The sequence below is a fragment of the Microcoleus sp. MOSTC5 genome (assembly GCF_036701825.1).
Classification (GTDB): Bacteria; Cyanobacteriota; Cyanobacteriia; order Cyanobacteriales; family Microcoleaceae; genus Microcoleus; species Microcoleus asticus.
The window spans coordinates 57,672-113,963 of the sequence record NZ_JAUBRK010000017.1 but is presented as its reverse complement, the minus strand read 5'-3'; the positions used below and the strand labels follow the sequence as shown (position 1 = coordinate 113,963).

General features: G+C 46.3%; 57 protein-coding genes and 1 riboswitch (2 of these 58 running past the window's edge). Of the genes, 24 read left to right on the top strand and 33 right to left on the bottom strand.

Going from position 1 to position 56,292, the window contains the following annotated elements:
- The 3 genes from QUA54_RS11850 to QUA54_RS11840 all read left to right on the top strand — a co-directional run.
- A protein-coding gene (locus QUA54_RS11850) for a hypothetical protein (RefSeq protein ID WP_445301547.1) crosses the window boundary here: on the top strand, nt 1-76 show its 3' portion. The gene continues 191 nt to the left of window position 1, outside the view; only the last 76 of its 267 coding nucleotides appear in the window; its start codon lies beyond the left edge, outside the window; it ends in the stop codon at nt 74-76.
- Between the two features lie 30 nt (nt 77-106).
- Nucleotides 107-265, top strand: coding sequence for a hypothetical protein (locus tag QUA54_RS11845; RefSeq protein WP_333414790.1), 159 nt, complete (start codon nt 107-109; stop codon nt 263-265).
- Nucleotides 266-768: 503 nt separating this feature from the next.
- A complete protein-coding gene (locus tag QUA54_RS11840) occupies nt 769-1,521 on the top strand; it encodes a hypothetical protein (RefSeq protein ID WP_333414789.1) in 753 nt (250 codons plus the stop codon).
- 175 nt (nt 1,522-1,696) lie between these two features.
- Here QUA54_RS11840 and glmU read toward each other — a convergent pair whose 3' ends face one another.
- Nucleotides 1,697-3,082 carry a bifunctional UDP-N-acetylglucosamine diphosphorylase/glucosamine-1-phosphate N-acetyltransferase GlmU gene (gene glmU / locus QUA54_RS11835; protein WP_333414796.1) on the bottom strand — a complete coding sequence of 462 codons (1,386 nt, stop codon included), beginning with the start codon at nt 3,080-3,082 and terminating at the stop codon, nt 1,697-1,699.
- A 492-nt stretch (nt 3,083-3,574) separates the two neighbouring features.
- On the opposite strand from glmU, the gene QUA54_RS11830 reads away from it, so the two are divergent.
- Together QUA54_RS11830 and QUA54_RS11825 are read left to right on the top strand one after the other, a co-directional pair.
- Nucleotides 3,575-4,576 carry a hypothetical protein gene (locus tag QUA54_RS11830; protein WP_333414788.1) on the top strand — a complete coding sequence of 334 codons (1,002 nt, stop codon included), beginning with the start codon at nt 3,575-3,577 and terminating at the stop codon, nt 4,574-4,576.
- 26 nt (nt 4,577-4,602) lie between these two features.
- Nucleotides 4,603-5,436 carry a sulfurtransferase gene (locus tag QUA54_RS11825; RefSeq protein ID WP_333414787.1) on the top strand — a complete coding sequence of 278 codons (834 nt, stop codon included), beginning with the start codon at nt 4,603-4,605 and terminating at the stop codon, nt 5,434-5,436.
- 83 nt (nt 5,437-5,519) lie between these two features.
- Here the strand turns inward: QUA54_RS11825 and QUA54_RS11820 are convergent, their stop codons facing one another.
- The 8 genes from QUA54_RS11820 to rfaE2 all read right to left on the bottom strand — a co-directional run bounded on the left by QUA54_RS11820 (nt 5,520) and on the right by rfaE2 (nt 13,186).
- The gene (locus QUA54_RS11820; protein WP_333414786.1) at nt 5,520-6,992 is read right to left on the bottom strand and encodes an MBOAT family protein; all 1,473 of its coding nucleotides are present in this window, start codon (nt 6,990-6,992) and stop codon (nt 5,520-5,522) included.
- Between the two features lie 735 nt (nt 6,993-7,727).
- Complete coding sequence (locus QUA54_RS11815; protein ID WP_333414785.1) at nt 7,728-7,886, bottom strand: hypothetical protein; 159 nt, start codon at nt 7,884-7,886, stop codon at nt 7,728-7,730.
- Nucleotides 7,880-9,418 carry an ATP-binding protein gene (locus QUA54_RS11810; RefSeq protein ID WP_333186814.1) on the bottom strand — a complete coding sequence of 513 codons (1,539 nt, stop codon included), beginning with the start codon at nt 9,416-9,418 and terminating at the stop codon, nt 7,880-7,882. Before QUA54_RS11810 ends, QUA54_RS11815 begins: the two co-directional genes overlap by 7 nt.
- The gene (locus QUA54_RS11805; protein ID WP_333414784.1) at nt 9,415-10,434 is read right to left on the bottom strand and encodes an ATP-binding SpoIIE family protein phosphatase; all 1,020 of its coding nucleotides are present in this window, start codon (nt 10,432-10,434) and stop codon (nt 9,415-9,417) included. The genes QUA54_RS11810 and QUA54_RS11805 overlap by 4 nt, the downstream gene beginning before the upstream one ends.
- Before the next feature lie 277 nt (nt 10,435-10,711).
- Nucleotides 10,712-11,110, bottom strand: a complete 399-nt coding sequence (locus tag QUA54_RS11800) for an anti-sigma regulatory factor (protein ID WP_172185305.1) — start codon at nt 11,108-11,110, stop codon at nt 10,712-10,714.
- 171 nt (nt 11,111-11,281) lie between these two features.
- Nucleotides 11,282-11,650, bottom strand: coding sequence for an STAS domain-containing protein (locus QUA54_RS11795; RefSeq protein ID WP_333186819.1), 369 nt, complete (start codon nt 11,648-11,650; stop codon nt 11,282-11,284).
- 55 nt (nt 11,651-11,705) lie between these two features.
- Nucleotides 11,706-12,575, bottom strand: a complete 870-nt coding sequence (locus QUA54_RS11790) for an STAS domain-containing protein (protein WP_333196959.1) — start codon at nt 12,573-12,575, stop codon at nt 11,706-11,708.
- A 116-nt stretch (nt 12,576-12,691) separates the two neighbouring features.
- Entirely contained in the window at nt 12,692-13,186 is a 495-nt protein-coding gene (rfaE2, locus tag QUA54_RS11785; protein WP_172185341.1) for a D-glycero-beta-D-manno-heptose 1-phosphate adenylyltransferase, read from the bottom strand.
- Nucleotides 13,187-13,664: 478 nt separating this feature from the next.
- Here rfaE2 and QUA54_RS11780 point away from each other — a divergent pair, with 478 nt between their 5' ends.
- From QUA54_RS11780 to QUA54_RS11770, 3 genes are all read left to right on the top strand, one after another.
- Entirely contained in the window at nt 13,665-13,850 is a 186-nt protein-coding gene (locus QUA54_RS11780) for a hypothetical protein (RefSeq protein WP_333186824.1), read from the top strand.
- A 128-nt stretch (nt 13,851-13,978) separates the two neighbouring features.
- Complete coding sequence (hpsJ-B, locus tag QUA54_RS11775; protein WP_172185299.1) at nt 13,979-14,809, top strand: hormogonium polysaccharide biosynthesis protein HpsJ; 831 nt, start codon at nt 13,979-13,981, stop codon at nt 14,807-14,809.
- A gap of 86 nt (nt 14,810-14,895) precedes the next feature.
- Entirely contained in the window at nt 14,896-15,813 is a 918-nt protein-coding gene (locus QUA54_RS11770; RefSeq protein ID WP_333186829.1) for a glycosyltransferase family 2 protein, read from the top strand.
- A gap of 210 nt (nt 15,814-16,023) precedes the next feature.
- Here the strand turns inward: QUA54_RS11770 and glgB are convergent, their stop codons facing one another.
- The 4 genes from glgB to QUA54_RS11750 form a co-directional block, all read right to left on the bottom strand.
- Entirely contained in the window at nt 16,024-18,315 is a 2,292-nt protein-coding gene (gene glgB, locus QUA54_RS11765) for a 1,4-alpha-glucan branching enzyme (RefSeq protein ID WP_333414783.1), read from the bottom strand.
- A gap of 305 nt (nt 18,316-18,620) precedes the next feature.
- The gene (locus QUA54_RS11760) at nt 18,621-18,824 is read right to left on the bottom strand and encodes a hypothetical protein (protein ID WP_333414782.1); all 204 of its coding nucleotides are present in this window, start codon (nt 18,822-18,824) and stop codon (nt 18,621-18,623) included.
- Nucleotides 18,825-19,057: 233 nt separating this feature from the next.
- Nucleotides 19,058-19,255, bottom strand: coding sequence for a hypothetical protein (locus QUA54_RS11755; RefSeq protein ID WP_333414781.1), 198 nt, complete (start codon nt 19,253-19,255; stop codon nt 19,058-19,060).
- Between the two features lie 200 nt (nt 19,256-19,455).
- Nucleotides 19,456-19,680 (bottom strand): serine protease, encoded by a 225-nt coding sequence (locus tag QUA54_RS11750; protein WP_333414780.1) that lies wholly within the window; start codon nt 19,678-19,680, stop codon nt 19,456-19,458.
- A 338-nt stretch (nt 19,681-20,018) separates the two neighbouring features.
- On the opposite strand from QUA54_RS11750, the gene QUA54_RS11745 reads away from it, so the two are divergent.
- Entirely contained in the window at nt 20,019-20,597 is a 579-nt protein-coding gene (locus QUA54_RS11745; protein WP_333414779.1) for a hypothetical protein, read from the top strand.
- Between the two features lie 291 nt (nt 20,598-20,888).
- Nucleotides 20,889-22,796 carry a penicillin-binding protein 2 gene (locus QUA54_RS11740; RefSeq protein ID WP_333414778.1) on the top strand — a complete coding sequence of 636 codons (1,908 nt, stop codon included), beginning with the start codon at nt 20,889-20,891 and terminating at the stop codon, nt 22,794-22,796.
- A gap of 4 nt (nt 22,797-22,800) precedes the next feature.
- Here QUA54_RS11740 and QUA54_RS11735 read toward each other — a convergent pair whose 3' ends face one another.
- The 9 genes from QUA54_RS11735 to QUA54_RS11695 form a co-directional block, all read right to left on the bottom strand.
- Nucleotides 22,801-23,118, bottom strand: a complete 318-nt coding sequence (locus tag QUA54_RS11735; RefSeq protein ID WP_333414777.1) for a hypothetical protein — start codon at nt 23,116-23,118, stop codon at nt 22,801-22,803.
- Nucleotides 23,093-23,713, bottom strand: coding sequence for a prepilin-type N-terminal cleavage/methylation domain-containing protein (locus tag QUA54_RS11730; RefSeq protein ID WP_333414776.1), 621 nt, complete (start codon nt 23,711-23,713; stop codon nt 23,093-23,095). Before QUA54_RS11730 ends, QUA54_RS11735 begins: the two co-directional genes overlap by 26 nt.
- Nucleotides 23,714-23,909: 196 nt before the next feature.
- Nucleotides 23,910-24,143 (bottom strand): hypothetical protein, encoded by a 234-nt coding sequence (locus tag QUA54_RS11725; protein ID WP_333414775.1) that lies wholly within the window; start codon nt 24,141-24,143, stop codon nt 23,910-23,912.
- Nucleotides 24,122-24,760 (bottom strand): Uma2 family endonuclease, encoded by a 639-nt coding sequence (locus tag QUA54_RS11720; RefSeq protein ID WP_333414774.1) that lies wholly within the window; start codon nt 24,758-24,760, stop codon nt 24,122-24,124. Before QUA54_RS11720 ends, QUA54_RS11725 begins: the two co-directional genes overlap by 22 nt.
- Nucleotides 24,761-24,873: 113 nt before the next feature.
- Nucleotides 24,874-25,482 (bottom strand): GspH/FimT family pseudopilin, encoded by a 609-nt coding sequence (locus tag QUA54_RS11715; protein WP_333414773.1) that lies wholly within the window; start codon nt 25,480-25,482, stop codon nt 24,874-24,876.
- Nucleotides 25,483-25,540: 58 nt separating this feature from the next.
- A complete protein-coding gene (gene hpsC, locus QUA54_RS11710) occupies nt 25,541-26,581 on the bottom strand; it encodes a hormogonium polysaccharide secretion pseudopilin HpsC (RefSeq protein ID WP_333414772.1) in 1,041 nt (346 codons plus the stop codon).
- Between the two features lie 64 nt (nt 26,582-26,645).
- The gene (gene hpsB, locus QUA54_RS11705) at nt 26,646-27,284 is read right to left on the bottom strand and encodes a hormogonium polysaccharide secretion pseudopilin HpsB (protein WP_333414771.1); all 639 of its coding nucleotides are present in this window, start codon (nt 27,282-27,284) and stop codon (nt 26,646-26,648) included.
- A 46-nt stretch (nt 27,285-27,330) separates the two neighbouring features.
- Nucleotides 27,331-32,559 carry a hormogonium polysaccharide biosynthesis protein HpsA gene (hpsA, locus tag QUA54_RS11700; RefSeq protein WP_333414770.1) on the bottom strand — a complete coding sequence of 1,743 codons (5,229 nt, stop codon included), beginning with the start codon at nt 32,557-32,559 and terminating at the stop codon, nt 27,331-27,333.
- Complete coding sequence (locus tag QUA54_RS11695) at nt 32,552-32,773, bottom strand: hypothetical protein (RefSeq protein WP_333414769.1); 222 nt, start codon at nt 32,771-32,773, stop codon at nt 32,552-32,554. Before QUA54_RS11695 ends, hpsA begins: the two co-directional genes overlap by 8 nt.
- Between QUA54_RS11695 and QUA54_RS11690 the strand changes: the two genes are divergently transcribed.
- Nucleotides 32,763-32,954, top strand: coding sequence for a hypothetical protein (locus tag QUA54_RS11690; protein ID WP_333414768.1), 192 nt, complete (start codon nt 32,763-32,765; stop codon nt 32,952-32,954). The genes QUA54_RS11695 and QUA54_RS11690 overlap by 11 nt on opposite strands.
- Here the strand turns inward: QUA54_RS11690 and QUA54_RS11685 are convergent.
- The gene (locus QUA54_RS11685; RefSeq protein WP_333414767.1) at nt 32,951-33,088 is read right to left on the bottom strand and encodes a hypothetical protein; all 138 of its coding nucleotides are present in this window, start codon (nt 33,086-33,088) and stop codon (nt 32,951-32,953) included. The two genes, QUA54_RS11690 and QUA54_RS11685, sit on opposite strands and share 4 nt — an antisense overlap.
- Nucleotides 33,089-33,145: 57 nt before the next feature.
- Here QUA54_RS11685 and QUA54_RS11680 point away from each other — a divergent pair, with 57 nt between their 5' ends.
- A complete protein-coding gene (locus QUA54_RS11680; protein WP_333414766.1) occupies nt 33,146-33,910 on the top strand; it encodes a sulfotransferase domain-containing protein in 765 nt (254 codons plus the stop codon).
- On the opposite strand, the gene QUA54_RS11675 is transcribed toward QUA54_RS11680, so the two are convergent.
- Nucleotides 33,872-34,222 carry a hypothetical protein gene (locus QUA54_RS11675; protein ID WP_333414765.1) on the bottom strand — a complete coding sequence of 117 codons (351 nt, stop codon included), beginning with the start codon at nt 34,220-34,222 and terminating at the stop codon, nt 33,872-33,874. The genes QUA54_RS11680 and QUA54_RS11675 overlap by 39 nt on opposite strands.
- Nucleotides 34,223-34,613: 391 nt before the next feature.
- On the opposite strand from QUA54_RS11675, the gene aroF reads away from it, so the two are divergent.
- A complete protein-coding gene (aroF, locus tag QUA54_RS11670; RefSeq protein ID WP_333414764.1) occupies nt 34,614-35,465 on the top strand; it encodes a 3-deoxy-7-phosphoheptulonate synthase in 852 nt (283 codons plus the stop codon).
- 147 nt (nt 35,466-35,612) lie between these two features.
- Nucleotides 35,613-35,813 (top strand): heavy-metal-associated domain-containing protein, encoded by a 201-nt coding sequence (locus QUA54_RS11665; RefSeq protein WP_333414763.1) that lies wholly within the window; start codon nt 35,613-35,615, stop codon nt 35,811-35,813.
- Between the two features lie 2 nt (nt 35,814-35,815).
- On the opposite strand, the gene QUA54_RS11660 is transcribed toward QUA54_RS11665, so the two are convergent.
- Nucleotides 35,816-36,223, bottom strand: a complete 408-nt coding sequence (locus QUA54_RS11660; protein ID WP_333414762.1) for a metalloregulator ArsR/SmtB family transcription factor — start codon at nt 36,221-36,223, stop codon at nt 35,816-35,818.
- Between the two features lie 145 nt (nt 36,224-36,368).
- On the opposite strand from QUA54_RS11660, the gene QUA54_RS11655 reads away from it, so the two are divergent.
- Both QUA54_RS11655 and QUA54_RS11650 read left to right on the top strand, forming a co-directional pair.
- Entirely contained in the window at nt 36,369-36,536 is a 168-nt protein-coding gene (locus tag QUA54_RS11655) for a metallothionein (RefSeq protein ID WP_333414761.1), read from the top strand.
- 289 nt (nt 36,537-36,825) lie between these two features.
- The gene (locus QUA54_RS11650) at nt 36,826-37,086 is read left to right on the top strand and encodes a DUF7219 family protein (protein ID WP_333414760.1); all 261 of its coding nucleotides are present in this window, start codon (nt 36,826-36,828) and stop codon (nt 37,084-37,086) included.
- Between the two features lie 109 nt (nt 37,087-37,195).
- Here the strand turns inward: QUA54_RS11650 and QUA54_RS11645 are convergent, their stop codons facing one another.
- The gene (locus QUA54_RS11645) at nt 37,196-38,245 is read right to left on the bottom strand and encodes a metal ABC transporter solute-binding protein, Zn/Mn family (RefSeq protein WP_333414759.1); all 1,050 of its coding nucleotides are present in this window, start codon (nt 38,243-38,245) and stop codon (nt 37,196-37,198) included.
- 90 nt (nt 38,246-38,335) lie between these two features.
- Between QUA54_RS11645 and QUA54_RS11640 the strand changes: the two genes are divergently transcribed.
- Both QUA54_RS11640 and QUA54_RS11635 read left to right on the top strand, forming a co-directional pair.
- A complete protein-coding gene (locus QUA54_RS11640) occupies nt 38,336-39,055 on the top strand; it encodes a metal ABC transporter ATP-binding protein (protein ID WP_333196915.1) in 720 nt (239 codons plus the stop codon).
- Nucleotides 39,056-39,183: 128 nt separating this feature from the next.
- The gene (locus tag QUA54_RS11635; protein ID WP_333414758.1) at nt 39,184-40,020 is read left to right on the top strand and encodes a metal ABC transporter permease; all 837 of its coding nucleotides are present in this window, start codon (nt 39,184-39,186) and stop codon (nt 40,018-40,020) included.
- 261 nt (nt 40,021-40,281) lie between these two features.
- Here QUA54_RS11635 and QUA54_RS11630 read toward each other — a convergent pair whose 3' ends face one another.
- From QUA54_RS11630 to QUA54_RS11615, 4 genes are all read right to left on the bottom strand, one after another.
- Nucleotides 40,282-41,370 carry a WD40 repeat domain-containing protein gene (locus QUA54_RS11630; protein WP_333414757.1) on the bottom strand — a complete coding sequence of 363 codons (1,089 nt, stop codon included), beginning with the start codon at nt 41,368-41,370 and terminating at the stop codon, nt 40,282-40,284.
- Nucleotides 41,371-41,507: 137 nt separating this feature from the next.
- Complete coding sequence (locus QUA54_RS11625) at nt 41,508-42,479, bottom strand: GTP-binding protein (RefSeq protein ID WP_333414756.1); 972 nt, start codon at nt 42,477-42,479, stop codon at nt 41,508-41,510.
- 182 nt (nt 42,480-42,661) lie between these two features.
- Nucleotides 42,662-43,696 carry a cobalamin biosynthesis protein CobW gene (gene cobW, locus QUA54_RS11620; protein ID WP_333414755.1) on the bottom strand — a complete coding sequence of 345 codons (1,035 nt, stop codon included), beginning with the start codon at nt 43,694-43,696 and terminating at the stop codon, nt 42,662-42,664.
- 189 nt (nt 43,697-43,885) lie between these two features.
- Nucleotides 43,886-44,296, bottom strand: a complete 411-nt coding sequence (locus tag QUA54_RS11615; protein WP_333414754.1) for a DUF1636 domain-containing protein — start codon at nt 44,294-44,296, stop codon at nt 43,886-43,888.
- A gap of 22 nt (nt 44,297-44,318) precedes the next feature.
- Nucleotides 44,319-44,465, bottom strand: a riboswitch (cobalamin riboswitch).
- 134 nt (nt 44,466-44,599) lie between these two features.
- Here QUA54_RS11615 and QUA54_RS11610 point away from each other — a divergent pair.
- Both QUA54_RS11610 and QUA54_RS11605 read left to right on the top strand, forming a co-directional pair.
- Complete coding sequence (locus QUA54_RS11610; RefSeq protein ID WP_333414753.1) at nt 44,600-46,606, top strand: serine/threonine-protein kinase; 2,007 nt, start codon at nt 44,600-44,602, stop codon at nt 46,604-46,606.
- 87 nt (nt 46,607-46,693) lie between these two features.
- A complete protein-coding gene (locus tag QUA54_RS11605; protein WP_333368625.1) occupies nt 46,694-47,968 on the top strand; it encodes a serine/threonine-protein kinase in 1,275 nt (424 codons plus the stop codon).
- On the opposite strand, the gene QUA54_RS11600 is transcribed toward QUA54_RS11605, so the two are convergent.
- The 3 genes from QUA54_RS11600 to cynS form a co-directional block, all read right to left on the bottom strand.
- On the bottom strand, nt 47,960-48,547 hold the full coding sequence (locus QUA54_RS11600; RefSeq protein ID WP_333149016.1) for a type IV pilin-like G/H family protein: 588 nt from the start codon (nt 48,545-48,547) through the stop codon (nt 47,960-47,962). The genes QUA54_RS11605 and QUA54_RS11600 overlap by 9 nt on opposite strands.
- 66 nt (nt 48,548-48,613) lie before the next feature.
- Nucleotides 48,614-49,996: an ATP-dependent protease ATP-binding subunit ClpX gene (clpX, locus tag QUA54_RS11595; RefSeq protein ID WP_333186910.1), complete on the bottom strand. Its 1,383-nt coding sequence runs from the start codon at nt 49,994-49,996 to the stop codon at nt 48,614-48,616.
- A 375-nt stretch (nt 49,997-50,371) separates the two neighbouring features.
- The gene (gene cynS, locus QUA54_RS11590; protein ID WP_172185231.1) at nt 50,372-50,815 is read right to left on the bottom strand and encodes a cyanase; all 444 of its coding nucleotides are present in this window, start codon (nt 50,813-50,815) and stop codon (nt 50,372-50,374) included.
- Between the two features lie 442 nt (nt 50,816-51,257).
- On the opposite strand from cynS, the gene QUA54_RS11585 reads away from it, so the two are divergent.
- The 4 genes from QUA54_RS11585 to QUA54_RS11570 all read left to right on the top strand — a co-directional run.
- The gene (locus QUA54_RS11585; protein ID WP_333186913.1) at nt 51,258-51,602 is read left to right on the top strand and encodes a slr1659 superfamily regulator; all 345 of its coding nucleotides are present in this window, start codon (nt 51,258-51,260) and stop codon (nt 51,600-51,602) included.
- A gap of 150 nt (nt 51,603-51,752) precedes the next feature.
- Nucleotides 51,753-53,891, top strand: coding sequence for an ATP-binding protein (locus QUA54_RS11580; RefSeq protein ID WP_333414752.1), 2,139 nt, complete (start codon nt 51,753-51,755; stop codon nt 53,889-53,891).
- Between the two features lie 497 nt (nt 53,892-54,388).
- Entirely contained in the window at nt 54,389-54,664 is a 276-nt protein-coding gene (locus QUA54_RS11575) for a hypothetical protein (RefSeq protein WP_333414751.1), read from the top strand.
- Nucleotides 54,665-54,794: 130 nt separating this feature from the next.
- Nucleotides 54,795-56,292: the 5' portion of a PAS domain S-box protein gene (locus QUA54_RS11570; RefSeq protein ID WP_333414750.1), read on the top strand. The gene runs 1,088 nt beyond the window's last position; only the first 1,498 of its 2,586 coding nucleotides appear in the window; its start codon is at nt 54,795-54,797; the stop codon falls past the right edge of the window.

Genomic DNA, 56,292 nt, shown 5'->3' with positions numbered 1-56,292 from the left:
GCATCGTTACGGACTTCTGCTGCTGCTGCCTAAAAACCTCGACTTTTCTGCATTTTTTACGAAATACCACTACTAAATGTACCTCTTTGATAAGACTTTTGGCAAAATGACCATTAAACGATTATGGGGTTTGTCGCTTAATGATGTTACCGAATGCTCAACTCGCGAGATTCGTGCGGTAGAATTAGACGAAATAGCAGATAGCGAGGGAAATCGTAGCTCCTATGTTGATTTGTTGATGTTGGGGGCGATCGCATATGTTTAAGAAGCCATTCACTAACAGAACAATACAAAATGGCTGACTTGCTTCGCAGCTATATCTCTACCCGCGATCGTCGCACGCTTAGCAATATGTTTGCCGTGCAAGTCCGTGAACCGTAGCTATCCCGTAGGGAATCACCCAAATCAATAACTAACGGTAATTAGGTAGGCACAAATAAATTTTACAATGTAACAGAATGTAAACCTAGTTTCACCTTTGCTATTACTTTCCTTCGGCTCGCGAAAGCTAATGTTTGACTCGCAATAACATAATTAATAAATTTTTAATATTCATCTACTTTAAATCACGGAAAGCTATCTCAAACCCAGCCGCAAGTAAACCCGCGACATTTGTTGTTCCCGAGACATTTTAGTGCTAATCTATTAGCAACATAAAAGGAATCGTGGCAAAGGACGACTTCAAATAATATATAAGTTAACAATTCGGCGGCTCGGGGTCAGGAAGTCGATCTGTAGCATCATTTTGCGAATCAAAAGGTGAGATAAATGAAAATAATTAAGCAAACAGCAACTGAATTAAGAATTCAGACTCAAAGCATATTTGATTTTTGGCTCCCTAGTTGTTTATTAATGACATTGGGACTGATATCGCTGATTTTTGACTATCATGGAGCAACCCTGAGCTGCCAGCGATTGCAGGCAAAACAAGGAAATTGCCAGATTGTGCGATCGAATTTACTGGGGTCGAACATCAAAGAAATTCAGCTTACTTCTTTGCGGGGAGCTAAAGTTCAAAGATGCGGCTATAAAAGCAGAGTTGTACTTTTGACTTCTGTTGGCAATGTTCCTTTCACTGCTAACTCCACTAACTGGGGGAACCAAGACGCTGTTGCTTCTGACATCAATTTTTTTGTTAAAAATGCAAAGCATCGATTGCTGCGCTTAAGCCAAGACGATCGCTGGTTGGGATGGACAGGAGGCATATTTTTGCTCGCAGCACTCGCAGCGATCGTGTTGAGAAAGAATGAAACCTACAGCTTCGATGGAACTTTAAACACCTTGACTGTTAAACAGCGGGGTTTGTTGGCACGTAAAGTAATTCAATACTCTCTGTGCGAGATTTATGCCGTGGAAGTCGATCGAACAAAAGATCTGGATCATGACATTTGGTACGAAGTCAGACTGTTAGCTGGTGGAGGCTCTCGCATCTCCCTACCCCGCACGATGAACCCATACCAGCAAGCAAAAATCGCTAAAGCGATTAACAACTATCTGCACCAGCAAAATAACCAAAAATAGCCGATCGCGATCGACCCGATTTCTCAAGGTTGCGGACTTACGCAGAAACCGGGTTTTCCACCATAGTCTCTGGTATAGCGCCATCGCTCCTGTTATAAAAACCCGGTTTCTTTGGTATCGACAGCGCAAGTCCCGATCCGGGGGGAAACTTATTGTAGAAAAAGCGAACAATTGTTCACTTTTTTGGTTCTTTCAACTTCCAACCTGGTTTGACAACTTGCCGAGAACGGGCAATTACTAAACAGTCATTCGGCACATCTTCCGTCACCACAGAACCCGCCGCTACAGTAACATCTTGCCCCAAAGTTATCGGTGCAACAAGCACGCTGTTGGAACCTATTTTAGTTTGATTACCTATTTGAGTTTTGTGCTTGTTTTTTCCATCATAATTTGCCGTAATTGTCCCAGCACCAATGTTGACTTTTTCTCCCAAAGTTGCGTCGCCTAAATAAGACAAGTGAGCGACATTACTTCGATCGCCGATTTGAGTATTTTTCAATTCTACAAAATTGCCGACGCGGCAGTTCGCCCCTATTTCCGCGTGTCCCCGCAAGTGTGCGTAAGGGCCAATTCGCGAATTTTCCGCCACAATACTGTCAGAAACCACCGAATAAAGCACAGTCACATTTTCCCCAATTTGACTGTTTTCGATCAAACTGCCGGGACCGATGCGACTCCCAGAAGCGATGGAAGTTTTTCCCCGCAAGTGAGTTTGCGGTTCAATTACCACATCCGGCTGCAACTCTACAGTATCGTCGATCGTAATGCTGTTGGGATCGAGCAGGGTCACTCCCGCCGTCATCCACTTGTCCTTTACCCGCGTTTGCAAAATATCGCAAGCTGTGGCTAAATGTTTGCGATCGTTAATTCCCAATATTTCTTGATAATCTTCGACATCCACCGCCATCACCGGACTGAGGAAATTTACCGTATCAGTTAGGTAATATTCTTTTTGGTCATTGTCTGCCTTCAATTCTGGCAAAATTTTCTCTAGATCCGGCCAGTGAAAGCAATAAACACCTGCATTAATTCGGTGGTTTTGCTTTTGATCTTGTGTGCAGTCGCGGTCTTCGATAATTTGCTCGACTAAGTTTTGACTGTCGGTAAATACTCGCCCGTACCCTTGAGGATTCGGCAGATTAGCTGTCAATAAAGTAGCAGAATTTTGGTGCTGTTTGTGAACAGCAATCAATTGTTTGATTGTTTCTGCCCTCAGCAAAGGTACATCCCCATTTAAAACCAGCAAATCTCCTTGAAATCCCTCTAAGTGAGGCAGCAATTGTTGGATGGCGTGACCTGTTCCCAATTGTTCGGTTTGTTCGACAAATTCTAAGGGAGGAAGTTGAGGATTCTCCGGTATTTCTTTACCACCTATCAAAGCTTCTTTCACGAGTTCGGCTCGATAACCGACGATGACAATTCGCCGGGAAATTTGAATTTCTTGACAACTTTGGAGGACTCGCTCAACTAGCGTTCGACCGCCCAATTCGTGTAGAACTTTGGGCAAGTCTGATTTCATGCGCGTGCCGCGTCCAGCAGCTAAAATTGCTATTGCTACCATTGTGCGATCGACTTTTTTGCTATAAAAACTTGAATATTGACTAACTGATGATATCACTCGCTGTCCGTCGATGGCACTGCGATCGCACAATTTTTTAATCTCAAATCTCGAATCCGCGCGATCGAGGCTTTTTCTAGACGGATGTCGGTTTTAGGGGCGATGCTTGCGGTTCGACTTAACGCCGTTGCGCTATCTGGAGTTGCGCCGCCGGTATCAATTACCAGGTTAAAGCAGCGGTATTTGGCTGCCGGGCGGGAGGACTGAAGCCCTGACTACAAACCTGAGTTCGTTTCCTAGTAAAGAATACAAGTCTTTTCCGAAGGGATGGGAGGGGGAGCGAAAGTGATAATTTCCATCTTTGGGCTGGGATTTGCCGCGATACATTATACTATTTGTTGAATTTCAGTTAGGGTGTTTTCAACTTTAAAAAAACTATTTCTGACTTTTTCATTCCTTCTGCCTTCTACCTTCTGCATTATCAGGTGTCCAGCTATGACAGAGCTTAATTTTCAGGAACTTGCCAAGCAGGGAAATCTCGCCACTGCGATCGCATCTTGGCTCAACAGCCAGTTGCAATCTGAAGGCATAACAGCCTCCGCGAATCTCGACGGCGACTGTTTGGATGTAATTCTTGAGGCCGAGCAGGTACCGATAGAAGATACGTTAGTTGATTTTGTCCGCACCGAGCTGACGAATTTGCAGCCGGATTCGATTCGCAAAGTGAAGGTTGAGGGCCGAGAAAGCGGTCAGATAGCTGCTGCTTGGAGTCAAGAGTTTAGTTTGGAAAACAGCAACTTTGAAGGACACAGCTTTGGGGAAGAATCGGCGCCAAATACTGGGGTTGCTAATATAGAGGATCGCATAGAGATGGAAAGCAATATTGAGGAAGAGAAACCGCCGGAACTTGCTGCATTTGAGAATCGGCTGCGATCGACTTTCATTGTAGTTGGGCTGGTGACGGGTATGTTGGCGATCGCCGTGGTGGCGTTTGTCGGTAAAATTTTGAACCAGCCTGCTGCAACTGCGGGGAATAATCTCGATGAAACAGCAGATTTAGCAACTGCACCAGATACTTTTCGAGAAGCCGTTAACAGCGCACTCCAAGCAGCAGAATTGGGGCGATCGGCAAAAACCAAGGAAGATTGGACGACAGTTACAGATCGCTGGCAAGAAGCGGTTTCATTAATGAGAAGAGTACCGGTATCTAGCCCCAACCATCAACTAGCTCAAGCAAAAGTGATCGAGTATCAGAAATATCTGCTTTACGCTCAAGAAGCAGCAGTAAATCCCCCTCCGCCAACTCCAACTCCGGCACCAGCCGAAAAAGCACCTTCGGATAAAGCAACTCCTAAAAAAACAAATTCGCAAAAAGAAACTTCGGATAAAGCAACTCCTAAAAAATCAAATTCAGAAAAAAGAGCTTCCGAGAAAGCAACTTCTAAGAAATCTCCTCCCGATCAAGCAGAACCCGAGAAAAAAGCTCCTTCCCGATAGATGTTAAAACAGAGATTTGAAGAATTATGACTGACAACACTTTAATCGTTTCTCCTGAATGGTTAGCCACCAATACCGACAATCCGCAAGTTGTAATTATTGACTGTCGGTTTGCCCTCGCCGACCCTGAATTGGGACAAAAACAATACCAAGAAAGTCACCTTCCCGGAGCTTTCTATTTAGATTTAAACCGCGATCTCGCGAGTTCAGTTGGCAAACACGGCGGCAGACATCCGCTGCCAAATATTGAAGAGTTAGCTGATAAATTGAGCGCGATCGGCATTAATTCAGCAGAAACTTTAGTCGTCGCTTATGACGATTCGCGGCTGGCTTTTGCGGCTCGTTTGTGGTGGCTGCTGCGATATATGGGACACAGCAAAGTCGCTTTGTTAGACGGCGGCTTCAGCGCCTGGAAAGCGGCGGGCTATCCGGTAACAAATATTTTGCCAGAACCCCGCGAGGGTAACTTTGTTGCCCACTTGCAGCAGGATTTGGCGGTAGATATTGAGGCGGTAAAAGAGCGTAAAGACTTGCCGGGAAAGGTTTTGGTTGATTCGCGAGAAAGCGAGAGATATGAAGGTTTGCGGGAGCCGATCGACCCCATTGCAGGTCACATTCCGGGTGCGGTTAACTATCCTTGGCAAGGGGTGACGGATGAAACTGGAAAAGTGCGATCGACCTCCGAACAAAAACAGCGCTGGACGGAATTAGAAAAAGCGGAAGAAATTATCGTTTATTGCGGTTCCGGGGTGACGGCTTGCGTTAATTTACTGTCTTTAGAAATTGCTGGGATTCCCGATGCTAAACTTTATGTCGGTAGCTGGAGCGACTGGTGCTCTTATACCAATTCTGAAAATTAGCATCTGTAGGGACACGGCATTGCCGTGTCCCTACTTTTAATAATTGGTATAAGATTGATGATTGTAGGAAATCAAAGAATACCCTAAAAATCAAAATAAATATAAGGCAAACCGCCTTCGGGAGCCAACACCCAAACCGCATACAAACAAAGCGGTACTAACACCAATTTCATCGGCCAATTTAACTCCAATTTCAAACCCCGACTCAACGCATAATTCCCCAACATCGCCACAGCCAAAGCCGCCAACATCCAAGTTAAATGCACTCTTTCCAAACCCAAAGCTTCCACATAAACTTTATCTGCAAACTGCACGTCGGCAGTGTGTCCCCACAAATGCGAAATCGCCCATCCAGAATCCTTTAAGTCGGGAAGGCGGAAAAATATCCAACTACCAAAAACCATCGCCTGAGTCAACAGCCAACCGATCGCAATCCCGATCGGATTTTCCCACAAAAACTCCAGTCGCAACCGCTTAAACAGCACATCAGTCAGCCGGTGAACCGCCAAAGCCAAACCGTGCAAACCTCCCCACACAATAAATCCCCAAGCCGCCCCGTGCCAAATTCCCGCAATTAACATGACGAGGGACAAATTCAGACAAGTGCGCCACAAACCGACTCGGGAACCCCCCAAAGGAAAATACAAATAATTGCGCAACCAATCCCCTAAAGTCATGTGCCAGCGCCGCCAAAAATCGGCTATGCTGGCACTAAAATAAGGGAAATCAAAATTGGGTGGCAAATACCAACCCAGCAGCAAAGCTGTACCGCGCGCCATGTCAACATAGCCGCTAAAATCGAGATAAAGTTGCAGCCCGTAAGCAAAAATCGCCAGCCACAAATCCTCGCTACCCGCCCGCTGCAAATTGGTAAAACTTAAATCGACATAAATTCCCAAGTTATCTGCGAAAAGACCTTTTTTTACTGCACCGAAGGCGATCGTCCAAAGCGCCTCAGAAAGGCGATCGGGCGTCGGAAATTTCTGGGTTTTCAGTTGATTGATCAAGTTGTGATACCGAGTAATCGGGCCGGAAATCAGTTTCGCAAAAAACAACTTGTAAGCAGCAAAGTGCAGCAGGGAAGTAGCAGCCGGTGCGCCTCGGTACACGTCAATCAAATAAGCAATGCACTCAAAACAAAAGAAACTCAATCCCAGGGGTGCGATGACGTGACTTTTCACCCAGTCAGCACCGTCGAGAGCAAAAGGCCAATTTAACAAAGTGCCGATCGAACTCAATAAAAAAGGCACATACTTAAAGCCCAGAAGCAGCAAAACATTCAGGCAAATTCCTATCCACAGCAGCCACAAACGGCGGCGGTTCCAAGATTCATTAGCAATGCGCCAATCCAGAGGTTCTCCAATCGCCATCGCCAAGCAGTAATTAAACAGAATGCCGACTAACAGCAGAGGAATATACCAAATTTGCAGCGAAGCGTAAAAAATCAGACTACCAACCAGCATGATGAACAGCCGCCCCCACCGTACCGGAACCAACCAGTAAGCCGCAAATAAAACTAGCAGAAACAGGGCATATTGAAGGGAGATGAAAGTCATAGCATTTTAGATTTTAGATTTTAGATTTTAGATTTGGGAATGGCTTACTCTGTAGGGGTTTGGATCTTGCTTAGAGTTGCATTATTTTTTTAAACAGGTGTCATTTTTCACTAATAAATAAGCTCGGATATTCGATCGAGATATGGCCCCGTACCCAATGCGTGTCAACAATCGGGCTAAAACCCTCTGTATCTCTCATTTTTACCCCATCCTGGATACCCCTCGCCTCCGCATTAAAAACGGGGATTTTGAAAGTCCTTCCAGTTCAACCCTTAAGAAGGGGATCTCGGTACTCGCTCAACTAGCGATATTTATCCTGGATTTTAGCGGCTGACACAAAAAAAGGCACTGCCTAAGTCCCTACTATATTGTCGGCAACTGAGAACTGCTATATTTTACAGCACCAACGTTAAATGCTGTTGCAATTTAAATAAATATTGCCGGCTGTCAAACACTACCAATTTTTAAAAGTCTTGCTACAATCCTTTATCTTATACTAATTATTAATTTTCGCAGATACCCGTAAGGACTTAGGCTTTGCCTAAGTCCTTACAGATGCTCGCATACATCATACAATCTATATATATGCAGCAGTAATTTTCAGAATTATTATAAATTAACTCCTGCCTTCATGGGAGCGGATTTAATTGGAGCGCTCGCCTGCGGGCGGGAAGTATTCGTTTTAGAAAGCACCGCAACTGTATCGGCAGACAAATTCTCCTATTCCCAAATTTCTCAATGTTTTGAAGTCATCACGATAGCAGGTATTTGACAAGTAGCCCGATCGCATTTCAACTCTTCCAAAACCTCAAATCCAGTCACATCAGGCATCATAATGTCGATTAAAATTGCGATCGGTTCCTCAAAAAGCAACCGATCGCAATTTTTCAGCACCGTTGGCGGCCTCGATCGCTGTACAATGAATTTGTGGCCGCAAGTTTTTCAGCAAATACCGAAATACTATCTTCATCCTCCACAATCAAAACTTTTGCTGCTGAATCCGGCGCTGGCGATCGAGAATCTGCAATCGCCAGCGGTATTTCATCCCCCTTACCAGCCGACATTTCCCAAGAGTTTTCTTCATCTCCAGCATAGACGATCGGCAGTTTGACCAAAAAAGTCGAACCCACTCCCGGCGAACTGGTGATTTCAATACTTCCTCCCAGAAATTCTGCCAGTTTTTTGCACAGAGACAATCCCAATCCGGTGCCTTTGACGCGCTTCTGTAAAGGATTTTCGAGTTGGACAAATTCTTCAAAAATCCGCGTTCGATCGGCTGGGGAAATGCCTATCCCCGTATCTGTTACGGAAAAAATAATTGTTCCCCCGTCTCCTATTTCTGCAGCAACTTGAACTTCGCCTGCTTCGGTAAATTTGAGGGCGTTAGAAATCAGATTGCGCAAAATCTGAGAAACTTTTCCCTCGTCTGTGGTGAGGGTTGGAAGTTCGAGAGGATCTTCAAAAATCAGAGCAACATCCGAGTTTTGGGGCAGCAGAGGGCGCATCATGCCCCGCAGGGCGCTGAACAAATCTTCGACTTCAAAATCAGCCACGCGAACAGTTAGTTTTCCGGCTTCCACTTTGGCTAAATCTAACGAGTCGTTGACAAGTTCTGCGAGAGACTGGGCGGATTTGTAAATGTAATTTACTTGCTTGTCCTGTTCGGCTGAAAGTTCTCCGTCGAGGCGATGTAACAATATTTCGGAAAGGCTCATAATTGCCGTTAGCGGAGTGCGAAACTCGTGGCTCATATCGGAGAGAAAGCTGGTTTTGAGTTCGCTGGCGCGCCGGAGAGATTCGGCTTTGTCGTTCAATTCGGCGTAAAGTGCGAGGACTCCGCGATTGGTATCTTCTAGTTGTTGATTTAATTGTACGAGTTCTTCTTGACGCTGGCGGAGTTCGTCTAAAGTTCGCAGTAATTCTTGATTTTGCTGCTGAATTTCGGCATAGGGATCTTCTGGGATTTGGCGCGCTAGTTTGTCAACTAATTGATTTAGTTCGATCGCACTCAGCGCAGGCATCTGTTTGGAAAACAGCTTAATTAATTGTACACAGGTTCCGCGATCGGGCCCAGAGTCGATTTTCACTTCGTCCATCAACCGTTTCGCTGCTGCTAAACCGAGTCCCGCGCCAGTTTGCGATCGAAAATTGGGGCCCAACACAGTCGCTAAATCCGCAATTCCCGGCCCGGTGTCAGAAATCCGAGTCCGAAAAATTTGGGGCGATTCCCCTTCCACAATGAATTCTACTTTGCCGCCGCCTGCATATTTGAAAGCATTGCGGGCAATTTCGGAAACTGCTGTGGCGATGCGGGTTTGTACTTGGGAATCGAATCCCAGCCCTTTAGCAATTTGGCGAGCTCTTTGGCGTACTTGTACGATGTCTTGTTCAAAGCGGACTTCCGTCGTCAGGATTGGGTAACTCACGCTGCTTCTCTCACCTTGGCTACTATAACTGTCATGTCATCGCGAGTGCGTTTGAAGTCCCGGTAGAGCACGGCTGCGATTAAAGCAGGATGTCTGGAGGCTAAACCCGGGTAGCGGTTTAAATTCCACTGCGCTGCCAAACCGTCGGAGTGCATGATGAGTAGGGACTGCTGCGACCAAGGATAGACAAATTCTGCTACTTTTCGCATCATATGTCCAACTGTGCCGTTGTAGGAAACCATGCTTCGGGTTTGGTTATCTGTGACCACTACACCGCTGATGTTGCCAATTCCGGCAAAACAAATAGTTTGTTGGGTACGATCGATTTGGGCGATCGCCGCAGCCGCTCCTCTGGTATTTTTTAAAGCAGCGTGCGCCTTCTCTAAAATTGCTTTCGGCCCCAGTTTAGCGTTTTCCTCAAATACCCGCACTGCCTCCTGAGACGCTTCCTGGGCCAAATCCCCGTAGCCGAGCCCGTCTGCAACTAAAATCAGGTTTTTGTCAAGGTGATTTTCCGCAGCCCAGGAATCCCCGCAAATTTCCTCTCCTGCTTTGGGCAAGTGGACTACCCCAAATTCCAAGTAATTGCTGTTTTGGGAGGCTTCCCGGCTATTTTGGGTCGGTTCCAGCCGCGCTAATAAGGCTGTCCCCAGTTTCGGTACAGAATGAATATCAAAAAAAGTAGAGAGGCGTTTAATTGCCCCCAGTCCGGTTCCCGGGGTTCCCGCTGTAGAAAAACCGTCCCGCAGACACAGCGCGACATTTGCCATTCCCTGCCCCCGGTCTAGCGCTATTATTTCAATGCTACATCCTGCCGCTGTTTTTAATGTGCGCAGCAAAAGTTCTCCTTCGCGGCCGTGTTTGACCAGGTTTTTTGCTGCTTCGGTAATAACAATTGCCACTTTACCGCGATCGGTCTCGTTAAATTCTAGTTCGGCCGCGAGGGCGACTGCGATTCGCCGCGCTTCTCCAACTTGACTTTCTTCTGTTACGGGCAGGGCTATCGCATCTCTCATTATTTTGTAGTTCCCATCTTAAGCTGGCGCGCATTGAAAAACGAAAAATTCAGCAGTCGTTAGTGACCTCACAAACCCGGTTTCTTCCTAGGTTTCTCCTCACCAAACGCAAAAATCGCAGAACAGAAACCTGATTTCTAGGCCCCCATGCGTCAGTATTCAGCAGTCATTAGCGACCTTACGAACCCAGTTTCTTCCTAGATTTCTCCTCACCAAACGCAAAACTTGTAGAAACCGGGCTTCTAGCCCAATCTCCCCCTCTCTCCCCCAATCTTCCTCACCGCCAGCGGACGATCACAATTTTAGTCCCCTTACCCACTTTGGAAACAATCTCAAATTCGTGCATCAACCGCTTAGAACCACTGAGCCCCAAACCCAAACCCTGATTAGAAGTATAACCGTCAGTCATTGCCAATTCTAGGTCTGGAATTCCCGGGCCCTTGTCTTCAAATGTCAGCCGCAGCCCTTTGCGGGTACCTAATTGGAGCGTTTCGAGAGTTACAGTTCCCCCTTTACCGTAGTCTACAGTATTGCGGGCGAGTTCGCTGGCTGCGGTAACGATTTTTGTTTGGTCTACTAAACCGAATCCCATCGCTATAGCCCAAGCTCGCACTTGCTGTCGGACGTGGACTATATCGGATGACGATCGGATTTCTAGTGTCTCACGTTTTGACATGGCGGCTACTGTACCAAAATAGAACTTCTCCACAAAACATAGGACTTACGCTCATCAACTTAGTTTCTCCTTAGAAATCTTAAGTTTGTCAACAATGTATCTACAAACAAACCAGATTTCATTACTGCATATGCCTAAGTCATGGGACAATTTATCGACTGCTTGCGCTTTCTAGTCAGGAGATAAAGCCAAGGATTTTCTCAACAAAATCATGCCCTTTTCAACGCTTAAAGCTGTGCGAACTCCTGTTAGGGAAAGCCCCAACTCAACGAGGGTAATCGCCACCGCTGGCTGCATTCCGACCACAACTGTTTCAGCATCTAAAATTCGCGACATACTAGCGATATTGTTGATGATGCGACCGATAAAAGAATCTACTATTTCTAGGGAAGAGATTTCTATTAAAACACCTTTAACTCCAGTTTTGACGATGCGGTTCGTTAGGTCGTCTTGCAAAGTCATTGCTAAGCGGTCGTGCATATCTACTTGAATTGTTACTAGCAGAAATTCTCCCATTTGTAAAATCGGTATCCGTTCCATAATTTACCTATATTTGAGCTTTGAATTAAAAATTTATGCCCCCACACAATATTTTTTATCTTTCCTCTTGAATATTTTTTATAGTTAAACCTTGGCGCTGCAAAGCGACTTTAAAGGCATCTGCTAAAGTCGCTTTTGTCAGAATATCCTGCAAGTCAACTCCCAAATGAACTATGGTTTGAGCTATTTGCGGGCGAATGCCGCTGATGATGCACTCAGTACCCATTAAACGGGCGGCGGCGACAGTTTTTAATAAATGTTGAGCGACTAAAGTGTCAACAGTCGGCACGCCTGTAATGTCTAAAATCGCAAATTCCGAGCCGGTTTCCATGATTTCCTGCAACAGAGTTTCCATGACTATTTGAGTGCGGGCGCTGTCGAGAGTCCCGATCATGGGTAATGCGAGAATTCCTTGCCAAAGTTTGACTACGGGTGTTGACAATTCGAGCATTTCTTGCTGCTGGCGTTCGATGACTTCTTCGCGAGCTTTGAGAAAGATTTCTGTCACCCACAGGCCTAGCTGGTCTAATAAACTGGTGGAAAGCCAAAGTTGTTCGACAAGGGCGTCGCGGTTTTGGGTCAATTCATGACAAAGCCGATCGAACAATGGCTTTTTGAAGCATAAAATGAAACTCGCTATCTCTGAGGGAGTAAAGCCTCTCTGAACGCGCGACCGCGAAACTTCTGCTAGCAGCAGCCGCATATTTTCCCATTCGGGTGTCTGGATGTCGCTCAAGTTACCGTGCCCCACTGCAATGTGGAGCAATTGCAGGAACTCTTGACACTCGGAGCGCAATTCTTTGGCTCTCATCAAGTCGTCCCGCCGCAGGCCGGTATTTTGCAGTTCTTTAAGCCAGTCTGCTAGTAGCTCTGATTTGTGTCTTTCTAGGATTTCCGCGATCGTGTTATTGCTTGTGAGTTCCATTAAAATTATCTCCTGCTTAGCAATTGGGATGAAGTTGTACGAACGATCGCACTTTAGTATTTCTTGATGGGGCAATTTCTGAGTTTAGCTCATTGTTTGCTGTTTGCGATCGATGGTTAAGTACCTAATTGCAAAATGCGTTTGACGATCGCACTGGTAGAACTCGGAACTTCTATTTTGATTAAGGAAATCTTACCGCCTCCAGCGATAACAGCCGGTGCTTCCGGCAGAGTTTCGAGTTGATAGTCGCCTCCTTTAACGTATATATCCGGCTTCAGGATATTTATCAGTTTAGTTGCTGTAATCTCGGAAAAAATTACTACGGCATCTACTGGTTTGAGGGCTGCCAAAACTTCGGCTCGCTGATTTTCCGGTACGATCGGGCGAGGTGGCAATCCCTGCTCCTGCGGTTTGATAGCTTGCACGCTGGCGTCGCTGTTCAAGCCCACCACGAGCGATCGCCCCAAATTTTTTGCCGCCTGCAAATAGCGGACGTGGCCAGCGTGTAGGATATCGAAGCACCCGTTAGTAAACACCATCGGACGCCAGTTGTCCGGATCGGATGCGATCGATCTTTCAAGTTCTCTCAACCTGTAAACACCAGAAATCATTGCATTCATTACCAGCAAATTTGAACAGCCATCAATTATCATACCCAAAAATGTGCTATTTTTACTTTTCCTATTGAACAATTAATTACTAAAGCTGCCCAAAATTAGTAGTTGGCGATTAGTAATTTGCAATTAGTAATTAGTGACTCTTAAGCAAGAAGGAAGAAGTAAAAATTGCCTTCGGCTTCGCGAGTGGCTAAACATAAGGAAAAAGGAAAAAACACGTACTCGTGTATCTGTGACAGCCGTATCGTGCTGCTGGTAATTGTAGGTTAAAAAGGTTGGGAAACAATTATTTATTCCACCCCTCTCTTATATCAATTAGTATAAGACAGGGGATTTAGTTCCACTGCCTCTCGCAGGCGATCGGGTAGTGGGAGCCCTAGGGGGTGAAACCCTACGAAACGCGCTCCTGCTGTGTCTATTATTTCTGACACCGCCGCGCGAGCGAAAGCTAGTTAAAAGCTGGAACCCAAGCGTGCAGAGCTCATCTTTACGCTGCATTCGTCAGACTATAAAAGAAGCCAGCAGTTGCTTGCAGCAGTTTCTGGGCGCTATCTTGACCAAGCTTTACAGCCACCTCAGAAGCGTGCCGCCTCCTGTGCCCAACTCTGCATACCTGTGCAGAAACTCGACCCTTTGCGGTCGCAACCGCAGCCTGTGAAAACCCAGAGGAAAGTCGAGGTGGGTACCCGAAGCACCTATTTTGGTGGAAAATAGCTTAACTCGTTCAACACAATCCACTCAACTACCCCCTTGAATCTAACGGTGTAGAATTATCTCACAGGAATTATGAAAGCAAGTAATAGCCGTCAATTTTCTTCAGTAGCTGCTCGAACTCTAAAAGTAGTCGGGATTATCTTGATTCTCTCTGCTTTGCTTGACTGCATTGTTCTGTCGCTGCCGGGAGAAACTTCGGACCTTCTCAATCGAGCCTGGCAGTTGGCCGCAGCAACTCAGATAGTTGACAGGGGCATTATTCCTTTGATGGGTATCGCCCTGCTGATGACTGGCTTTTGGGTTGACAGCAGCAGCGGAGTCTCTATTGAGCGACGCAAGGTTTGGCTGGACTTGCGATTCTGGGCGCTGTTGATTTCCAGCTTGTTAGGTATAGTTTACCTATTTCTGGTTCCCGTTCACCTCAACAATACTCGTTTGGAACTCAAAGATGCTCTGGCTCAAGTCGATCGAGAAGCGGGACAAGCGGAAGGTCAACTTGAGGCGCAAATTAAAAGCGATCAGTTTAAAGCTCAGGTAGAACAGCTCAAAAGCCAGCGGCGCACCCAGATAGCCGCCCTGCTGCAAGACGACGGGAAGCTGCAACAAGCCCTCCAGAGCTCAGATGTTCCCCAGGAATTGAAAGCTGTGCTTCGGAATTCCAAAAATGACCCGAAAGCCCTCGACAACTTCCTGGAACAGCAAGCTCAAGAACTGCCCGCTCAAGCTCGCAACGAGATTCGCACCCGCAAGCAACAAAAAGAGAAAGAATTAAGAACTCGATCGAGAAATTCGAGTTTGCAGACCGGAATCAGCAGTTTGTTGTTAGCGATCGGCTACATTACTGTTGGTTGGACGGGATTGAGAAGTATGGGAATTCTGCGGTTCGGCCGCCGCAAAATTTGACCGGCGCTGGCAGGGATCGCGCTGGTCGAGACATCCCTGAGAAATAGTTTGTTTACCCAATAGTTTGCCATTACTGAAAGCTGGGAATGTTCTCAATTTATATTCTGACTTACAACGAAGAGATTGATATCGCCGCTTGCATTGAATCGGCGCTGCTTTGTGACGATATCATTGTAGTTGATTCTTTCAGCACCGATCGCACCCTTGAAATTGTTCAGAACTATGCCGTGCAAACAGTGCAGCACCGCTTTGAAACTCACGGACGCCAGCGGACTTGGATGCTCCAAGAAGTCCCGTGCAAATACGAATGGGTTTACATCCTCGAAGCTGACGAGCGGATGACGCCTGCACTGTTTGCTGAATGCTTAAAGGCGATCGAAAGTCAAGAATATATCGGCTATTACGTAGCTGAAAAAGTAATATTTATGGAGCGCTGGATTCGCCGCAGCACTCAATATCCCCGCTATCAAATGCGCCTGTTTCGCAAAGACAGAGTGTGGTTTACTGACTACGGTCATACTGAACGGGAAGTCTGCAACGGGCCTACTCACTTTTTGAAGGAAACCTACCCTCACTATACTTGCAGCAAAGGTCTTTCCCGCTGGATTGAAAAGCACAACCGCTACTCGACTGACGAGGCGGCTGAAACTCTCCGCCAATTAGAAGCCGGTCAAGTAAATTGGTGGGATTTATTGTTTGGCGCGTCGGAGGTGGAAAGGCGCCGCGCTTTGAAAGATTTTTCTTTGCGCTTGCCTTTGCGGCCTGTGGTGCGCTTTTTCTATATGTATATTTTACTCGGCGGATTTCTTGACGGTCAAGCGGGATTGGCTTGGTGCACGCTGCAAGCTTTTTATGAATATCTAATTTTGCTGAAAGTCTGGGAAATGAAGCATCTACCACTGCCAAAATTAGAGGTAGTGGCAGAACAATCTATTTCGGAAGTAGTAACCGTTGATTCGCCTAAAGTTCCTTATAATCTTGGCGCTTCCGATACTCGAAATTAAAAATTGGTAATGGATAATTGGGAATTGGTATTACATCCGTTAAATCCGAAGCAAGCGAATCCGTTGCCGAACTTCCTTGTTTCGCCACAACAACAAAATAGAAAAAAACCCGGTTTTTTGGATAAACCGGGTTTCTGAATACCCTCAAAGTTTTACGATTAAGAAAGTTTTGATTGTTAATTCAAAACTCTCACCACTCAAAACTCAAAACTATTGAGAGTTAAGCATCGCCGTTTTTGCCCGATCGATCTTTAAAATCAACACACCCAAAGGCGGCAAACACAAGTCGATCGAATAAGGACTGTTGTGGAACCACCACTCATCAGTCCACTTGCCTCCCAAATTCCCCATATTGCTGCCGCCGTACTCCCGGGCGTCGCTGTTAAACAACTCCGTATAGAAACCCGCTTCCGGCACTCCTACCCGATAGTGAGAGTGCGGCTGCGGCGTAAAATTGCACACTGTCACCACAAACTCGTCCCCATCCTTCTCGCGGCGCACAAAGGCCACGACGCTGTGCCGGTTGTCGGTGCAATCAATCCACTCAAACCCATCCTCAGCAAAATCTTGACTGTAAAGTGCCGTTTCGCTGCGGTACAAATTGTTCAAATCCTTAAAAAATAGCTTCAACTTTTGGTGGGGATCGAATTGCAGCAACTGCCACTGCAAATCCCCCCAAACGTTCCACTCGTGCCACTGACCGAACTCCATGCCCATAAAGATCGTTTTCTTTCCGGGATGAGCAAACATAAAAGTAAACAAACACCGCACGTTTGCAAACTTTTGCCATTCGTCCCCTGGCATTTTCCCGATGATGTGAGCCTTGCCGTGGACTACCTCATCGTGGGACAAAGCCAGCATGAAATTCTCGCTGTGGTTGTACCACATACTGAAAGTTATGTTGTTCTGGTGGAACTGGCGGAACCACGGGTCCATGTGGAAATAGTCGAGCATATCGTGCATCCAACCCATGTTCCACTTCAGGTTGAAGCCCAAACCGCCTACATAAGTCGGCCAAGATACCATCGGCCAAGAGGTAGATTCTTCGGCGATCGACAGCGCACCCGGGAAATAGCTAAAAATGACGTGATTCGCCTGCCGCAGAAAATCTGCGGCCTCGATATTTTCCCTACCTCCGTACTGGTTGGTCAACCATTCTCCGGGTTCGCGGCAGTAATCCAAATAAAGCATCGAGGCCACCGCATCTACGCGAATCCCGTCGATGTGGTACTTGTCAAACCAGAACAGAGCGTTTGATACTAGGAAATTCCGCACTTCGTTGCGGCCGTAGTTAAATACTAGGGTTCCCCACTCTTTGTGTTCCCCCTTGCGGGGGTCGGCGTGTTCGTACAAGTGAGTTCCGTCAAAGAAAGCCAAACCGTGGCCGTCTTTGGGGAAATGTCCCGGCACCCAGTCCACCAGTACGCCAATGCCGTTGGCGTGGCACTGGTCAACAAAATACATGAAATCTTCAGGTTTGCCGTAGCGGGAAGTTGGGGCGAAATAACCGGTTACTTGATAGCCCCAAGAACCGTCGAAAGGATGTTCGGCGATGGGCAGCATTTCGATATGAGTGAATCCCAAATCTTTGACGTAGGGTATCAGCCGATCGGCTAATTCCCGGTAAGTCAGAAAGCGCGCCCCGGGATTCAGTTCCGAAACCTGCACGGCGGGTTCTGTTTCCCCATTTGGTAGCACGGCGGGTTCGTCAGTAGCGGCGTGCAGCCAAGAACCGATGTGGCATTCGTAAACCGAAACCGGCTGGGTAAGTTGGTCTGTGTGCCGCCGCTGTTCGATCCAAGCGCTGTCGTGCCAAGTGTAGGTGCTTAAGTCGGTGACAATTGATGCTGTTTTCGGCCGCACTTCTTGCTGGAAACCGTAAGGATCGGACTTTTCGTAGGGATGTCCGTCTTGGTTTTTGACTTCGTATTTGTAGGAAGTTCCCACTTCGAGTCCCGGAATAAATATTTCCCAGATCCCGTTTTGAGATTTCCGCATTTGATGTTTGCGGCCGTCCCAATAGTTGAAATCTCCTAAAACAGAGACATTGCGAGCATTCGGAGCCCAAACGGCAAAATATACTCCTGTGATGCCGCCTACTTCGGTGAGGTGCGCCCCGAGTTTTTCGTAAATCCGGTGGTGGTTGCCTTCTGAGAATAAGTGAAGGTCAAATTCTGTGAGTTTGGGCGATCGAAAGGCGTAGGGGTCGTAGATAAAGCGATCGTGTTCTCCTTCTTTGACCCGCAGTTGATAGTTTGCTAGTTCTGGGGTTTCGATCGTACATTCAAAAAAGTGAGGGTGATGCTCTGATTTCATCGGGTATTCGGCCCTGGCCTCCGGCAGAACTACCGATACCGCATCCGCATTCGGCAGATAAGCTCGGACGGCCCAGACTTTTTTGCCATTTTCTTCGATCGCGTGCGGGCCTAGCACTTCAAATGGATCGTGGTGCTGATTCCAAACAATCCGGTCAATCTGTTCAAAGGGGACGGTCGCGGGCATAAAACTACTTACCTCTATCTTTTGACTAAATGGCTTTCAAGACCTAGAGCGGCGCTGAACTTTACATTTCGATACATTTTTGATCGCTAATCGTACCACTGATTAGCATGATTTTGCCTGCGGCCCAGCTAGGGTTTTACTGCTAACTTCTAAGTATAGAAATATTAAAACAAATTGAAAAATTTATATTCTCTCCCAAATACCCTTGACTTTTTATAAACTATGTGATAAGGAATATTTTTCATACTCTTGTCGATTTGCGACTGCCGGAGGGTCAAGGAGAGTAAGTGTTGGGGAGCAGCTAATCATTTATCTGAAATTTTCAGGCAGGGACGATCGCCCGGTAGACTTTCACATCCCGGAGGCTGGGTTTCCCCACAAAGTGCGTGAATTTGGGGAATGCGATCGAACAGCCAAGGATGCTCAACTCGGTATTGAGGAATCAAAGCTAAAGGACTCAGCAGGGTGGCAGCAGGAATATCTGCCACGCTCAAGGAATCTCTTACCAAATAGAAACAATCCTGCCAGCCACGGTGCAATCAATCTCAAGCAGAACTCAGGCGCAACGGGAGCGAGTTTTGCCGCAGGGTTAATGCCGAACTGGCGGCGCGCCAATTGAATCACTAACTGGCTCAAAACAGACGGGTCGATTTGCTTGCCCGTACCAGCGCGAAACTCGTAGTAAACAAATCGAGTAGCAATGCCGATGCTTTCATCGAGCCAGTCTTCGATCGTCCCAGCCTCAGCTTGCTTTCCTCTCGTCTGCGGGCAACAGTGGCGGGGAAGGAAAGCGAGACTCGATCGAGTGCAAAATTTGCCTCGAATCTGCGATCGCCTCCGGTTGACCCTTGAGTTGAGGCAGCAGCACTGGCACTGTCCTCAAACCTCCCGTTACAGGCTTGAGTTTCCAAACCAGCAGGCCGGGAGTCAAATTTTCCACTTCAAAGGCAATTTCCTTGTAACCGAGCGCTAAGCGGACTTTGCGGCTCTAAGGGGACGTACTGAACTTTAGTAAAAGCATCAGACTACAACTAACACCCAACTTGAGACCTAGACCTCTGAGATGAAAAAATGCGAGGAGCGAACGATTTTTCACTTGGAGGCTAGGCTCTTTGGGCAAACACTCTCGGATCGCCCTAGTTAGGGAGACTTTTTAGGAGAAGGGGCAGGGGTAGTAGTTGCACCAGCCCCTGGAGTGGCTTTTGGAGATGCAGAAGAAGCAGGGGGAGTAGTAGTAGTGCCAGTGCTGCCAGGGCCGCCCGGAGAGGGGCTAGGGCTGGAACCGCCACCGGTATCTCCTCCGCAGGCGCCGAGGGCTACTGCCAAGCCCACTACCAAAGTCAAACGAATTAATCCCTTGTTCATAAAAACTCCTTAACATTGAAAACCCATCGCAAGGAAGGGAATAGTTTACTCGAGAAACAATGCTGGCACGAATAGCTCAACGATTCGCTCGTTGATTACAATACTGCATTTATTAATAAATTTCACATAGATTATCGCTATCCGGCAAAGATTTCTTTTTTTTTTGCAAATCCTGAAGTCAAAGAGACCAGTGGTAGGATGGGTTGGTTGGCTTGTGAGGTATCTTTGGTAAGGATAACCGATCGAACGCAGATGGCCGCCACTGGCGATCGTCGAGACAAAAAATTCTTAACCTCAATCAAGCTGAAGCTACCCCACTTTACGTATTGGTGAACTCTATGACCGCTGCTATCAGATCCCCTGATTCTCCCCGCTCCCGATCGACCCGCAAGCCCGCTGCTGGCGCAGCCAAAAGCAAAGTTACTTCTATTGCCAAAGCTAGGCGGGCGAAGATAGGACCGGTATTGCCCAACTACTCGCCAGCCGACGAACAGGCTCAGGCTCGGCCGTCCGCCTCGGTGCTGAAAGTTCTGCCAACTCGCCAGCAGCAGCCAGTGTGGTTGCGATCGCTCCTGCAGGCACAGCGCCTCTCCTCAGTGGCAGCAGTTATGCTTTTGGGCGGTGCTCTGAGTCTCTACGGCTTGACTGTTTACGGCGAGCAGCGCTGGAGTCAGGATTATCAAAAACTGGAAAGTCTGCGCCTCCAGGAACAGCAGTTGAGTGCTGCTAGCGAAGTCTTGAAACACCAACTTGCTAAAGAAGCCCAAAATCCAGAAACCGGTTTGGCTCCGCAGAGTCCTGGGGACACGATTTTCTTGCAGCCGGCCCCTGAAACCCGATCGCCCCTTGTCGCGGCACCAAACTCTGAGCCTGCTCTCAAGAATCGAGCCGGTGGGGAAACACCGCTGGGCTATTAAGCTTGTGTCAAAGCGGAAAGTGCCCGAGGGCCTGAGTGTCCGAGGGCCCGAGAATTTAAGGATCTAATTTCCTTTTTGGCTTGTTTTCAAGTTGCGCTCGATTTGCTTTTTCCCACCAGAAGTTAAAAATTAAAAATAATTAACACGACTTCAAAAACAAAAATGCAACTCTAGGTTTGCTCCAAACCCTGATAGCGATCGCTCATTCCCAAGTCTTTAATTCTCTGTTCTAAAATCTAAATAAATTCTAAATTCTAAAATGATTTAACTTGCTATTGAATTTTTAATGCCATGAGCTACGACCCTCGTTTTGACCGCTACAGATCGCCCAACTTCAAACGCCCCAAACCTTCGGGCGATCGCACTGGGTGGGAAAAACAAGCCAAATCTAGAGCGAACGGCAGTTTCGGCCGATCGCCACAACAGACGGCTCCACCTTGGGGGCGGCCTGTGGAGCGTTTAAAACCCAGGAAGTTCCGTTTGTGGGCCGTGTGGGCGGTGTTGATGCTGGGGGGGCTGGGGCTGGCTGTGAATTTGTTTTATTTGCAGGTGACGCGAGCTCCGGCGCTGCGCAAACAAGCGGAGCAGCAGCAAACTCTCAAAACGAAGCCGTTTGTGCCGAGACGCCCGATAGTTGACCGCGCGGGGAATGTTTTGGCGATCGACAGACAGGTGTACACGCTCTACGCTCACCCGAAGTTGTTCAACCACTCGAAGGCGGAAATTGCTGCTAAGTTGGCTCCGATGCTGGCGATCGAATTGAGTCCGGGCACTACGTCGGAAACTGAACTGCTGCGCAGGTTTAATCTAGGTGAAAGCGGTATTACAATTGCGGATTCTCTGGCTCAAGAGGTTGCCGATCGCATCGCTCAGATGCAAATTAAAGACAGTCCGGTGGATGGCCTGGAGTTGCTGCGGCAGCAGCAGCGTTTTTACCCGCAGCAGGAGTTGGCGGCGGATATCCTCGGTTATGTGGACGGGGAACGGAAGGGACAAGCCGGGGTGGAATACAGCCAGCAGAATTTGCTGGAACGATCGATGCCGTCGATTCAGTTTAGCAGGTCGAGCAATGGGAATTGGGTTCCCGATCGGCTGACGGCGGGATTTGTGCAGCTTGATGATTTGAAATTGCAACTGACGATCGACAGTCGCTTGCAGCGGGTAGCCCGAGTTGCTCTCAAGGAAAAAATGAAGCAATACGAAGCCAAGCGGGGCACGGTGATTGTGATGGATGCCCGTAACGGGGAATTGCTGTCTGTGGTAGCGGAACCTTCTTATGACCCGAATCAATATTTTAATTTCGATTTGTCGCGCTATAAAAATTGGGCTGTAACTGATGTTTATGAGCCTGGTTCGACTTTTAAAGCAATTAATGTGGCGATCGCTCTCGAAGCGGGTGCTGTGAAACCTAATAGTGTGTTTAAGGACGAAGGTCGGATTTACATGGATGGCTGGACTATCCAAAATTCCGATTACAAATTCGCAGGCGCGCGCGGCCCTTCCACTGTTACTGAGATTTTGAAACATTCTAGTAATGTGGGGATGGTGCACGTAATGAGAAGTATGAAAGCTTCTCTTTACTATCAAGCTTTAGAAAAACTCGGACTCGGACAAACTGCGGGAACTGATTTGCCTTTTGAAGTAACCAGTCAGCTTAAAAATCGAGAGCAATTTATTAACTCTCCGGTGGAAGTGGCTACTACGGCTTTCGGGCAGGGTTTTTCGATTACTCCGATGCAGTTGGTGCAGCTTAACGGAGCTTTGGCTAACGGCGGCAAGTTGGTGACTCCTCACGTGGTGCAGGGACTTTTTGATAGGGAAGGTGAAGCTTATTGGAAGCTTCCGAGGGCTGCTACAAAGCAAATTTTTTCGCCTGAAACTACTAAGCAGGTGTTAGAAATGATGGAAACTGTGGTTGATGGCGGTACGGGGAAAGCTGCACAAATTCCCGGGTATCGGATAGCTGGGAAAACGGGGACGGCTCAAAAAGCTAATTCTGGTGGGGGTTATTCTAAGGACGCGATTATTACTAGCTTTGTGGGGATCATGCCAGCGGAGGCTCCTCGGTATGTGGTGCTGGCGGTGATTGATGAGCCTAAGGAGGGTTCTTCGGGCGGTACGGTGGCGGCGCCGATTGTGGAGTCGGTGATGGAGGCGCTGATTTCTATTGAGAAGATTGCGCCGAGTAATAAGAAGTAGTTGATTATATCGTATGCTGCGTCATGAATTGACATCGCATATAAGCATCGACAACACGGCTATTGAGGACACGGCAATGCCGTTTCCCTACTCCAAAATAATCGATCGGGCGCGATCGCATATAACCATCGACAACAAGGATATTGAGGACACGGCAGTGCCGTTTCCCTACTCCAAAATAATCGATCGGGCGCGAGCGCATATAACCATCAACAACACGGCTATTGAGGACACGGCAGTGCGGTTTCCCTACTCCAAAAGAATCGTAGCTTGCGGGGCGGTACGCGATCGCCCTGTCAGTAACAATATCTTTTGTTTTCATTGGGTTTTGATTGTCTGTGGGAGGTGCGCTTATGTCCTAGGAGAGTGGAGATGATGATGCAGCGTTGGCTGTTTTTTAAGTTGGGATGAGATAGTGTTAGGGTTCCTTTGGCTCTGATACTGGTTAGGGTGCAGTCGTGGTCGCTTCGAGATACGGGGCAACCTCGGTGGTTGAACATGACTCGCCGGATTGTGCCTTTTTCTTTTTGCTCGTTGTTTTCATTTACTTGGAGTACAGTTGTTTCATCTGGATCTATTTGAATTTGCGGTTCTAGGTTTTTCCATTGACTGGCTGGTACTTGGCCTGGGGGAATGTCGGCTGGGTGAACGGCTATTTGTACATTTTCTCCTACTTGTTTGAAGCTGGCTTGCCATGAAATTTTGTCGCGTTTGGCGTTGCTGTGGGCAAGTTCCATTGCCGAATAAGCTCGATCGAGCGATACCTTTAAACGCTGGTTGTTGATGAACATTAGCCAGGAGGGGGCGACGATCGCACTAAATATTCCTATGATTAAAATAATTATCAATAGCTCTATCATTGTAAAACCTGCGGCAGGTGTAGTGGCTCTGCCTTTGAGCGTTTTATTTATGGACACGTAGATGCACTCCCTGATATTTAGCTGGCAAAAAAACAGCTAGGAGGAGCTATTTTTTATTGGCTATATTTTAACTTTTGGGTTTGGTGACTGTGTAGATCGGTATTTACTGAAAATTTATACCAATTTAAATGCGGGTAAGGAAACGGCAGTCAGGAAATCGCGGTAGGGAAACGGCACTGCGGTGTCCTCTATATCATGTCGCTGGTGCAACCGGAAACGATATCACTACAGCAAATTTGTCGATCGCCCGATCGGATAAATTGCCCGATCGGATAAATTGCCCGATCGGATAATTCGCCGATATTGATTCGATCGCATGGTGTGGATGAGAGTCGATCGCCCGATCGGATAAATCGCGGGTATTGATTCGATCGCCCGGTGTGGATGAGAGTCGATCGCCCGATGCTAAATTTGCGCTTTTACCCAAGATCGAAAGGCTTTCATGGCGACGTTTCTGCCGGCTGTTTTGCTTTGCTGCAAATACTGGGGGATGAGCTCGGTGATGGGGAAGTTGGGAAACTGGAGACTGCGATCGGACTGTATGTATTTTCCATTTTGCAATACGCTGATTTGCAGGTTGCGGCCGTTGTAGCGCCACAATTCGGGTACTCCTAAGGCTTCGTAGTTGTTGAACTGAGTGCGGGAGGTGAGGTCGATTTCTATGGCTAAATCGGGAGGTGGGTCTGTTTCTAAGTCGATGCGGTTTTTGCCTCTGACTGCGGCTTCGTTTTGGATGTAGAAACAGGTATCTGGTTCTACTCCTTGAGCCATTTTTTGATTTTTGAATGTCGTGGAACCCAGAGGTAAAAATTCGATGTCTAATTCTTCTAGGAGAATTTTTACTAAGTCGCCAATATTTTCTTTGCCAACTTCGTGTTCGGGTAGGGGAACCAGGATTTCTAATGTTCCTTTGCTGTATGAAAGTCGGGATGCGCGACTTTCTCCCAATTCTGTTAGTAGGGTTTCAAACATCGGCCAGGTTATGTCTTTGAGTAATAGTTGATTTCCTGGCTGGATGATTATTTGTTTTAGTTCTAGCTGCATTTTTTGACAGTTTTAATATGATTTGAAATATAAATAATTTTAATTAATATATTTTAGCAATGCCGAACTTATGCGGAATTGCTGTTAGAAATTAAGATTAAATTTATTTAAAGCTATAAAGGACACCCACCATTTGCTGGATCGTTTCCTTCAGCAGTTCTCATTCCTCCTATGATAGTTTCCACGATCGCACACTGCTTACCACCACCGTTAACAGGAGAAACTGTGGCCACAAATCGACGAATATTTGGAGTTACTGATGTATCTAAGGGAAGTTGATCCTTCACGTTTCCCTGGTAGTCAAAAGTGATTGAGGTTGCGTTAGAAACAAGTGCAATGGTTCCGGGTTTAATTTCACCTCCAGCATTTAACGTCTGCGTGCTACCACCCGTAGCTAGTGGCGGGTTAAACGTAATTGTTGGCGGATCGACAGATGGGGCAGAAAATGTAATTGTGACCTCGCTCTTGCTTCGCTTTGCTTCGCTTTGTGCAAGTCGTAATGATTGGAAAACTCGATCGTTCACGGTGCGAACTCTTTGTCTGTTGATGAATGCCACCCAACTCGGAGCGGCGATCGAGCTTAATATACCTACGATTAACGCTATCACAAGCACTTCTAAAAGCGTGAATCCTCCATCGCCCCTGGATGCAGTTTTCTTGAAATTAGGGTTTGCTTTTGTTGCAAAAATCTGCAAAACTTTTAATAATATTGGCGTTTTCATTTTACTCTCCTGTTTTATCTGCTAGTGACGGGATTAGGCAATCAGTTTCCGACATAAGTTATTTTCCTAACCCACCTAGACCTTGTACTTGCACGATTGCTGTTGGGAAATATGCCGCACTGGTGGTTTTGAACTCAGCATCGTTGGCTTGAAGGCGGCGGAGGCTGTTTCCTCTGATCGTAACTCTGGCTATGTTTTTAGATGTATCAACACAACTGTAAAAGCTGTGGGTTGAGCCGTCTGTTATTAGTAAATCGTTTGCATTGAATGTTGCTGGTGGTGATGGTGGTGTTACGCCAAGAAGAGATTGACACTGAGTTCCGGTTGGTATTGGAACATTAGTGCTACTGTGGTCGATGTAATTAACCAATATTTGAGGATCGGGAAAATTTGCTCCCATAGTCACATTTACTGTGGGCTTACTAAAGTCAAAGTCTTTATTAAAGGCATCACTGCCTTTTTGACTATCACTTAAATCTGTCGCATCGTAATAAGGTTTCGTGGCATCTATTGTGTAGGGATTCCTAATTGGCTCCCTAATTTCATAGCGGGCTATACGGCTAGGACAAGGGCCTCCTGAAGGCTGGCACCAAGTAGAGTTAGGTGTACTATCTTTAATCTGGTAGTAGGCAACTAATGATAGTACATAAGTGTCATTGCAGTCGGCCGGTTTATTTTGGCACTCGCTTGGTTTTTTTGTACTAACAGTGGTATTAATAGGCAGAGAATTTTTCATTAGCTGTCGCTTCCAGAATACTAAAATTGGAGTACCTGTGGTATTTGCAGGAGGAGGAGGAAGTTTAGCAGCAGTGGTAGCAGTGATTCCCGCCTGATCGTAAATATAAATAGCTTGACTCAAATCTTCGGAGATGAAATCAACGGCGGCCTGAAGGTCTTGCTCGGTATTTGACTTGACTTGTTCTCTCCTGTCGGTATTCAGCATATCGACTACAAAACCGAGCATTGGCGTAATGATTAAAAACGCCATAATTGCTCCGACTAATAGCTCGACCAGAGTCATGCCCTTTTCGGTTTGAGCTGGCCCGGAGCGGTTTCGCTGGTTCTGACTTTTGAGAAGCAACCTGAGTAAAGTTTTCATTTTGACTGTTTCCTCTGCCAAATGGGGGGAGCGATTGTAAATTTAATAACGGGGACTTTGATGATTACTGACAGCCTGTGGCGCCATTAATGCGAGTACACAAACTGTTGTAAGCACCTTGTCTATCGCTAGCGCCTATTTCTGTTCTCATTTCTACCAAAGGCGCTTGGAGATTTCCCAGCCCTGAGGTCGTAATTCCTTGCTGTGCGTTTAGATCTTTCTGAGTTTTTAGTGCTCCGACGCCACTAGCAAAAGAACTAGCTCTGTAAACCCGAACAATTAAGCTGTAGCCTGTTTTGGTCGGATCTGTAGTAGCTGGTAAGTTGTTAAAGTAGTAGCCCTGAACTACAAGGTCTTGATTGCTGCCAGCGGTACAGGTTTGATCTCCATCTTTGTCTATGCAGTAAAGAGCGTTGATGTCGGTTGGAGCCGGGGTGTTGTGTAAATCGTTGTTGGTAGTGTACTGAGTGGGAAACCCCTGGTTGATCGCCCCAGACCTGAGCGCCTCAATATAGGTTTTGGCTGCTTGAGTGGCCATTTCTATCCGTTTGGCTTGGACGCGAGTTGCTACCGAGAAAGCCATCACAGGGGCGATCGCAATCATCAGCACCGAAACTACAATCATCGCTACCAATGACTCGATAATCGTGTAGCCGGCTTCTGGAGACTTATGTAAACTTTGTGGCTGTTGGCGTTTGATCATAGTAAGCACTCCGCATTTGGAACTCAGGAATGTGAGCGTTTAAAGGTCACGAAAGGTTAGGACAGTCTGTTCTTGGTTTTGTAGCGCTGTCATTGGCAGCATAGTTACCAGAGAGAGTGCGATTATTCAATTTTTCAGCGCACAACAAAGCTTTTACCCAATCATCATCCCGGCTGATTTCTCTGAAGTATTCGTCAGGTTTTTTCTGAGAAGCAGGGAGAGTGAATTTTTGGGCGAACAAGTCAGGGGGCTGTGAAAGCAAACCTACATCAAATCCCCATTCCCGATTAGGTGGTACGAAGTAGCCGATCGTACCACCTCCCGTTTCGATTTTGTAAGGGGTAGAGGGGTAGCTTGTGTCGTAGTCGAATAGCTTGGCCTTGAATAGAGAACCAGAAGCAGTATCGTTAATAACAGATAGGTAGGGAGCAGTTGCGTAAGAACTGCGCTTAAATTGGATAAACGAACCTGCGATCGAGTGAGTTAGGTCTTTCCAATTTTCCACAAAGCGGGGCAAGTTTTGCATACCACCATTGCTATCGCCAAGGGTGGAAGAGATAGCCCGAGAAGGAACGTCATTGGAGGCGACTATGAGGTTAAACTCCGTCGTTCGTGCTTTTTGTACCCATCGCATTTCGTTGGCGTTGTTGCCTATTCCAGGAGCCCCAGCAGCCGCAGGTTGAGAATTTGTGGCCTGAATCTGCAAAGTAGGTCTTAGCTGTGGCTGCTCAACATTAGCTGTGGGTAGTTTGGCGTAAAACAGAGGTTTATCATTGCCATAGTTAATTTTGGTCAGATCGTTGGGAGTGGTTGGAGTCGTGGTTGTCGCATACCAAAGAGCGTTATCTGCTAGCTGAGGCGTACCAGTGACAGGAGTAGGTATGGGGGTACCGTCCACAGAGACAGGATCTGTGGAAGTAGCATAGAAAGCTACTTGAGTGGGGCTAGCAATTCCCAGCGCGATAGGGAGGTTGTTGCTCAAAACTAGCTTACCTGAGCTGTCTCGCACAAAAGCTACGCGACGGGGATATCGTCTATCTGCGGGATCGATAGCTGGTTGAGCTGTTGTACCCGACCAAAGTTGACCGACCGATGTAGTTGCTGGGACAAGGCTTGCTTTTTGTATTTCAGCAGGTTCAAATACTCCCGCAGTACCAGCATCAATACCAACTACCCAGTCATTAGGCCCGCAAGCTGAAACAGGCAACTTCCGGCAGATTTCCATCACATACTCTGGAAATTTAATTGAATTATTAGCCCGTCGCTGAACTGGCGTAACGAAATTGTTGAAGTATGAACTGTTGGGAGCCGCACCGGTGTTAGTGCGGTAGTTTTCGTCTTTTGGTGAAACGGTAGTTCCCGCGCTTTGCCCGAACTTTTCTTGGTTGAGAATGTCAAAAGCAGCACCGCTACTCAAACCGTTAGTGACGTAGTTGTTAGCACCGAAACCGTTAATCCTGCGAGCGGCTTTAGCCGTTACATCGGTCTCTTTAACGCCCGTAACGCCCGTATCGTTCGTAGTCCCATTTCCATTGAGGTCAAACCCGAAATCAGCTTCATTAGGATAGACATCACTGGTGTCACCATCGCCATTCAAGTCATAGCCGACGATCGCGGTACCTGCATTATTTCTCAGGTCAAAATCTCCGTGATTGCGGACACCGTACCGGAAGCCATCCTGTAAATTACCTGACACTGGCTCAGAGAGTAGGGTAATCGCATCCGAGAGGACGGTTGCCGCTCGCCAATTATCGCTGCCAGCGCATTTGCCAGGGTATCGGGGATCATTGAAGCGACAAGCAAAATCGGGATCTAGGTCGTTACCCAGGCGGCCGTAGAAATCGCTGGGAGTCCAACTAAAAGCCCCTTTAAATTCCCTCTTTGTGTGTTTGTTAAATTCACCTTGGATGTATACCGGCAGGTTAGAAGTCAACAGCAGACCCTTCTCTTTGAGTACGTCTGTCACCGTGCTTACAGTTGTCGGGCGACCCAAGCTAGATCCGTTAATCAGCATAATTCCGTGGGGGCGGCGGCTGGGGTCAAGCCGAGAATCAGTTGAACTGCTTAGCTGGCTGCGGGTTGTATCAATGCCATTGCCCGCACTATTGGGAGTGCGATCGCTGCGATCGGGTGCTGCATCATCACGGCTGGCGTAAATTAGGCCGCTGTAAGGCAGCATATACTCTGGGTTAAGGGCGTTGATGACGGGCACTCGCTTGTAGGTTATCGAATTTTTGTTCCTGAGCTTATCGATATCTAATTGCGTGACCCGGATTTCGAGGGGTTGCCTCTGGGCTAGGGGATTGTCGTATTGTCCGGTTAGCTTTGCCATCTGAGTGGCTGCCATCAAGCCGCTACCGCCGGAAGATGCCAAAGGACTGCTGAGGCTATAAGTCTCGTCCACCGCAGTGCTTGGGTCATCTTTGTCGATCGCCTTAACTTCCCTAGGATTGAGAAAAGCAACTTCCCGAATTGTCCCGTGATCCAGGTAGGTGGTAGCAAAGCCTGTAGTCGGAGCGGCCAAAATTTTAAAAGAGCAAAGAGTAGAGTCTATCGCAGCTTTTTCCGACAAGCTGCGTTCCGTGTCAGCCTTCTGCAAAGCCTTCCTTAAGTTCTCGTTGACAAACCTACCGTCGGGGAAGACGAGACTGGCTTGATAATTCAAGCGATTCTCTGTTGTTCCTACTGAAGTCAGAGTTGATGGATCAGTCAGGAGAGCTGTTGTCAGAGTGGCACCGGTCGGTCTGGCGGCAGGAGGGCCGTAGACGATGCCGTTGTTGGATTTACCATTGTTATCGCTTCCCAATGGCAAACCTGGACGGTTGAGACTGGAATCAAATAAAGTTCCAGCGGCGTTCTTGTATCGGTAGCTGGGATCGTAATAGCTGCTGACACAAGCCAGCGGGGTATCAGCTAATTTAGCAGCTTGATCGCTTGTGTTGTCTGCGTAGTGATAGAGCGCAGTGGCGCGCATCCGCAAGTCGCCCTTAGCATACTGAGGAGTATTGGGGTCAATGGTACGGGCTGCTCCTCCTGGTGGAGTTCCATTGGTGGGCAAAGCGTTCCAAATGGCAGTCGTCAAAAAAGCAGGAGGAGTCCAGCCCACAGGAATAGAAGCAGCAGAATTATTGTTATAAACTGCAGAATTCGGGCCCGGTGACATCGGCATGGAGTCGGGCCAAACAACGGGGAACTTTTCTACAGCAGTAGTTGCCGGATCGTCGTAGAACTCCGATACTGCATTCGCAGCAGGGTTGAAGACTTTAGGAGGTGGCAGAAAAGAGTTTGTGCGCTCGTAAACACCCGCACCCGTAATTACCCGCAATCCGCCAATGGCATCAACTGCTGTTTGAGGTGCTTGGGCCGTACTCTTTTCCCAGAAGCCGTCCCTCTCTGCTCCCCCTACATCTGCGAACTGCTTCACTTGGGGTTCTCGGTAGCGTTGGCCCCCATCCAGCCAATTAACTCCTGTTAATGTGTCTCTTCCTTCCTCACCTTCACCGACAAATTTGGCAGGGTTCAAATCGCTTCTCCACCTCAGTGCTGGTAGATTGTTCCCTACGACTATGCGATCGCCTAACTCGGATTCTTTATTATCTTCCTCTACCTTTTCCGGGCTGTTGGCTTTGAGCCTGACACTTGTTGTATCGAGTTTAGTGTTGGTGTCCAAAGGCATAACCCAGGCATCCACGGGTCGCAGTTCATCCCCTGTACCGACGAAGGGAGATGTAGTCACCACTTTTGTTGTAGGGTTAACAAAGCCAGCCAATGCGTCCCCAGTGGCCGGCACTTCTGCAAAAGGCACTTTCCGTGTCCGCAATCTAAAGTAAGATTCCAGGTTTTCTCGGCGAATCTCGTTTTGACGATCTGCGCTGGGAGGACTGGGGTCGGTTTCCTCCTCAACTTGTTTGGCAATGGCATTTTTAACTTCCTGGGGATCGGAAGTAGCGGCATTTTTTTCCTGTTCGGAAACTAACAGACCGATGCGATCGGAATAAGCTTTGTTATTGTACATGACCCCCAAAGCACCATCTTTGTAGGCTACAGATTGGTCGCTGCCGCCTTTGATTGCTTTTGTGATGACTGGATCGGTAGCCTCTTTCCCAAATAGATGAACTGCTATGTCTTTGCCAGTGTTGCCACTACTTCCCGACCAGCCGTTAACCACATTACCACTAACGACTATTTTGCTATTTTCTAGGTCGTAGAAACACGATTCTTTGCTGCTAACGAGATAGAACGCCACCGGGCCTGTATTCGTGTTAGTGACCATAAAGTTACTGTTAGTAAATATCCGTCCGTTCAGACGCAGAGCCGGACCGGGAGATACTTCTAAATCATCTTCATAAACCACCGCATTATTTTGTAGTGGAATGCGTTTTTGGTCTTGTTGGTACTCCAAAGCTGAGAAACTTTGACTTCCTTTAAATATTTCGTAGTTTGCTGGTGTAGCGACTCCCGTAATATTAGTGATCGGCACGTTCACTGTGTAAACAAATAAGCTTTTTTTGAGTACGCCATCTGCTTTGTACCAGTCCGAACTGCCTACCAAACTAGCGCTAGTACCTGCTGCGGCCTTGCAGATCGCGTTGGTAGAACCTTGTGATACCGACATCGGAGGGGTTCTGGCTTCTAAACCCTTTCTAGCTCTATTAAACTCTCCTGTGTTCAGATCGCGAGGTGGGCTGCGAAAATATATCCCGTATAGAGTGTAGGTATCAAATTTACCATTGTTGTCAGTATCTACAGCGAACCTCCAAGCGGTATTTATCCTCTCGCTTTCATTGATTTTAGTTATATCTGTAGGTGGAGGATTAATGGCATTTGAATTATCAAGATCGAACTTGATCTGTAGAACATCCTCATCTCCAAATTTAAAGCGATCTGAATCCATCGCTTGGTAAACGCTCAAGTCTGATGGTGTATCAAGTGTTCCGCTTCCTTGAGGGGATAAGGCATACTGAATTTTCGCTTTTGCCCGATCGAGCGCGGGAGTCGCGGCCGCCAGCACCTGCTGGTTCACGCGCACGTTGCGAGCAGTATTAGCCCGATCGAAAGATCGCAGGGTAATCGCCACAGTCAACAATATCACTACCAGCAACACCATCGTCACCGTCGGCAGCACAAACCCCGCCATCGGCAGTCTCGCCCTGCGGCCCATAGCCATCAGGGCTTGCAGCATTGCTCTCATCAGCCGCTTTGCCCCGGATCTGGTAACACCAGCAATCCGCCGCAGCAGCGATACGATAACTTTGGATAATTTGCTCTTAAACATTGACGCCTTCCTGAATAATTTCAGAGATGGTATTGCAGGTAGTTACTGCTTGACAGTACAATCCCATCTTTATATAGTTCCCATTTTCCGCAACTTGCATATCAGCCTCTTGCACAAATTTAAATCTGTACCTCGGCTGAACAATAAAACCCACAAACCCGCAACCAAAATCACCGCCGATAATATATTTCTCAGCGAAAGATTTGCCCTGCAAAGATTTTGGTCTGGGGAACTACACCCTAGCTTATTTCAATCCGATTGTCAGTGTCCAGAGCGAGAATCTGTGCGATCGCCCAAAAACTGCGATCGCGATCGCAATAGATGTATTTCCCAGCCCTTGCGTTGCCGACTTTGTTGTGCTGGCGTTGCTAGCGAATTCAATCGCCGGAACCTAGAATGTAGAGTGGGCGATTGAATGGTCGTCAGGCGTATCGGTGCGATCGAATCTAATTTGGGCGATCGAATTTCCGCCATGCGTCAAAGTACGATCGAATTTCGGTAATGCGTCAAAGTGCGATCGAATTTCCATTTTACCCCCAGCGCACTGTCAGTACAAGTGCCAAATATCAACCTATCACCCCCACCCATGAAACAAACTCCCAAACCCCCCGACTTCATCATCATCGGCGCCCAAAAAGGCGGCACAACCTCTCTGTACAATTACCTAATCCAACATCCCCAAATCGCCCCCGCCGCCCAAAAAGAAATCCATTACTTCGACTTCAACTTCGACAAAAGCCCAGACTGGTACTATACCCAATTTCCCCAGCCCCAAACAGGCGAAAATCTACTAACCGGAGAAGCCAGCCCCTACTACATCTGTCACCCCCAAGTTCCGCAACGAATCCACGATTTATGCCCGAAAGTTAAAATAATCGCCCTGCTGAGAAACCCAGTAGAACGGGCAATTTCCCACTATTATTACTATATCAAAATAGGCTACGAATCCCTATCATTAGAAAGTGCGATCGCCTCCGAACCCGAAAGACTCAAAGGCGAAATAGAAAAACTCACAGCCAACCCAAACTACTACAGTTACGAACACCAACACCACAGTTATCTAACCCGCGGCATTTACGCCGACCAACTTCCAGCCTGGATGAAACTTTTTCCCAAATCACAACTTTTAATCCTCAAAAGCGAAGACTTGTATACCAATACCTTCGGCACATACAACAGCGTCTTAGAATTTCTAGAATTGCCGCCGCACCAACTACAAACCTACGAAAAATACAACGCCACCCAATATCCGCCCATCAGCGACACAGTATACGAGCAATTGAGAGCATATTTTCGATCGCACAACCAAAGACTAGCCGAATTGTGCGATCGAGATTTCGGCTGGGATTAACATCATAGTAGGGAAACGGCAATGCCGTGTCCGCCCCCGGAGTAATGCCGAAGCCCCCAATATCCATAGGGAAACGGCAATGCCGTGTCCGCCCCCGGAGTAATGCCGAAGCCCCCAATATCTGTAGGGAAACGGCATTGCCGTGTCCGCCCCCGGAGTAATGCCGAAGCCCCCAATATCTGTAGGGAAACGGCATTGCCGTGTCCGCCCCCAGAGTAATGCCGAAGCCCCCAATATCCGTAGGGAAACGGCATTGCCGTGTCCGCCCCCGGAGGAAACGGCAATTATATTTTGCAAAAAATAACTTGACATCCCAGTCTCCCTGTGATAGCTTGTCCAATAGTATTGTGTTTAATCCACAAATCGCAGCACTTCACCTATGTTCACAGCCAACAGCTATTTTTATTTTTGGTACAGCCAAGTTCGCCCGGAGTGAATTTACAATTCACTGTGAACATCCGGGCGAACCGCAGATTAACACCTGCGGTTTTGTTTTTTCTACTTCTTTACCCAACAACCAATCGAGCACAAGCGAAAACAGCGATGACATTATTCAGTAACTGGTACTACAGCTTTTATTTTTGGCCCAACAAAAGTTCTGGGTAAATTGTCGCGCTGTCTTTTCGCACCAACCCGGAACTCTTAAAAGTTCCGGGTTTTTTGTTGTCAACCACCCACTTAAATTTCCCAGGAAAATTCCCTAATGTTAGAAGCCAAACTCGTAACCAAATCTCATCCAGAACACCAAACAATTGTTCAACTCTCAGAAACAGTCTCAGTCGGCGGCACAGAATTATTAATAATCGGCGGCCCCTGTACCGTCGAAAGTTCCGCACAAATGGAAACAGTCGCCCGCCAACTATCCGCCGCATCGGTGCAAGCTTTGCGGGGTGGAGTCTACAAACCCCGCACTTCTCCCTATTCTTTCCAAGGGATGGGAATTGAGGGACTCGAAATTTTGGCGGATGTCAGCCGGCGTTACGGCTTACCCGTGGTGACAGAGGTAATGTCGATCGCCCAAATCGAGCCAGTTGTCACCTATGCTGATATGCTGCAAATAGGCAGTCGGAATATGCAAAACTTCGAGTTACTAAAGGCGATCGGTCAAGCCGGAAAACCAGTCCTGCTAAAACGCGGCTTGTCAGCCACAATTGAAGAATTTGTGATGGCCGCCGAATACATTCTCAGTCACGGAAATCCTGATGTAGTTCTGTGCGAAAGAGGCATCCGCAGCTTCGACAATTACACGCGGAATGTATTAGATTTAGGTGCCGTCGCAGCGCTGAAACAGTTAACTCATTTGCCAGTAATTGTAGACCCTTCTCACGCCGTCGGCAAGCGAGAATTAGTCGCACCACTAGCCAAAGCAGCGGTTGCTTGCGGTGCAGACGGATTAATTATTGAGTGTCACCCGCAACCGGAAAAATCGGTTTCTGACGCGCGGCAAGCTCTTTCTTTAGCGGATATGGTAGATTTAGTTGTTAGTTTGCGACCTGTAGCCGCCGCCGTTGGGCGGTGCGTACCAGATACTAAGTCATTAGTCATCAGTCATTAGTCATCAGTCATTAATCATTAGTCTGCGCCTGAGGAGTTACTTTTTGTAGCGTCAGAATTTATTCTGGCGCACTTTTGCTTGGAAAGCGAAATTAGATTAAAATAAAAGCACAATCAATACTGTCATCTACAATATTTGGCTTTTATTATGGCACTCCTACTCAAAGTTCCGTCGATCGTCTGTACTGGCTGCGGTGATACAATTACCAAAGCCATCCAAACTGTTGAATCCGATGCTTCTATTAAGGTGGATATAGCGGCTAAGACTGTTACAGTTGAAGCCAAAGCTTCTGAAGAGTCAATTAAACAAGCTGTTGTCGCTACGGGCCACACCATCGAAGGAGAATAATATTAGGCTTCGTCTAAGTGTTCGGCGACTGCTTGGTAAAGTTCCAAAACGTGGCGATCGAGTAAACTATAAAAAACTTGTCTCCCAACCTTGCGGTAACTTACCAACCGCATCGCCCGCAATGCCCGCAACTGGTGCGATACTGCTGACTCGCTCATACTCAACGCCGCAGCCAAGTCGCACACGCACAGTTCTTGTTTTGCCAATACCGACAGCAGCCGCAGGCGGTTCGCATCTCCCAAAAGACTGAAAAACTCTGCCATCCGCTGCGCTTTTGCGGTGTTGAGAACGTGTTCTTGGATGTCCCCCGCCCGCAAACAGTCAACTAGGTGCGGTCGATCGCACGTTGGTGTATCGTTTTGTTCGTGAGACTGACTTATCGCTCCGTTAAAAGCAGAGTTGGGTGACATCTTTTCCAGGCTTGTTTTAATTCTCATTTTCATTTTAGTGCGATGGCAAACGTTTTGTAACAAAACTTTTACATTCCCTTGACTAATATCTGAATATATGTTCATATATAAGTAGAGACAAACAACCCCACCAGGAGAATGTAAAATGACCACCGTCACCCAAACAAAATGTGCCTGTCCTTCTTGTCTGTGCGTTGTCAACCTCAGTGACGCCATTGAAAAAGACGCCAAACAATACTGTTCCAGTGCTTGCGCTGACGGCCACCCCAACGGCAGCGGCTGCGGCCACACCGGCTGCGAGTGCAACAAATAAATATTCTGCTTCAGAAAAGGTTAATCAACCGTTCTAAAATCTATCTAAAGGGAGATGCGAAACTCGCATTTCCCAATTTTTTGGCTGTTAGGTTAAAGAAAAGTTAAAATAAAGCTAACTTAAGGTTAAGACTGTATTAATAGACTAAATACAGAGCGAAAAAGCACAATTGCTACTTACGCAATACAATAGAAGCAAGTTAAAGCCGCGATACTAAGTACAAATAGTGCTATTAACAGCAGAGACCGAAACAAAAGTTGCATACCAAAAGTTAAATTAGGAGGGGGCAATGAAAGAGCGGGAAGATTTTTTACATCCTCGCAATCGCTACTACGGTGATTTCACGCCAGAAAACTTGGCGTTTAATGCCAACTTGCAGGAGTTTGCTCAAAAAATCACTTATATTTGCTCGCTAGAAACTGGGGGAAAAATTAGCTCTGAGAAAGCCTATAAAGATATTAAGGCGCTTTGGAAAGACTTAAAATTGTCTAAGAAGCAATTGGGAATTGGGCAAAAACCCCCCAGCACCGATGGGGAAAATTCACCTTAAAGTCATCGAAGCAAACGCAGCGTTCGCCATCGAAAACCCCTGCGAGGGCGATCGCTGCGTTTTTCTGCGTACCCAGTAAATGTAAGGTGGTTGCTGCACCGTACGAAGTCTATGGTTTGGGAGTTAGTGTTGCTTCTCCTGCAAAGGCAGTACAATTACCGCCGAGGCCAGAAGTAATCGCGCAAGTATTAGTTTTCAGCATTCCCTCATAGGTATCAGCACCGGTGCCGGGGCCGCCCAACTCGTCGCTGTAAAGTTCCTTGTCCGAAATTTTGACATTTGCCTCCCTCGCCACAGTCTCCATCAACTTATGATTAGTTGTGGTTTCGACAAAAATTGTCGGCACTCCTGCAGTCTTCATTTCTGAGGACAATTCCGCAATTCTGGCTGCTGTGGGCTGTTCCTCTGTTGTCACACCCTGCAAAGCTCCAGCAATCTCCAAACCGTAAGCATCGGCATAGTAAGTCAGAGCATCGTGAGTTGTTACTAACTTGCGTTTTTGAGCTGGAATTGTCGCAATTTGAGCTTTTATCCAAGTATCTATTTTTTGCAACTCATCTGTTAAGCTTGCTGCATTTTTGGTATAAAGTTGAGCATTGCTGGGGGAAACTTTGCTCAATTCATCCCGAATTGTTTCTACCATACGGATGCCATTTTGAGGGTTATGCCAAACGTGAGGGTCAGGAATTTTTTCGCCTTCTGCATGGGATTTGTTTTCCGCTTTCTCTTCGCCGTGTTCGTCCTCGTGTTCGCCCATCAGCGGTTTGGGAACTGCGAGTTCGTGTACGGCGATTTTGGGCGCGGAATTACTGCTGGATTGAATTAACTTAATGATGCTGGGTTCGTGGTTGTAGCCGCCGTATAAAATCAGATTTGCGGTTTCAATCGCTTTGCGGTCTTCCGGCTTGGTTTGATAGGCGTGGGGGTCGTCTCCCGGCTTGATGAGACAGATGGTGTCGATCGAACTTTGAGCAATTTCTTTAGTTATGTCGCAGATAACGCCAGTCGTGGCGACGACTTTGGGCAAGTTGGCGGCGGGACTCTGTGGCCCCCCATTGCTTGAGTTCTGTCCTCCACTGCACCCAACCACTCCGCAGCCGATCGCCAAAACAGTCGCACCGCACAATCTGCGGGTTTTTCCAGGCAACTTCTTTAACATTTTTACCTTTGGAACGATAATCGTTATTGCTTTTTCGAGTTATCCTATTCTAGTAGGTACGAACAAGAATCGTTCTCAAAATCTCGAATTATGCTAGAAGTGCAAGACTTGGCTGTCAATTATCGCGGAATTTCGGCTCTCAACAGCGTGAATTTCCATTTAGAATCCGGGCAATTAACTGGTGTGTTCGGCCCCAACGGCGCGGGGAAAAGCACGATGGTGAAAGCGATGCTGGGATTGATCCCGGCCTGTCGGGGTTTGGTGAAATATCAGGGGCGGCTGCTGAAGCAACAGTTGTCGCGGGTGGCTTACGTGCCGCAGCGATCGCAAATTGACTGGGATTATCCGATTACGGTGTGGAATGCGGTGATGATGGCGCGAACTGTCCAGACTGGTTGGTTTCGCAGTCCCTCGAAGCAGTCGCAAGAATTGGTCAAAGCTGCTTTGCTGCGGGTGGGAATGTGGGATTTGCGCGATCGGCAAATTGGCGAACTGTCTGGCGGACAGCAGCAGCGGATTTTCTTAGCAAGGTCGATCGCCCAACAAGCCGATTTATTCTTCTTCGACGAGCCTTTTAACGCGATCGACAAAGCAACAGAAGAGATTATTTTCGATATTTTTGCCGAACTCAAAGCCGAAAATAAAACATTGCTAGTAATCAGCCACGATTTAGGCGAAACTTTAAAACAGTACGACAATTTATTGTTGCTAAATAAGCATTTAATTGCCACTGGTTCCTGCCGAGAAGTTCTCACCGCAGCCAATATTCAAAAAGCCTATGGATACGATTTAAGTTTAGTTTCAGCGTAAGCAAAAAAAGATTTATCTTTAAAATTAATTGTGGTACAGGCGTGCCGCCTGTGCAGTTGATTGTGGCACGGGCGTCCCGCCTGTGCAGTTAATTGTAGTTGAAAAAATCCTATTATTGACCTAATTCAATGTTAAACCTACTAATTGAGCCACTACAATTCGAGTTCATGCGAAATGCGATCGCCGTCGGCATTTTGCTAGGAATTCTCTGCGCCGTTGTCGGTTCCTACTTAATTGTACAGCAAATGGGAATGATGGTTGACATGATTGCCCATTCGGTATTAGCAGGATTGCCGGTGGCTTTTTCTTTAGGTTTCAATATTTCGCTCGGCGCATTTATATCGGGAATTATCAGCGCTGTGATTATGGCGTGGATTCAATCACAATCTCGTCTAAAGATAGATGCGGTGATGGCATTAATTTTATCTACATTCTTAGCAATTAGCGTCACGCTGATTAGCCTGTTGCGGACAACCAAATTAGACTTAGATGGATTTTTGTTTGGGAATATCTTGTCAGTTGCACCTGGTGACGTGCAGCAGACTTTTGTCATAACTTTGATTATTTTGGTAGCGGTTAAACTCCTTTACAAAGAATTGCTCTTTTATACTTTTGACCCCCTGGGGGCGCAAGCCTCTGGTTTACCTGTAAACTGGATTTATTTGGGGATGATTTCGGCGATTACGCTGACGATTGTTGCGAGTTTGCAAACAGTGGGGGCGCTGTTAGTAATTTCTCTGTTGATCGGACCGGGAATAACAGCGTATTTGTTGGTAAAAGAGCTACATTTAATGATGGGATTGGGAGCACTTATTGGGATTACAGCTAGCGTGACTGGTATGTATTTAAGCTATTATTTGAATATGCCGTCTGGGGCTGCCATTGTATTAGTTATTTTTGGTTTATTTTTAGGGGCTTTGCTGTTCAGTCCCAGTCAAGGAATTTTGACAAGAAAGAGAGGATAACAGTCCTGGACGCACTCTATCTGTTGTGCGATTGCGAGGTCGAGTTTACCTTTGTTTCACATTTGGTAGAATGGGTGTTTCAGCAGGTGGTTTTGGTCGAGAATACTGTTGAGTTGTTCGAGAAATTGCTGTTGGGTGATAATTGTCGATCGCCTTTGAGGATAGTGCAGTCACTAAAATGTGATTGTAATTTAGCATTTTGTCAAGACCAAGTTTTTAATTTTTATATTTTAGTCAAACTGGTGTGATCGCTGTGCGAACTTAAGACCCCCTGAACTCTTTGCCGCCCATAGATTGTGACCAAACCAGCAATTCACCTCCACAACCGCCCGCGATCAGAAACTGGCCTGCGGGATGCCATGCGAGACAGGAAAAACCGCCCTCTGCACCTTCTAGAATTTGCAGCAATTGTTCTGCTTCGTCCCACAAACAAACTTGACCGTCTGCCGCTGCGGAAGCTAATAAAAATGTGGAAGGTTGAAAGGCGATCGCATTTACAACTTTTTCATGCACCTCTAACCCCCAAGAATCCCAACCGATACTTTCATCAGCGTGTTTTTCCCACACTGAAATACCTTCAGAACTCGCCGCAGCTAACAAAGGCGCACCCAAGGAATTAGTTTTATCCGACCAAGCTAACTCCCGAACTTTCCCCGGAAAACCCTGCATTACCCAGGGTTCAAAATTGCCCCATTCATTAACAATTAGAGTGTTGTCCATATTGCCGCAAGCTAAATATTCCCCTTGTGGCGACCAAGCAATTGCACCTGTTGCAGAGGGTACTGATAAAGTTTCCGGGTCTTCTTCCCAGTCTTCGCCATGCCAAACTTTGACACCTTGATAGCCGCTAACTGCCAGATATTGAACCATAGGATGCCATGCTAAATCGAGGATAGATGATGAGTCGAAATTCAGCGTTACTTCAACAACATTATCCTCAGCATTCCATACTTGAACGTACCGGCCCATACTGAAAGCTAACTGGTTGCAGTTGGGACTCCAAGCTAACTTGTCAACCCAGACGCGCTGGTTATCCAAACCAGCAATTAATTCCCCAGAATTAACGCGCCAAATTCGCACTTTTCCATCTTGTCCGCCAGCAGCTAGGAATTGACTGTCGCGGGAAAAAGACAAGCAATCGGCTGATTTACCCGTGGCAGTTTGTAGCGTTTGCAAGGACAATTCATTAACTGCCCCTACTGCCGCCAGCATCACTTCGCCCGCAGCAGAACAGACTGCTAAAGTTGTACCATCCGGCGACCAAGTAACAGCAGTTACGTAGTCAGACAGCATTGCTTTGGCTTGAAATTGCAGGGTTAGTTCACTTTTATTTGTCTTTTTATTATCCATATTTATTGAATCTGAGATGTTGCACTATTTTAAAAAACGGGCAAGATGTCCGTTCCACAAGAGATGAAGTTTATTCTTGTGGAACAGGCATCTTGCCTGTTCCTAAAAAGCTTATTAACAATACTTCAAGATTTCAGTTAAACCAGACATTTACGAAAATCCTCTCGCAATTGATTTTCGTTTAAGTTGCGACCGATGAATACGAGTTCATTTTTCGGAGTTTCGGTGGCTTTCCAAGGTCTATCCGGTCGGCCATCAAACACCATGTGTACTCCTTGGAAAACAAATCGCTTGTTGTCTCCGGCGACATTCAAAATGCCTTTTGTCCGAAAGATATTCGGCCCTTGAGTCCGCAACAATTCCTCAATCCAATCGCTGAATTTGTTGCGGTCAATAGCGCCGGATTCTACTATTGCTAAGGAAGTAACTGTTTCGTCGTGTTCGTGAGTGTGTTCGCCCAAAAAGTCTGGTTCGATTTCTAATGCCCGGTTCAAATCAAATGCTTTGACGCCCAACAAAGCCTCCATTGCTAATTCAGCGTTCCGGGTGCGGTAAATTTTTGCCATTGCATTCATGGCGCGAATTCGCTTTTCTAATTCAGCCAATTCTTCGTCAGTCACTAAATCAGTTTTGTTTAGTAAAACAACATCAGCAAAGGCAATTTGTTCTTGAGCTTCGTCTGCGTCCCAGTGCTGCCAGATGTGCTTGGCATCTACTACTGTGACAACTGCATCTAGCAGTAATTTTTCCCGCATATCTTCGTCTACAAAAAAGGTTTGAATTACGGGTGCCGGGTCGGCTAAACCAGTGGTTTCGATGACTATGTGATCGAATTTGTCTCGCCGCTTCATTAAGTTACCGATAATCCGAATTAAATCGCCTCGGACTGTACAGCAAATGCAGCCGTTGTTCATCTCGAAAATTTCTTCGTCGGCATCAATTATCAGTTGGTTGTCGATGCCTACTTCGCCGAATTCGTTGACGATGACTGCAACTTTTTTGCCGTGTTCCTGTGTTAAAATGCGGTTCAGTAGCGTAGTTTTGCCTGCGCCGAGATAACCCGTGAGAACGGTAACAGGAACTGATTCGATCGCCCCAGCAGTCACCATACTTGACCTCGATTATTGTACAATGATAACCATTATCGCTATTCTATACCAGATTTACTGGCAGCGATCACAATATTAAATAATGTTAATAAATTGTTCGTGAGAGCTTGGAGGGGCAAGTTTTACCAATAATATTTGCTGCAATTCAAAATATCCATCAACCCGCCCCTCTGAGATGACAATTAATTGTTAATCATAGCTGCAATTCGATCGCGCTCTAACTCTCGACCGATCAGCACTAATTTGGTTTGGCGGAGTTCGGAAGGTTGCCAAGGGCGATCGTAAAAATATTCTATCCGCGAACCCACACCTTGCAACACCATCCTCATCGGTTTCTTGGGAACCGCCACAAACCCTTTAATCCGATAGATTTCCTCCTGCTGCATCAAGGACTGCAGTTTTTTCACCAAAGCTTCAGGTTCAAATTCGCGATCGGCAATAAAGAAAGTCGAGTTAATATCATCATCGTGTTCGTGTTCCTCCTCGGCATCGTGGTGACTCGGGCGAGACTCCAAATCATCCTCAACCGCCGCATTAAATCCCAGTAGCACATCGGGGTTAATGTCGCCACCTTTGCAGGGCACAATTTTTACACTCGGACGCAATTCTTGCTGCAACCAGCTTTGGACTTTCTTGTGAGTTTCCGCATCTACGCGATCGACCTTCGTTAAAAGTACCATATCGGCACAGGCTAACTGGTCTTCAAACAATTCCTCGATCGGAGTTTCGTGATCTAAACTAGAATCAGCCTGCCGCTGTGCCATCAAAGCATCGATATCACCGACAAAAGTACCGCTAGCAACAGCTTCGCAATCGACAACAGCAACAACACCGTCTACAGTAGCACCCGTGCGAATTTCCGGCCAGCGAAAAGCTTGAATTAAAGGTTTAGGAAGTGCGAGGCCAGAAGTCTCAATTAAGATACAATCAATTTGTTCTCTGCGCTTCAACAATTCCTGCATAGTCGGCAAGAACTCCTCTTGAACAGTGCAGCAAAGACAACCATTTGTTAGTTCTACAATATTGCTGCTGACATTTTCTTCTTCGTCGCAAACTTGGCAATCGCGCAGCAGTTCTCCGTCAATTCCGATTTCGCCAAATTCGTTAACCAGAACAGCAATGCGGCGACCTTGATTATTTTGCAATAAGTGGCGAATTAAGGTAGTTTTGCCACTACCGAGAAAACCAGTGATGACAGTAACAGGAATTTTGTGCATTGATAATTTTGTGCTTATTTGGTGATGGGATATTTCGTTCCCAAGCAGAGCCTGGGAATACCGATCTAGAGGCTCTGCCTCGCTGGAATAAAGGAGCGCTTTTAATACGAGGCAGAGCCTTTGCGTATGCGTTACCAGGCAAAGCCTAGGAACGAAAGGGAAAAACTAAAGTCCTTACTACAAACCTATCTAATTTGGTAGTGGTGGAATCTTTGCTAAAACGCCTTTTTTCAGAGCTTGAGGACGCTCAGACCAAGGCAAAAAACCGTCCGGTTTGGCATAGTATTGACCCGCGCATTCGAGTACCGCCTCGACGCTTTCCGACTCATTTGCTGGTAAATCGCCAAATAGATAAGTGTACTTTCCAACAGCAGCAAATGACACCGCACAAGAGTGACTGCAAGCACTCATGCACTCAACTTCTTGAATCTCAAATTTATCAGAAAACTCCCAATCTTTAGCGAGTTTCGATAAATCTTCCATAAATTGTTGACCGCCGCTTTTACCTTCGCGCTTGCCGTTTTTCCAAACACTAGCGCAAGCAGTGCAAACAAACAGACTGTGCTTGGTGCGTACAGCCGTGTTAATTCCATCCATCATCCGTACCTCGCAGATGCGTTCAAAAGTGAGTTAGATATCGGCGGGCATTCTGACTTGAGAAACCACAAGAGTTTCATTACAGTTGCGGGACAGCGCCGGACTTGCACCGAACTTTCCCCGTTTCCTCTAGCGGCTGCTCCTCGCTAGAACCGATCGCGAAATCAAATCCTATCACACTTGCCGCCTTTTTTCAAAAAAGTTATGTTTGTAGGAGCGATCGTTTCGTTCGTAGTAAGGACTTTAGTCCTTATAAGATAACGGCTTCAGGACTAAAGTCCTTACTACCAACCATAGTAATTACCTATGAACGCTTTTGCAGACTTTTCCAAACATGGCTATCAAATAAGTCGCGAACTCGGATACAACAGTTTGGGCGGCCGCGTCACCTATCTTGCCACAAAAATTAACACAAAAAAATCCGTTGTAATTAAGCAATTTCAATTTGCCCAGTTAGGTGCTAGCTGGGCAGAATACGAAGCTTACGAACAGGAAATCAAAGTGCTGCAAAATCTGGATTTTCCGGGCATTCCCCGCTATCTCGATTCTTTTCAAACTGACAGCGGTTTCTGCATGGTGCAAGAATACAAAAATGCCGAATCTGCTGTCGCGCGGACTTTTGCGCCGCCGGATATCAAGCAAATTGCGATCGCCACTTTAGAGATTTTAGCTTACCTGCAATCGCAAAAACCGCCCGTAATTCACCGCGACATCAAACCGGAAAACTTGTTAATAGACGAAGACTTAAATGTTTACCTAGTAGACTTCGGTTTTGCACGCTTGGGAGGCGGAAACATCGCCGCCAGCAGCGTCGTCAAAGGCACGATGGGATTCATGCCACCGGAACAAATGTTCAACCGAGAATTAACCAAAGCCTCGGATCTTTACGGCTTGGGGATAACGCTGATTTGTTTGTTAACTGGGACAAAATCTGCGGATGTTGGTAATTTAATTGATGCTAATTATGGCATTCATTTTCGGCATTTAGTACCGCCGTTGCAGCAAGGTTGGATGAATTGGCTGGAAAGGATGGTAGCGCCGAGAATTCAAGATAGATATCAGTCGGCTGCTGATGCTTTAGCTGCACTAGAATCTTTGGATGTCAGCAGCTTGCCGAAAGTGAGAATTGAGCGCGATACGCTGGAATTTGCCGCTACAGAATATGGAGAAACAATAACACAAACCATCGCAATTAGCAACCCAATTCCCGATACAATGCTTTGTGGCAGATGGGAAGTCGCGCCGCATCCGAATGATCCGCCGCATACACCTTACGATCACCCTTGGATCTCGTTTGAGCCGCAGAAATTTGAGAGCAATAATTTTGATGTCAAAATCCTAGTTGATACCAAACAATTGTTGGCAAGTCAAGCTTATGAGCGCTATATAATCTTCCATACAAATTCCGAACCCGACACTTATCAACTCAAAATTAAAGTCACAACAGCTCTCCTTCCTATACCAAAACTAACTACTTTATTGTCTAAGGGCAACCTGATTTTGATCTGCTGGTTGGTGTTATTCGGCTTTCTATTTAGTATGGGCAGCAACTATGACATTGCTTTGGGTATTATTATGAGCTTAGTCTATGGATTTGCAGTTGCTGAAATCACACTCTTAGCAGAATCACATGGAAATAAAAAAACTTGGGTAGGAGGAGTATTAGGATCGCTAATAGGATTAATTTTATATTTTTTCGTTTTGTCTGTTGTTACTGAAGTTATTCGTAATTTACCCCTATCGAACAATACAATTCTATCAATTGCTGCCTCGATAGGGATGGTAATTGCGCTGATATTCTTTAGTTTATGTGGAGCTGCACTTGGAAGTATGATGAATAGGAATTTGGCTATGATTATTGCTATTATCGGGCAATTTTTATTATTTGCATTGTTTGCATTGTTTTCTTTCGTGGCAATGATATTCGATGAGGCTTTCAATGCAGCATTTTTTATTTTCCTAAGCAATTTATGTTGCATGATAGTTTATTTGTGTTGCATGATAGTTTATAGGATTTTTCATAATCGGATTGACGAGCAGACTACCCTCAGAAGAATAATTAACATTTATAATGACAAAATAGCTTTTCTTACGACCGGATTTTGTACTAGCTTGGTAGTAGCATTTCGACTGTTTTTAAACGTTGTCGCCCAACGAGAATGGGTTGAACCAATGGAAATAGTAGCTGTAGGAGGAGCTATAATCGCCTCTTTAGCTGTCACTGGTATTCCATTACTTGAGATGAGTGTTTTTAAACCAAATAGAATCCTTGCTAAGTATCGCAAATTACAAGCAAGTTTAATTAAACCTTAAACAATTGCTCGCTTGTTTTACTCAGTTATTGAGGACTAAAGTCCTTACTAAAAACCTTTTTGTGACAGAATTTATCATTACGAACCTATGAATGATTTCCCTGATTTTTCCAACTACGGCTATCAAGTAACTCGCGAACTCGGACACAACCGCGCGGGCGGTAGAGTTACCTATCTCGCTACTGAAATTAATACAAAACGTTCCGTTGTTGTCAAACAATTTCAATTTGCCCAGACAGGTGCTAATTGGACCGAATATCAAGCTTATGAAAAAGAAATTCAGATTTTGCGAGAACTCGATAACCCCAACATTCCCCGTTATTTAGATTCTTTCCAAACTGCATCGGGTTTCTGCATGGTGCAGGAATACAAAAATGCTAATTCTCTCGCAAATTCCCGCCAGCAAACACCGCAAAAAACTAAGCAAATTGCTATTTCTGTGTTAGAAATACTCAAATACCTGCAAAATCGGGTGCCGCCTGTTATTCACAGAGATTTAAAACCCGAAAATATCTTAGTTGATGACAGGATGAATGTCAGCCTGGTCGATTTCGGATTTGCTAGAATCGGTGGGGGAGAAGTAGCCGCCAGCAGCGTTGTCAAAGGTACCTTGGGCTTTATGCCGCCCGAACAAATGTTCAACCGCCAGCTAACAGTCGCATCGGATTTATACAGTCTCGGCGCCACGCTAATTTGCTTGCTAATCGGCATCAATTCTACCGAAATTGGCAGCTTGATGGATGAGACGGGGCGGATTAATTTTAAACATCGTTTACCGCAGCTAACTCCAGAATTTCTTGACTGGCTGCAAAAAATGGTGGAACCAAATTTTAAACACCGCTATGCTTCCGCAGATGCGGCCCTCAACGCTTTGATTCCCCTCAATGTAGTTCGCCCGCCTAAAAAATCAAAACTTGCACTGATATCAGTCGGATTGTTGACAGCAAGTGCTGCTATTTTACTCCCATTTATTTTGAAATCTCAGGAACCTCAACAAGTAGTTAAATCCCAACCAGAAACCAGCAAACCGAAGTTAAAACCTGTGACTCAAGTGATGTTAACTAGCGAACTAAAATCGGATAAAATTATAGATTTTGTGTCTTTAAAAAAAACACATAAAGTCTATTTTGCTGTCAGTGTTACTAACTTTTCACCGGGAGAATATTACGGTACTTGTCGCGTATTTGACTCTCAAGGAAAATTGGCAGCCGACGGTCGATCTCATTTAAGAACAACGGCAGATAGACTAAATACTTGGTGCGGGTACAATTTTACAAAGGATGACAAGCCTGGGAATTGGAAGTTTGAATTTTATTTAGACAATCAAAGAATGACACAAAATAGTTTAAAGGTATTACCTTAAAATATTTGTACCGGGCGGGCAGTGAATTTCTGTGCCGTCAAAAGTTGGCTGTATCAGATTGAATTGATCCACCTCCTTTTCCGGCTCGCTTTCGCAGATTGCCGAAATAGTTATTAGTTGATTGCTAACATCTTTTTTGAAAGCAAATACTGCTCCTATATATACTGGACTGTAGTCTTTTTGGCGAACGGAATCCAGCTTTTTAGAAAATGCGATCGCGCTTTCAAATTGTGCTGGTTCGCGCTTATTCTCCAACGTTTGAACTGGGTTTATTAATAATGAGTCAATGTGGTAATAATATTGAGCTTTGCTGAGACCTTGTATAGCCAACCCTTCCAGGGAATCACTAAATTTGTTATTTTTTGCATAGTAATCTTCCTGCGCTTTATTGATCGAAGCCAGATCTGCTTGTAGTGCCGGAGATTTCGGACTACTTGAGATGACAATAGTATTGAGTTTGAAATTGTAAAAAGATGCTAGTATACCAGCCATAAAACCGCTGTAAATTACAGTCCGTACCAGCAAACTGGATAGTGAAACGCTGTATGTTTTACTTTTTTTATCTATATCTGCTGACATTTTTTTAGTGCCCTAAAATCTTGCTAAGTCTGTAGAGTGCGCGCCGCACACCCTACAGATTACAAATTATGCAGTTTCGTGTTGTTTGTGCCATGCGGGATGCCACAGCAATTCCGCAGTCGATCGCTTCTCGACCATTTCAGGAGTAATCATACAGTTAGCCACATCCTTGCGAGAAGGCAACTCGTACATGACATCCAGCATTAACTCCTCTAAAATGCTGCGGAGAGCTCTCGCGCCGGTTTTGCGGCGGTAGGCTTCTTGGGCGATCGCCCGCAGCGCTTCCGGCTGGAATTCCAATTCCACGCTGTCCATCTTCAACAGCTTTTGATACTGCTTCACCAGCGCATTCCGGGGCTCGGTCAATATCTGCATCAAAGCTGCTTCATCCAGCGGCGAAATCACCGTCACCACCGGAATCCGCCCGACAAACTCAGGAATCAAACCAAACTTGACTAAATCGTCAGGCTGTACCTGCTGCAAAATATCAGCAGCCCGCTTATCCTTAGCCGGCAAAGTTGAGTTGCTGTCGCTTTCTGTTGGCTGAATAAAGCCCAAGGATTTTTTACCCAAACGCTGTTCAACTATTTTTTCCAAACCGACAAAAGCACCGCCGCAAATAAATAGAATTTTGCTCGTGTCAACTTGAATAAAATCTTGGTAAGGATGTTTGCGGCCTCCTTGCGGGGGCACGTTAACCACTGTTCCTTCCAACATTTTTAGCAGCGCTTGCTGCACTCCTTCTCCTGATACATCCCTAGTAATCGAAGTATTTTCGCTTTTGCGAGCAATCTTGTCAATTTCATCAATATAAATAATGCCGCGCTGCGCCGATTCGACATCAAAATCCGACATTTGCAACAGCCGCAGCAAAATATTTTCTACATCGTCGCCGACATATCCAGCTTCTGTCAGCGTCGTCGCATCGGCTACCGCAAACGGGACTTCCAGCATTTGCGCCAAACTTTGCGCTAACAAAGTTTTGCCACAACCTGTCGGCCCGACTAGCAGGATGTTGGATTTTTGCAGTTCTACATCGCTGTCAGGAGAAGACTTGTCGCTATCTTTAGCTTGGTCAACGCTCAAGCGCTTGTAGTGGTTGTAAACTGCTACAGAAAGGACTTTTTTTGCTGAATGCTGGCCGATGACGTGGTTGTCTAAATGCTGCTTGATTTCTGTCGGTTTCGGAATTTGACCTAAAACAATTTTCGATTTATTCGATCGACCCGGACGCCGCGTTCCTTGTCCCTGAGACTCTCGCACCTCTGATTGGGGAATCTGTTGACCAATTGTTTTACTGGAGTCAAAGAACTCCTCCTCTAAAATTTCATTGCACAGTTCCACGCATTCATCGCAAATGTAGACCCCGGGCCCAGCTATTAACTTGCGGACGTACTCTTGCGACTTGCCGCAAAAGGAGCATCTCAGATGGGAGTCATATTTTGACATATTTGCCTCTTACTTTACGGTTGCGGTTGCTTGTTTCTACTGGAGAAGTTGCCGCGGGATCGACCTTAGCTCTGCCCTAGAAAGGTTTCCCGATCGGACACCCAAGCCAGTCAGTCGATTTTAGATTTTAGATTTTAGATTTTAGATTTACTCCACAGATGAATTTTGGAGCTGAACTATGGTCTAAAATTTGGGGCTCTGCACGACTTAAGTCGGGGGCTTGTCTCCGTTTTTTTGGCGGAGTCAAGCTTCGCGATCTCTATTTCTAAGTTAACACTTTTGAGGCCTTAGTCATTAGTCATTAGTCATTAGTCATTAGTCATTCGACCAAATTTTGATTTTTTAATTTTCACTTGAAGGTAAAGCAAGACTGGCTTACCATTTTTTGTATGCCAAAAATTTTCCCGACATAATTATTTTCACTCGATCGCCTTTTGGGTCTGCTTCTTTCTCGACATCCAATGTAAAGTCGATCGCGCTCATAATCCCGTCACCAAATTTTTCCTGTATCACTGCTTTGAGCGGCATCCCGTAAACCTGCATAATTTCATAGAAACGATAAATCAGAGGATCGACCGGAACCGAGGCCTCCAAAGAACCTTTTAACGGAGGTTCACAAAGAACCGCAGCCGTCTCGCCATCTAGTCCCAAAGCCGAGACAATTTTCTCTGCTTCATCTTCAGATGTGGTTGCTTGACGGTAAATAACCGCGGCAATCCAAACTTCGTCGCGCCCCAAAAGTTTTTCCAAATCAGCAAAACTAATTCCCTTAGCTTTTTTAGCAGCCAAAAGCTTTTCTGTAATTTGTGAAATTGCCATTAAATTTTCTCCTACTCACTGCTGGGTTAGATGTGAAATTTGTCTCACATTTTGGTAAATTTGTCAATACTAAATTGAGAAAAAGAACTGAATTGATAACTCGGAACTTCAGCAAAAGCTGGTTTCCTACAGCCCCACAACTCCTACAATTTTCGATTGAATAATTGAATCATTGAATCATTGGCAATGACTAATGACTACCAGGGTAGAGATCTCGTCAACAGTTGCATTCTTTTTTCCAACTGGTATCACAACTGATAAATCCCAAAATAACTCATAACTGCCCTGTGGCAATGCTACAGTTAGCAGTATATGTATTACAAGTTACACCAGCAAAGGCATTCGGCAAACGGCCGAATTCTTATCGTGCTAGCCTGAAGCTCAATCCTCGCTCCCGCACCCAAAGCCCCTTTACCGCTAACAACCCACAACCGAGAAAAGTATGGAGATTAAGACCAAAGATTACACGCTCAGCTACGATGGCGATACCCAAACAGTGACCTGCAGCGGCTCATTCCGACTCAGCCAGGTGGAAGAATACGCGCCGATCGTCGATCTGCTCAACGAAGTGGCTGAATCCTCGCCAAACACTGTTACTCTAGACTTGCGAAAGCTAGAATTTTTAAATAGTTCGGGAATTAATATTGTCTCAAAATTTATTATCAAAGTGCGCCAGCAAAAAAATATTCAAATCGCCATAAAAGGCTCTAAACAGATCCCCTGGCAGAAAAAATCCCTGAAGAACTTGCAACGGCTGATGCCTTCCTTGCACTTAGAATTGGAATAGTATAGAAAAAGGTAAAAAAGATGAACCCCAAGCTAAGTCCGGGAACCAGGATGAGGGTGGCTGAAGTTAATGGGAATAAGTCATAGTTAAGCTAGCACAAAACCGTAAAAAAATTCAAAATAAACTAAAAATTACCAATTTTCAATTGCTATGCAGGAAGAACCATCGACAGAACAGCTACTTTTTGACGTTCAGCGGCTGAGTGCAGAACTTGAAAACTTGAAGCGCGAAAAGACTGACCTAGAAATTATGCTGGAGACTACCACCGAACATTCGGATACGATGGAAGCTCACTTGCTGAGCAAAGCTGAGTTGGCACTGCGTTCAAGCGAAGAGCAGTTTCGGACGATCGCCTCGGCAACTCCCGTTCCGGTATTGGTTTCTCGCCTCTGTGACGGCTTAATTCTGTATGCAAACCCTCAATTGGCTTCTCTCCTGAACCTACCCCTAGAAAAATTGATCGGCAGCAGGACTCCCGACTTTTACTTCAACCCCAGCGATCGCCCAAAGGTACTTGAGGCAATTGCTAAAGACGGACACCTCCAAAACTACGAACTGCACTGCAAAAAGTCAGACGGCACCCCTTTCTGGGTGATGATCTCGGTTGAGCCGCTGCTGTTTAACGGTCAGCAGACGGCATTGTGCGCCTTGTACGACCTCACCCAGCGCAAAGAAGCAGAACAAACTCTCCAAGAGAGCGAAAAGCGGCTCCGCCGCCAGAGTTTGGCTTTGTTGCAGCTAGGTCGGCAGAGGACTCTCAACAGCGGTGCGCTGAATGTGGGAATTCGCGAAATTACTGAGGCTGCCGCCCGCACTTTGGATGTGGAAAAAGTCAGCGTCTGGCTTTACAACCCTGGAAGATTTGGAACTCGCTACCCGATCGATCCTCAGCTAAGTTTTACCGAGAGAGCGCTCGCCCACAACCAAACAGAATCAACCGATACAGAGACTGCCGCCCCAGAGGAAAACGAGTCGGTCAATCGTTCTAAAGTTACAATCCCCAACCTCAAATTAGTTTGTCTGGACTTGTACGATCGCACCCGCGAGAATCATTTGAGCCACCAGTCCATATCGGCAAGCGATTTAAAATTTTCAACTTTAGATGTTGAAGGCGACGCACCGGGCGAAAATGTGCGATCGGACAAACCTTTAGAACCTGTGCCAAAGACTCAAAACTCTCTAAAAACAAATTTCTCCCACTTATCTTCGGTAGCCGAACCTTCCGCTGTGCTGCCAGATGCCAGCAAGCCAAATTCATCCATCTTAAATGTAGCAATTAGGCTCGGCGGTCAGATCGTCGGTATCCTCTCTCTCGAACATATCGGCGCCCCCCGCCAGTGGGCTCTGGAGGAGCGCACATTCGCCGATTCTTTGGCAAATTTGGTAGCGCTGGCGATCGAAGGATTTGAGCGCCAGCGGGCTCAGGAAGCACTCTCCAAAGCCAAAGCGCAGCTAGAAATGACCGTCGATCAGCGTACCGCTCAACTCACCGCCGCCAATAAACTGCTCCGCATCGAAATTGCCGAGCGCAAAAGAACCGAAATAGCTTTGCAAGAAGCGTTACACAAAGCTGAAGCAGCTTCGAGAGCTAAAAGCACTTTTTTAGCCAATATGAGCCACGAGCTACGGACGCCGCTCAACGCGATTATCGGTTACAGCGAAATGCTACAAGAAGAAGCACTGGAATCGGGACTCGAAGAGATACTTCCGGATACCCAAAAAATTTATAACGCCGGCAAACACTTGCTGACTTTAATTAACGATATTCTCGACCTTTCTAAGATAGAAGCGGGTCGGATGGAGCTTTACTTAGAAAATTTTGACCTCGGCAATTTAATAGAAGAAGTCGTTGCAACTTTGCACCCTTTGGTCGAAAAAAATCACAATGAATTGCAAGTTTCTTGCTCTCCCAATTTGGGAGTGATGTATGCAGATTTAACAAAAGTCCGGCAAATTCTGTTCAATTTGCTCTCGAATGCCCTGAAGTTTACCGAAGGTGGAACCGTGCTGTTGAGCGCGAGTCGCGAATCAGCAGGCGGCAGCGATTCGGTTTATTTGCAGGTATCCGATACGGGGATTGGGATGTCGGCAGAACAGCAGCATGGTTTGTTTCAACCTTTTATTCAAGGGGATGCTTCGACTACTCGCAAGTACGGCGGCACCGGGTTAGGATTAGCCATTAGTCGGTTGTTTTGCCAGATGATGGGCGGCGATATCACTGTTGAGAGCCACTTTGGTGTTGGCTCTACTTTTACTGTTCAATTAAAGGCAAAAGTTAATATTACTTAGAATGAAGTTATAAAACGGATTGTGTACGGGATTTGACGTATTTAAGGAAAGGAAGAGATGGAATAATTTCCGATTACTAATTCCCTCATTATCAATTCGCCATTACCAATTACCAATTCCCTTTTTAATTGTGACACAGATCGCGATCGAAGTCTGTTGCCGATCACACAGTAACATTTTTTCCCAGCCTAGAATACCTGTATTATCCCCAAGTTGTCCCGCAGGCAGGATCTCGCGCCTCGCTGCATTCACAAGTCGCACCTCAACCTGATTAAGGGGGTGAGGGGTTGCTTGCAGAAAGGCAATTTGGTAAAAGTAATGCTATGGTCGGCAACCAGTAGAAGGCAAAAGTTAACACGAAATCAGGAATTATCAAAGGTCTCTGGGCACAGAAACACAATTCTGCTTTTTGCCTTCATACTGCTGTTTCTACTGGCGAGATAGCACTGCTGCTGAAAGCAGTGCGCAAGTTCTGAGAATCAAAGGAGTGCATCTACATGATTAAACCTTGCAGTCAACCGCTAAAAATAAATCCTTTCACTTGTTATCGCGATCCCGCTACAGGCAGGTGGACTACTGTAGTTACAAATGTTCAGAACGCTTGCGAAACAGACTCTAGTTTGACAGCAAAAGCCGAAGGCGAAAACGAAGGTAAAGCACAAAGGCTCGTTTCAGGTTCTCCTGCTGTCTCGCTGCCGAAAAAAGGCATTTCCTTCTCCTTGTATCCGTTTAAAAACCGTTCAAAAAAATCTGCTGTTACTCTCAGCAGGTAGGTATAGCAGGGGTCTAATCTAGTTTCCACGGTTAGTCCCCAGCGATCGCCAAACAAAAAAAACGAACTTATCCCTAGCTTAAATTGCCAAAAAACGATATACTGCGAGCAAACTTTCTCCTTCAACATCCGTGAAGTATTTGCTCGATCGCTGCGTCCAATTTGTATGGACAGACCGACCAATTCGCCAGCGGGGAACAGTCATCGTTACTATTCCCGTGATTTGTCTGTTTGCTTCGCTGATAACAATTGCAGGGCTCCGGGATAGCAGCCTACAGATAAGAAAGCGAGCAAATATTAATAAGGAAATACTTGAAGAAACTAACCGCTTGTTAACAATCGTGGTGGATGCAGAAACGGGCATTCGGGGTTACGGGTTGACAAAGCGCCGCGAATTTATATCACCCTACTTAGAAGCAAAGAAGAGTTTGCCTCTGCTGCTGGCTAAACTCGAGGTTATGGTTCGAGACAATCAACTGCAAGCTCAGCGATTTGCAGAAATTAAACAAAGTACCGAACAGCAAATAAATTTCTTGCAAAACACTTTGAATAAGCTCGACAGTTCGGCAACAAGGGTGCAGTCGCCGGAAACAATTCAGGTGTTCGTTCAAGGTAAATTGAAGATGGATCGACTGCGCGAAAAAATTAATGCGTTTGCTGATGCGCGCGAAGCCTACCAGAAATCTTTAGAGGGGCAAATACGGGAGTTGATAGATTGCATTAATTTCGTGCAATTAGCTGGTTTGGTTTTCGGCTGTTTGGGTGCAGGGGCTTCTTGGTATTTATTTGATAGTTTAGAAAAGGAACTGAGGAAGCGGCAAGCTGGCTTGGAAGAAAGTAAAAGTCGCATTCAAGCTGTGGTAGACAATGCGGCTGACGGTATTATTACTTTGGACGCACAGGGAAATATTGAGTCTTTTAATAGGGCAGCAGAAAAAATTTTTGGGGAGAAAGCCGATCGCATAATTGGCTCGAACCTGCGGCGGCTGATAGCTCAACCGGAGCCGGACAGCAGCGCGGGGGATTATTCGATCGAATATTTTGTGTTAAATCCCGATACTAAGCTGAAGACTTACCAGCAAGAAACAGTTGGACTTCGCAGCGACGGAACTAAGTTTCCGATGGAGTTGGCTGTCAGCGAAATGCGTCTGGCAAATCAACAGTTGTTTATTGCGATTTGCCGCGATGCCAGAAGAAGGAAAGAAGCTGAGGAAACTCTGCGCAAGCAAGCGCAAATGCTGGATTTGGCGAACGATACGATCGCGGTGCTCGACTTGAACGGCGCGATTTCTTATTGGAATTTGGGAGCGAAGTGGCTCTACGGGTGGCGGAAGTCGCAAGCAGTAGGAAAAAATATTCACGAGCTTTTGCAAACAGAATGGACGCAACCTTTTGAGGCAATTCAAAAAGTGTTTTTCGAGCGGGGTTCTTGGCAAGGGGAACTGGTACGCACCAAGGCAGACGGCACAAAAATAACGGTGGCTAGCCGGTGGACTTTGCAGCGCGACGATCGAGATAAACCAGTGGCTATTTTGGAAATCAGCAACGATATTAGCGATCGCAAGCGCTCAGAAATTGCTTTAGCCCAAAGCGCGCAGCGGTTTCGCGCTACTTTTGAGCAGGCGGCAG

What these genes read in the sequence shown, in the direction of transcription:
- QUA54_RS11630 (WP_333414757.1), bottom strand. Translation starts at nt 41,370, where the DNA reads ATGGATAATAAAAAGACAAATAAAAGTGAACTAACCCTGCAATTTCAA.
- QUA54_RS11685 (WP_333414767.1), bottom strand. Translation starts at nt 33,088, where the DNA reads ATGGAAATTCGATCGCACTTTGACGCATTACCGAAATTCGATCGTACT.
- hpsC (WP_333414772.1), bottom strand. Translation starts at nt 26,581, where the DNA reads ATGAAAACTTTACTCAGGTTGCTTCTCAAAAGTCAGAACCAGCGAAAC.
- QUA54_RS11740 (WP_333414778.1), top strand. Translation starts at nt 20,889, where the DNA reads ATGAGCTACGACCCTCGTTTTGACCGCTACAGATCGCCCAACTTCAAA.
- hpsJ-B (WP_172185299.1), top strand. Translation starts at nt 13,979, where the DNA reads ATGAAAGCAAGTAATAGCCGTCAATTTTCTTCAGTAGCTGCTCGAACT.
- QUA54_RS11660 (WP_333414762.1), bottom strand. Translation starts at nt 36,223, where the DNA reads ATGTCACCCAACTCTGCTTTTAACGGAGCGATAAGTCAGTCTCACGAA.
- QUA54_RS11635 (WP_333414758.1), top strand. Translation starts at nt 39,184, where the DNA reads ATGTTAAACCTACTAATTGAGCCACTACAATTCGAGTTCATGCGAAAT.
- QUA54_RS11600 (WP_333149016.1), bottom strand. Translation starts at nt 48,547, where the DNA reads ATGTCAGCAGATATAGATAAAAAAAGTAAAACATACAGCGTTTCACTA.
- QUA54_RS11820 (WP_333414786.1), bottom strand. Translation starts at nt 6,992, where the DNA reads ATGACTTTCATCTCCCTTCAATATGCCCTGTTTCTGCTAGTTTTATTT.
- QUA54_RS11645 (WP_333414759.1), bottom strand. Translation starts at nt 38,245, where the DNA reads ATGTTAAAGAAGTTGCCTGGAAAAACCCGCAGATTGTGCGGTGCGACT.
- QUA54_RS11770 (WP_333186829.1), top strand. Translation starts at nt 14,896, where the DNA reads ATGTTCTCAATTTATATTCTGACTTACAACGAAGAGATTGATATCGCC.
- QUA54_RS11575 (WP_333414751.1), top strand. Translation starts at nt 54,389, where the DNA reads ATGATTAAACCTTGCAGTCAACCGCTAAAAATAAATCCTTTCACTTGT.
- QUA54_RS11720 (WP_333414774.1), bottom strand. Translation starts at nt 24,760, where the DNA reads ATGCAGCTAGAACTAAAACAAATAATCATCCAGCCAGGAAATCAACTA.
- QUA54_RS11605 (WP_333368625.1), top strand. Translation starts at nt 46,694, where the DNA reads ATGAATGATTTCCCTGATTTTTCCAACTACGGCTATCAAGTAACTCGC.
- QUA54_RS11665 (WP_333414763.1), top strand. Translation starts at nt 35,613, where the DNA reads ATGGCACTCCTACTCAAAGTTCCGTCGATCGTCTGTACTGGCTGCGGT.
- clpX (WP_333186910.1), bottom strand. Translation starts at nt 49,996, where the DNA reads ATGTCAAAATATGACTCCCATCTGAGATGCTCCTTTTGCGGCAAGTCG.
- QUA54_RS11790 (WP_333196959.1), bottom strand. Translation starts at nt 12,575, where the DNA reads ATGGAACTCACAAGCAATAACACGATCGCGGAAATCCTAGAAAGACAC.
- rfaE2 (WP_172185341.1), bottom strand. Translation starts at nt 13,186, where the DNA reads ATGATTTCTGGTGTTTACAGGTTGAGAGAACTTGAAAGATCGATCGCA.
- QUA54_RS11840 (WP_333414789.1), top strand. Translation starts at nt 769, where the DNA reads ATGAAAATAATTAAGCAAACAGCAACTGAATTAAGAATTCAGACTCAA.
- glgB (WP_333414783.1), bottom strand. Translation starts at nt 18,315, where the DNA reads ATGCCCGCGACCGTCCCCTTTGAACAGATTGACCGGATTGTTTGGAAT.
- QUA54_RS11675 (WP_333414765.1), bottom strand. Translation starts at nt 34,222, where the DNA reads ATGTCAAGTTATTTTTTGCAAAATATAATTGCCGTTTCCTCCGGGGGC.
- cobW (WP_333414755.1), bottom strand. Translation starts at nt 43,696, where the DNA reads ATGCACAAAATTCCTGTTACTGTCATCACTGGTTTTCTCGGTAGTGGC.
- QUA54_RS11615 (WP_333414754.1), bottom strand. Translation starts at nt 44,296, where the DNA reads ATGATGGATGGAATTAACACGGCTGTACGCACCAAGCACAGTCTGTTT.
- cynS (WP_172185231.1), bottom strand. Translation starts at nt 50,815, where the DNA reads ATGGCAATTTCACAAATTACAGAAAAGCTTTTGGCTGCTAAAAAAGCT.
- aroF (WP_333414764.1), top strand. Translation starts at nt 34,614, where the DNA reads ATGTTAGAAGCCAAACTCGTAACCAAATCTCATCCAGAACACCAAACA.
- QUA54_RS11610 (WP_333414753.1), top strand. Translation starts at nt 44,600, where the DNA reads ATGAACGCTTTTGCAGACTTTTCCAAACATGGCTATCAAATAAGTCGC.
- QUA54_RS11640 (WP_333196915.1), top strand. Translation starts at nt 38,336, where the DNA reads ATGCTAGAAGTGCAAGACTTGGCTGTCAATTATCGCGGAATTTCGGCT.
- QUA54_RS11800 (WP_172185305.1), bottom strand. Translation starts at nt 11,110, where the DNA reads ATGTCAAAACGTGAGACACTAGAAATCCGATCGTCATCCGATATAGTC.
- QUA54_RS11805 (WP_333414784.1), bottom strand. Translation starts at nt 10,434, where the DNA reads ATGAGAGATGCGATAGCCCTGCCCGTAACAGAAGAAAGTCAAGTTGGA.
- QUA54_RS11715 (WP_333414773.1), bottom strand. Translation starts at nt 25,482, where the DNA reads ATGAAAACGCCAATATTATTAAAAGTTTTGCAGATTTTTGCAACAAAA.
- hpsB (WP_333414771.1), bottom strand. Translation starts at nt 27,284, where the DNA reads ATGATCAAACGCCAACAGCCACAAAGTTTACATAAGTCTCCAGAAGCC.
- QUA54_RS11625 (WP_333414756.1), bottom strand. Translation starts at nt 42,479, where the DNA reads ATGGTGACTGCTGGGGCGATCGAATCAGTTCCTGTTACCGTTCTCACG.
- QUA54_RS11750 (WP_333414780.1), bottom strand. Translation starts at nt 19,680, where the DNA reads ATGAACAAGGGATTAATTCGTTTGACTTTGGTAGTGGGCTTGGCAGTA.
- QUA54_RS11680 (WP_333414766.1), top strand. Translation starts at nt 33,146, where the DNA reads ATGAAACAAACTCCCAAACCCCCCGACTTCATCATCATCGGCGCCCAA.
- glmU (WP_333414796.1), bottom strand. Translation starts at nt 3,082, where the DNA reads ATGGTAGCAATAGCAATTTTAGCTGCTGGACGCGGCACGCGCATGAAA.
- hpsA (WP_333414770.1), bottom strand. Translation starts at nt 32,559, where the DNA reads ATGTTTAAGAGCAAATTATCCAAAGTTATCGTATCGCTGCTGCGGCGG.
- QUA54_RS11825 (WP_333414787.1), top strand. Translation starts at nt 4,603, where the DNA reads ATGACTGACAACACTTTAATCGTTTCTCCTGAATGGTTAGCCACCAAT.
- QUA54_RS11655 (WP_333414761.1), top strand. Translation starts at nt 36,369, where the DNA reads ATGACCACCGTCACCCAAACAAAATGTGCCTGTCCTTCTTGTCTGTGC.
- QUA54_RS11745 (WP_333414779.1), top strand. Translation starts at nt 20,019, where the DNA reads ATGACCGCTGCTATCAGATCCCCTGATTCTCCCCGCTCCCGATCGACC.
- QUA54_RS11795 (WP_333186819.1), bottom strand. Translation starts at nt 11,650, where the DNA reads ATGGAACGGATACCGATTTTACAAATGGGAGAATTTCTGCTAGTAACA.
- QUA54_RS11845 (WP_333414790.1), top strand. Translation starts at nt 107, where the DNA reads ATGACCATTAAACGATTATGGGGTTTGTCGCTTAATGATGTTACCGAA.
- QUA54_RS11830 (WP_333414788.1), top strand. Translation starts at nt 3,575, where the DNA reads ATGACAGAGCTTAATTTTCAGGAACTTGCCAAGCAGGGAAATCTCGCC.
- QUA54_RS11735 (WP_333414777.1), bottom strand. Translation starts at nt 23,118, where the DNA reads ATGAAAACAAAAGATATTGTTACTGACAGGGCGATCGCGTACCGCCCC.
- QUA54_RS11650 (WP_333414760.1), top strand. Translation starts at nt 36,826, where the DNA reads ATGAAAGAGCGGGAAGATTTTTTACATCCTCGCAATCGCTACTACGGT.
- QUA54_RS11585 (WP_333186913.1), top strand. Translation starts at nt 51,258, where the DNA reads ATGGAGATTAAGACCAAAGATTACACGCTCAGCTACGATGGCGATACC.
- QUA54_RS11580 (WP_333414752.1), top strand. Translation starts at nt 51,753, where the DNA reads ATGCAGGAAGAACCATCGACAGAACAGCTACTTTTTGACGTTCAGCGG.